Raw genomic sequence first — 57,671 nt, 5'->3', positions numbered from 1 at the left:
TGACACTATCAGTACCCACTTCTTTTCTTCTTCCCCTTCTACTTGAAGATGAAGTAAGTCCGGGCACTCCCAAACCCCGTCATGAGTTCCATATGTTTCACCAAAAGAAGATAGATGCTTCCATTCCAACAGATTCGGCGATCCATAGAACCGAATGTGATCTCCGCAAGCTAAACTCATGATCCATTGAGATGTTCCTTCATGCCAGAACACCTTCGGATCTCTGAAATCCTTCAGTCCCGGATTAACGATCACTGGGTTCCCGCTATACTTCACCCAGGTCCGGCCACAGTCATTCGAATAAGCAATACTCTGCTTTTCATTGTCCTCTCCATGGTGAGTAAAAATGGCGACTAGAACCTTTTCTTCTCCCGTCTGCAAGCCGCTAGTATTATTCCAATCAACTACAGCACTGCCAGAGAATATCGCTCCCAATTCATCTGGATATAAGGCAATTGGCTTTTCTTCCCAAGTTACTAGATCCTTTGAAATCGCATGCCCCCAGTGCATCGGTCCCCAGACGGTACTTTGAGGATGATACTGGTAGAACAAATGATATTCTCCTTTGTAAAAAACCAATCCGTTTGGGTCATTGATCCAATGTTTTTCCGGACTAAAATGAATCTCAGGACGAAACTTCTCTACTTTATTCATTTTTATCACCCTTTCACTCCACTTGAGGTAATTCCCTGAACGTAATAACGCTGGAAAAAGATAAAGATTAGTATAACCGGTATGGTGGTCAGAGTAAGAGCTGCCATAATCTGCCCATACTCAATCGTTCGATCGGCAAATAAATACTGAATTCCTACTTGAACCGTCTGAATTTTTTTGTCAGTTGCAACGATCAGCGGCCACATAAAATCACTCCACTGGCTGACAAATGTTAAAATAGCCGCTGTTGCAAATACCGGTTTCGAATTAGGTACGACTACACGCCAGAAGGTCTGCCACGGACTCGCTCCATCGAGCATTGCTGCTTCTTCCAGTTCCTTGGGGAAACCCATAAAGAACTGACGGAACAAGAAAATATTAAATGCCGAAGCAATAAAAGGAACAATGAGAGCAGGATACTCATTAATCCAGCCTAACGAGTTAACAACGATATATAGAGGAATTAACATACTTTCAAATGGCACTACATAGAGAGCGATAATCACTAACAGGATAAAGTTGCTAAAAGGGAATTTCAACTTTACAAGCGCATAGGCACAAAGGGAATTAACAAATAATCCAAAAAGGACGGTTAAGGACACAGTAAGTATGCTATTCCACATGTAATGAAAGAAGTTTACCCGCTCTGAAAATAAGATGGCCATATAATTATCAAATGTGACCTCCTTCGGAAAAAAGGCGGAGAATCCCATATCCTTAAATATCATTGTTTCTGGTTTTATCGAAGCAATAATCATCCAAAGAAGGGGGGCTATAAATAGAAAGCCAAGGACGAGAATAACAATGGATAAGAAGACTTTTTTCATTTTTTCTTTTGTTTGATAACTCATACATATCCCTCCTTTACTGCTTTAATACTTTCTTTAAAATAAAGGATGAAACTAACACAATAACAAAAAATACAACTGCGATTGCGGAAGAATAACCAACATCCCTGAACTGGAATCCATTTTCATATAACATGAATACCAAGGTCTTGGTCGAATCACTGGGTCCTCCATTTGTCATCACAAAAGGCTGAATAAACAAACGGAAGGCCTGAATCGTTGTAATGATTAGAACAAACCCTGTCACATGAGAAATACTAGGCAGCGTAACATGCTTAAACTTCTGCCATACATTGGCTCCGTCCATTTCTGCAGCCTCATACAGCTCTTCAGGAACATCCTTTAGTCCTGCTAAAAATATCATCATCTGAAATCCGGCCGCTTGCCAGACACTCATAAAGATGATTGAGTTCATCGCTTGGTCTGCACTCAACAGGAATGGCTGATTTTCAATTCCAAAGAAATTAAGTGCATTGTTAATAATTCCGCTATCAACGTTGTATAAGAACGTCCAGAGAATGGCTACAACCACCATAGAGGTAACAACAGGACTAAAGAAGAACACTCTTCCGATCCCAGCTACCTTGACCTTTTTATTTACAAGCAGAGCAAGGCCTAAAGCCACTGAACATTGAATAGGAACAACCAGGATAGTAAAATAAAGCGTATTTTTTAAGCTTGTGAGAAAAATAGAGTCTTGAAAGAGTCTGATATAGTTATCTAATCCCGTGAATACTTTCCCATCAGGGTTCAGCATGTTGTAATTCATAAAACTGTAGACAAATGCCAGAATAACCGGCAGGATTAAAAAGGTAAATAAGAGAATCAATGCAGGCAGTGAAAATACCACACCCAACAACCGTTTTTGCTTCTCGTACGTCATGGGTTTTTTCTGACTGACAGGTACGACCGTTGTTTTAACTTCCATCAAAATCCACCCTTTGTTCAGAAACAGACAACCATCAACCGATGACTGTCTGTTTCCCTGTTTTATTTTCGAGCGATATCTGCATCGACTTCTTTTGCGACTTTATCCAGCTCATCCTGAACATCTCCACCAAGGAAGATATTTTGAACCGCCTGCCCGTACTTAGTAGACAATACCGGGTAAGAAGTGGTCGCAGGTCGTGCATGTGCTGTATTTAACACTTGTTCTTTTAACACGTTCATTGGCTCTTGATCCCACTCTGTTAAATCAGCCATAGAATCGGTTCGAGATGGCGGTGTACTTTCAACAGCAGCAATTTTGTTTACATTATCCTTCGTATTAATGAAGTTTAGTAACTCTCCCGCTGCTTCTTTATTTTTTGTACTTGTGGAAATTCCCCATGTCCAGTCACCGGATGGTGAAACCTGGTCCCCGTTTGGACTTTTCGGATAGTAAGTAATTCCCCATTCAGTTTCAGGATACCCTTGCAGTTTCGCCCACTGCCATGAGCCCATTAGCATCATCGCTGCATTTCCATCTTCGAACTCAGTAGGTGTTGGCTGAAGATTCACTAGCCCTTCATTCGTGAATTTTTGTAAAAACTTAATTGCTTCAACTGTTTCAGGACCATTCACATATCCCTCTGAAGTCGATCCATCTTCTGCTATGAAACTGCCTCCATTACTCCAGACAGCGGGTCCTGTAAAGTAGATGATCCATTCACCGTAATCAAGTGTCCAGTTCACCCCATAGATTCCCTTTTCCTTATCCGTTAACTTCTTAGCAGCTTCGTAGAATTCATCCCACGTCCAAGCATCCTCAAGCTTAGTTGGCGGAGAGATTCCTGCATCAGCTAACATTTTCTTATTGTAAAAAAGGGCAACTGTAGACTCTGTTGGTCCAATAGCGTAGAGCTTATCATTAAATGTACCTTGTTTAATCGCAGAATCTACAAATTTATCTTTTTCTTTTACTACATCATCAATCGGCTGGATAATTCCTGCATCTGCGTAGTTAGCAACATTCGGACCATCCATTGCCACTAAGTCTGGCAAGGTATTACTTGTTGCTGCAGCAGAAATCTTATCTTCATAGGCATATTTATTTCCTCTTGGAATGTACTCAATTTTCGCTTCAATTTCTCCCTCATGTTCTTTATTGAACTCTTTAAGGATTTCATCATAAGCCACCGACTTGTCACCCTCTGGATGCCAGAGAGTCAATTGAACCTCTCCACTTTCTGATCCACCCGCTTCCTCGTTACTACAGGCAGCCAATGACCCAATGGATAGCATAGCAGCTGCACTCAAAACCAAAAGCTTCTTAAACATTTGATTTCCCCCTTTTATATAAAGCGTTTTCACATCTTAATCATACAAAAAGTTAAGCGCTTTCAAAATGTGGCATTTCTCTTTTTCATGTTGAAATTTCTCTTGTGAACGTACGATTTATCACATATAAAAAAGGACCACTATGGGTCCCTAAAATTTACAATTATTTTTTTCGATATTCACTTGGAGTCACTTTCACTCGTTTTCGGAACACCTGGCTAAAATACCGGGAATCCGTGTACCCCACCTTTTCAGCAATCTGATAGGTTTTCAAATCGGTATTTTCTAAGAGAAAACAAGCCTTTTCTATTCGATAACTGGTCAAGTACTCAAGGAATGTCACACCTGTAACTTGCTTAAAGTGGGAACTAAAGTAGCTGACACTCATTTGGACTTGAGCTGCAGTTTGTTCGGCAGAAATATCTTTATTATATTGCTCTTTGATATAACTAATTGCCTCCTCAATAGTATCAACTACTGTTTTTTTACTATATTGTTCTTCCCTAAACTCCTTTAGAATCTGGACTCTTTCTTCTGTCAACCTCTGAACAGCTAACCAGTTTTGCAGTTCCTTGATCTCTTCATTTAGCTCTATTTCGGAATGTATGAATCCCCCAATTAATACTTTGTGTTGATTCTCATCCCAATCTTCCCATGTTCTCTTAAGTAATGAGAGGTCATTCGATGGCCATTCCACCAGCACGACCATCATTGTGTTTGAGAGTGAATAGCAATATGTATGATCCTCAAACGGTGGAATATCTAATACTCCTCCTTCTCTCTCGACCACCACTGGGATAAGAGACGGGAAAGGGTCCAGGATTACTGATGGAGCGGATTCCGACGTAAAAGCCTCATATAAATGCTGCTTAAACACCCTATATTCCCGGTCAATTTGATTCTTTAAATGTATAACTCCCCTCCTGATGCACCCCTCAAGCTCCTCATAATCCACAGGCTTAAGAATATAGTCAAATGCATTATGTTTAATTGCCTCTTTCGCATATTCAAAGTAATCATACCCGCTGATCATGATGGTTAGCGGGCTTTTCGGAAGGGCAGCCAATTGCTTAAGCAGGTCTATTCCTGTCATTCCTGGCATTGATATATCCGTTAAAAGAATATCCGCTTCTTTTTCTTTACAAAGGGCATACGCTTCTGTTCCATTTTTTGCGGTACCTATTACTTCACAATCTAACTCTCTCCAAGGGATAATAATCTTTAAGTTTTTAAGGATTAATGATTCATCATCTGCAATAACAACCTTAAACACCAGAACCACCCTCTTTTATTGGAAAAGAAATACGAATGATTGTCCCTTGCTCGCTAGAACAAACCATTAATCCATATTTCTCACCATAATATAGTTTTAAGCGTTCATGCACATTTCTAATTCCATGCCCATTCTTCGCTTGGCCGGCCCGTTTTTGATGAAGTTCTTCAAGAATGCGGGGAGGAATTCCTCTTCCATTGTCTTCGATCCAAAAGCACCCGTCTTTCTCTGTTTTTGTCCCTCGTATCGCAATCAATCCATTTTCCTCCTGTGCAAATGCATGAGCGAGGATATTTTCCACTAGCGGCTGGAGGATCAGCTTTAGAACAGGTTCAACTTGTAATGCTGGATCGATTTCCACCTTGTAATGGAAAAGGTGCTCAAATCGAATTTTCTGTATTTCCAAATAACTGACCACATGAGAAATTTCTTGCTGAACAGTCACCTCATAACTTCCATTAATGGAGATTCTAAGGAGACGCCCGAGATTTAACGTCATTTTACTAATTTTCTTTTGACCACTTGAAGCAGCTAGCGCATTGATGGATTCCAATGTATTGTATAAAAAATGCGGGTTAATTTGTTGCTGCAGTACCTTGAACTCTGCCTGTCTGTTCTTTTCTTCTTCTTCTCGAATTTGATAAATCAAGTCTTTGATTCTTTGAACCATGGAATTAAATCGAGTGGATAAGTCGTTCAGCTCTCTTAATGGGTAATCCTTCATTTTTGTCTCCAATACACCCTTTTCTACACTTTTCATACTCCATTGAAGAGATCCAATAAATCCGGCAATTCTACGCAAATAAAACCAATTAAAACAAAAAGCCATCAAAAGGGCCAATCCACTTAAAAGGAATGTTATAACACGAATATACACAATTCCCTTTGAAATTTCGTTCCAGGGCTTAAGGGATACCATCCATATATCCTCTTCTCCAGCAAATGTCATGGATGAAGGTTTATAGGTAATCAATTGCTTCTCTTTATTCCATTGATCCAGCAGATAACCTGTCTCACCAGAATGTAACTGATGTAAGGAATCAATATCTAATCTCCGCCCAATCAACTCATGATCTGGAGCATAAAGAATGGTCCCCTTTTTATTAATAAGCAACTCTGCAGAAGCTATCTTTGATTCAGAAGTAAATACTTCATCGAATAAGTTGAGCCTCATATAAACCATCATATATCCTAATGGTTCTAGCGTATCAATATCATGGATATAACGCCCTTGTGCTAGAAAATCATCCTCCTGTTTTTCGAAAAGAGATTTTTGTATATTGGCTGGATTCCCCCAGGTGGTTCCACCCTTTTTCTCTTTCATTTCATTTAATACTACTTCAGGGATATTCCAATGGAACTCATCACTAGATTGATAGAGCAGTTTGCCTTCCTTGTTATATAAGTTCATCTGCTGAATCTGTGCATTTGCGTGCATGACCCCTACAATTGCCTGACGCTGGTGGTATAAATCAATCAGGCTTTCTTCATTCTGACTCAATAGGAAAGAGTGTAAATCTCCTGAAGAAATGAGATAGTCTGAAAAGTGATTCACCTCCTCCACCGCCTCCATTAGATTTCGATCTAATACATGTAAGGTCTGTACGGTCTGATTAGAAATCGTTTCCTGAAGAGTCACGGCAGAAATTCGATAAGAGATGTAACCCAGAATCGTGATCGGCACTAATACGAATACTAAGAAAAAGACAATAATCTTGCGCTGAAATGTCATGGTGTCTGCTCCTCATTCGAATAGGTTCGAAACATCTCTTCTAACCGGCTTAAATATCCTCTACCATCTAAGTCTTTAAAATACTGAAGAGTGTGCAGCCGATACTCTGTTTCTGCACGCGTACCTCCCAGCCAGTAGTGATTAGGCCAGTTTACGGTATCTCCATCCTGCACTTTTTTTGATATTAAACTTAGCACTTCTTTTGTCTCTTGGCTCCCTATAATCGTGCTGACTGAGCCTTCATACAAGGAGAGCCTTTGAGCATTTTCCTGTTCAGTTAGAAACGCTAGAAACAACTTTGCTTCAATTGGAAATTCTGTAGCCGAAGAAATGCTAATCCCAATGTCCACACCTCCCAACACACGATTTTCAGCAGGAAGATTAGAAACAGGAACTGGGAATATCCCATATTCCAAATCAGGATTCAACTTTTCAATCATAGGCAGCGACCAGGTCCCCATAATATACATGGCCCCCTTCCCCTGAGCAAAAGCTTTGTTTGCTTCATCATATCCCATGACGAAGGAACTCCTTGATGTGTATGAGAGAAGTGTTTTAATTTTTTCGTTTATTTCTACCCATTCCTGCTGATCTTTCAGATGCAAATCTCCTGTCCAAAAAGCAGGGGGGAACCTGTTCGCTACAAAATTCAAGGTCACTATACTCGTTTGTTCTGGTTCTTCATTTGGCATAAGCAGCGGATTTACCCCTGATGCCTGAAGAGTCTCTAAGGTCTTAACCCACTCATCCCAGGTCACAGGAATAGGCAGATTTAATTCTCTAAAAAGTTGCTTGTTGTAAAGCACCCCAACCGAATTTTGAGTGAAAGCAGCCCCGTACATACGTCCATCTACACTATATCTTTGCTGAATGGTCGGCTGGACTCTATCCAAAAACAATTCACGAGTGATGTCTAGTAAATATCCATTTTTCACACGAATGATATAATCCTGCTCCAATGGATAAGAGATAAATAAATCTGGTGCATCCCCACGCGCCATCCGATTCTTAAGAACAGCCATCCCATTGGGTACAATCACCTGCTCTATCTGAATATCCTGATATCTAGCCTCAAACTCCAAGATTAGTTGTTCAAAAATAGGCCGAGTCTCTTCCTTCACACTAAAGAACTCCAACTTTTTCATTCTCTTTTCTTGGGTGATGTTGGGCTCAATTGAACAAGCAGCCACTACTAAAATCATCAAGGACAACAAAATTATGTTCCTCATCTACTACCATCCATTCTTGGGGACTGGTTTCTTGTCCCATTAGTTAGTAAGCGCTTAAATTATACTTATGATATCAGAATTTTTAGTTAAAAAGAAGAGTGTGCGGGGAGAGGTTTTGTGATCTTGGGGTGGGGACAGGCACTTGGAATACTGGGTCGAGGAACCTGTCCCCCTAAATCCTAGACACAGATTGTGATAATATAAAGAAAAAAGCAGGTGAATGGGATGGCAAAGTGTGATTCCTGTCGTTCAAATGAAGTTAAAGCTCATATGTCAGTGGAAGACGGGCAGATGAACTTATGTAATGATTGTTATAACGAATACATGGCTGGTGAAGTGGGGGTCGAGCTAGAAGATTTGCTGGAATCTTTTTCGCTAAAGGATGCTGACGGAGCTATACGAACCTTTCATGTAGAAAGTCGTTTATATTATAATGGCATTTTCTTAGAGGCAAAGGAGAGTATAGAGTTCGGTTATACGTTTGCTGTTCATGGTGAACTAGAGGATGATCAGCAGCAATTGCTCAACAGATTAATTGCTAAAACAAAAAAAGGAATCAAAGATAAATATATTGAGTCCAAAGTTTTTCTAGATGGTCAGCTATATGAGTCATTTGCAAAAGATCATTTCGTTGGCCACATTGAGTATGATGAATCTTCAGAAGGGCTGCCTCTCATAATTATTGATGGAAGAGCCTACACCTGGGAAGAAGTCGGCAGACTAATCATGGCTTACGAAGGTTTTCAAATGAAAGTAAAGATGTATGATCAGACAGATGATATTGACTGATTAGATTTTACTAGGCTAATCATTGAAGGACGCTCGGGTGGTGATAGATACCATTCGGGTGGTGACAGGCACGAGAATTATTAAGCACCTTATTACACTCATTCCAAACAGTTTCGCTGGAAGTTTAAAATCATAATGGATGGCTGTTTTCATATTCAAAGAATTAAAAATAAAAAATTGTTATCGATTAAAGAAGTCACCGAACAGGAATTACTGGCATTAATCCAATAAGGTATTTGTAAAAATATAACTCACAACAAGGAAGTGATTAACCTAATAAACAAACTTTTATAAAAAACATTTTTGTCAAAGTGACATTAGTGTTTTGACACCCCTTGTTTTGACACCCCTAAATTACCGAAAGTTGACGTTATTGCCTGTCCAGATGATTATTGCAGTGAAAATGAGCCGCTTATGCGGAGTTTTGAGCCAGTCATTGCGGAGGAAAGAGCCACCCTTTGCGGAATGCAGGGCCATTTTTAATAGAATAAAGAAGAGCCTCCTGTATAATAACCATGCATGCCAGCAAGCATGACATTGTTATACAGGAGGCTTTTTTATGGTTAATTACCGTAAGATTTTGGAACTTCACTTTGAAAAAGTCAGTCAAAGAACGATTAGTTCAAGCACTGGGCATTCAAGGAATACAGTTTCAGATGTCATTCAACGTGCCAAAAAACTTGGCGTGGAAAACTTGAATGACACCATGAACAACCCATGGCTAGAAGCGTTTCTCTCCCCAGAGAAACAGGCTGTTGAGAAAGGGTACTTCCCAATTGATTGGGAAAGAGTGCATAAGGAACTACAAAAGAAGAATGTTACCCTGTCCCTATTGCATCACGAGTATTCGACAGAGGCACGTAATGGTGGAAAGATCCCCTATGCCTACCGTACTTTTTGTGAGAACTATGTGAAATATGCGAAAAAGTATAAACTAACGATACCTATTCGCAGAAAACCAGGTGAAGTGATGGAAGTGGATTGGGCTGGTACTACATTGAAGATTAATGACCGTTCAACAGGAGAAATGCTTCCTGCGTATGTTTTTATTGCAACCTTACCTTATAGTCAGTTCAGTTATGTTGAAGCATTTTTAGATATGAAATCAGCTAATTGGGTTATCGCTCATATTCATGCATTGGAGTATTTTGAAGGAGTTCCTGAAACAATGGTTCCCGATAATTTGAAAACAGGGGTTACGAAAGCACATCGTGAAGATCCTCTTCTAAATGAAGCCTATCGTGAAATGGCAGATTACTACAGTACTGTCATTGTTCCAAGCCGTGTTCGAAGGCCAAAAGATAAAGCAAGTGTCGAAGGCACTGTTGGATATATTTCAAGGCAGATTATCGCTCCACTAAGAAACGATCAGTGTTTTCATCTTCAAGATTTAAATCAGAAAATCTTTGAAAAGTTAGAAGAAACTAACACCACTGAATTTCAAAAGCGACCAGGTTCGCGTAAAAAGGTGTTTGAGGAAGAAGAGAAATCCTACCTTCAACCGCTTCCTCAAACCAGGTATAAACTTGCGGAATGGAAAACAGCAAAAGTTCAACTGAACTACCACATCCAAGTTGATCGAATGTATTATTCCGGTTCCATATGATTATGTCCGGGAGAATGTCGATGTTCGACTGACCACGGATTTAATTGAAGTTTACTTCAAAGAAGTCCGGTTTGCATCACATAAACGACAACATGGTGAAATTGGCCAGTTAGAGACCAATCCAGACCATTTGCCTGACAATCACCGATTATATTTAGATCATAATCCAGAAAATAACCGAAAGTGGGCAGAAACAATTGGACCATCTATGACTCAAATTGTCTCTCATATATTAGAAATGAACGTAGAGAAAAAAGCATTAAATAGCCTTAGCACACTGAGGAATATAGCTAAGAAATACCCAAATGAAGAAATAGAGAAAGCAACAGAAACCTTACTTAAAATTTCAACAAACCCAACGGTTTCTGTCTTTAAAAGTGTAGTAGAAAGAAATAAGAAGAAAAAACAAACTAAAAAAACGGATATTAACAGACCTCGCACTACATCTGCCGACTATGGATTTGTCCGAGGAGCTAAATACTTTGGGAGGGATACAAAATAATGAACCAAGAAACTTTACGTAAACTAGTAGAAATGAAAATGGGTGCGATGGCGGAATTATATCAGCAGCAAAAGCAGAATAATGATTATAGGGACATGGACTTTGATGATAGATTCAATCTCCTGGTAGATTATGAATATGATAGACGTAAACCGAATCGACTTGAACGACTAATAAAACAGGCTACACTCAGCGAACCTACAGCAGCTATTGAAGATATCGAATATCATCCGGATCGTAATTTAGATAAGAATCAAATACTAGAGTTAGCAACAGGAAATTACCTTCAAAATCACCATAACATCATTTTAATTGGCGCCTCTGGGAACGGAAAGACGTGGATATCCAATGCCTTTTGGGTACATGCCTGTCGCCAATTTTATAAAGTGAAATATATAAGGTTACCAGAATTACTAGATGAATTAGCTGTAGCAAAGTATGAAGCAGATGGCAGCTTCCGTAAGTTAATACAGAAGTACAAAAGGATTGATTTATTAATCCTAGATGAGTGGCTACTAACAGAGCTCTCAGAGGAAAATGTACTTCATGTGTTGGAGATTATTGAAGCAAGGCTCAAAAGAGCCTCAACTATATTCTGTTCTCAATTTTCACCAGAGCGATGGCATTCCAAACTGGGACAGGCACAAATAGCAGATGCGATTCTTGACAGAATCGTTCATGATTCATATAAGATTCTAGTTGATGGTGAAGTTTCGATGAGGGAACGCCATGGATTGCGGGTATTTAAATGATTCCTCCAGCAGTTGAAAACCGTATAGCTAAAATATTTTCTGAATATGTATTTACCTGATAAGGTACAGCAGGCTGTAGAGGAAAAACTATTACCCTCCTGCATTTGGAACGATGAAGAGGATAAAGATCAGGATGAATTAGTTCGTTGGGCTATTGAGATTATTGATCAGGAATTAAGAGATAAGAGATTCAAATAATAATATAAACAACCATTGGAGCGAGTGAAGTTCCAATGGTTGTTTATATTATTAGGTCATTAATAAGAATGGCTCTCCCCCCCCCGCACTTAATGGCTCAGTTGACCGCAAAAAGTGGCTCAAATCTCCGCACTGATGACTCAATCTGTCCGCAATACTCAGGCTTCTTCTGTTTTTGTGCGTACCTTTTTTACGGCAGGTGTTAGATTATCAATCCTCAAGCTCATTGGAACACCTCCAGATTGTTTGAATAACATCTGAAGTCCATGAAGGAAGCACTCTTGGTTTTCAGATGGAAGAGGTACTGCAAATCCAGCATTACTATTTGGATAGGACATGATTAATGCTCGTACGTCCACCAACTCTCCATCTTGTACGGCTTCCATTACTCCAAAATCTACTTGTGCTTCCCCCGGTGGGTGATCAAGCCGTTCGTACCCTTTATCACTTTCCACGTTATGTGTATTAATCCAATCTTGAATGAAATAACAGAGAGTCCGATAGGACCCCTTGAAGCCTAACTCTTGTAGTTCTTCAAACAATTTCTTCTTAGATCTTCTATCCTTTCTTCGTAGTTTCGAATCCTCAAACAACCAGTCTGAGACAATCTCTCCCCATTTTTCTTCATACATCATCCCCTTTTTTGGAGAGATCTTTGTTGTTGGGATTTGATCCTCATCGGCATATTTCTTAGCTGTTCTCCAGTTTATCTTTAATGTTTGCTGTATCTTGGTAATAGATAATCCTTTGTTGTTTCTCAAGTGTTTGATACAATTAATATCAGACATTGCTAGCATCCTTTCTCTTCCTCCACTCTAAAATTGATTCGACACCAATTACAGTAGAGGGACTTGGGGTGACTGGCAAGTCTTTTTTTTATTTGCCTATAAAAATAGTGCAGGACTCTGCATTTTTTACCTTGCAAAGCTCTGCACTTCTATTTTGCAATAAACAGGTACGGAATAAAACATGCTATCGAAGGAAACGTGATAGTCAGGTGCTACAGTTGTCTTTTTCCATTCAGACATTTTATAAGGTTCTATCGGAAGGGGAGAAAGGGCGAATTTCTCTTCTTCTTCAAATGCAGACAAACGAGACCCTTTTTTCCGAGTAAAGGGTCTTTTATTAAATTCATCTAATTTCTTCATAACCTCTTCGTTCAATTCATCAATAGTAAAGTGTTAATGACGTTCTATACTGTCCTGAAATTGACGTTATTAATTGTCCTAAAACTGACGGATTCACTGTCCAATATGAAGGGGAAGCAACCCTTTGCTTCCCCAATTATTTTACAAATCAACCATATGGTTTTATTTTTCTTAAGGTAAAACCTAACATCCTTTTGACCAGTAAGAATGTATCAGTCTCTGCCTAGTTCGAAGTGGCAGGAAGATATTTTCCATTTCCTAAATGGAAATTCAAATCATTCATCACAGTGCAACCCAACAATTCCAACATTCCAGTACTTCAATGTATTCTTTTTAGCGGTTTTTTTATGAAAGTTCCCCCTGGATAACTTGCTTAATCATATGATCATCAATGATTCTCCGACCATTTTGTGAGCCATACAGGAGACTATGTGTACAGAGTTTATTAATGAGCCTTGCGGCACCACCAGAGAACCGGTGGATTTCGTCAAGCGCCCCATCAGAAAAGATCGGTTGTTCAACACCTGCATAACGGAGATGCCTAGAAACATACTCTTCAACCTGAGCACGGTCGAGATGTCCTAACTGGAATTGGATATCAATTCTTTGGCGTATCGCTGCGTATGATTGGAGGCGTAGTCGATCCCACAATTCACTTTGACCGACTAGAATCAGCGCCATCGGACTCTGTGAATCCATCTTGAAGTTTAGTAGGAATCTAACTTCTTCTAACATTTCTCGGTCCAAAAGGTGAGCTTCATCCACTACCACGACAGGCTGTAGTCCTCGAATACCTTTCATTAATTCAATTTCTCGATGAAGCTGTCGTTTTGCATCCCCCCGATAAAACTTTGCTTCTGAGCCTAGTTGTTCCAACAGACCTTTGTAAAAATGACGAGGCGTTAATTTGGAGTCGGATAGATAAAGGATGTGGAACTTTCCTTTATCTAATCTATCTACAAACTTACGGATTGTCGTCGTCTTTCCGGTACCACTATCTCCACTCAAGACCGCAAAAAGCTGTCTCTCAGCTGCATATTTAAGCCTTCCAAGGATTTCTTGCATCATGGAAGAATCGTAAAGTTCATTCGTTGGCAAATCACGTGTGAACGGAGTATTTTCCATTTCATAGAATGCTTCAAACACGAGAGTCATCCTCCTTCCAGACTGCACGGAAGGTTACGGCAGGTTTCTGTTCAATTTGACGATCCTGGTTCCTTCGTTCAGCTGCCCTTAGTAGTCTCGAAGATTCAACACTTTGCACCTGCAGGTGCTCAGGTAATTCAGGACGTTTCCCAGCTCTTTCCCCAATGATAAGCTTCCTGGCCTTCCAAGGAGTATAATCCTCGAACTCAATGGTAAGATCCTCTATATTCGCAGGGTCATAAACTACATCCACCTTTCGCCCAATGAATGCCAAGCCCACTTCATATTTTTGATCCATTAAAATGATACACCCTGATTTATCAACCTTCCTTGTTTCACAGTGTAGAAATGCAGTGCTTAACGTTTCCTCATCAATAAAGCGAATTGCTTTTCTATCGGAACGGAAAGCCGTTTCCGGACTAATTTTCTCTTCAAGGGCAGAGTGAGGTTTATTCTGATAGCACTCTGTCAGCCACACCTGAAAAAGTTCATTCAGATGATCTAAAGTTTTTGGTTTCTCAATGATAGCTTCACTTATAAATGAATCTATAACTCTATTAAACCTTTCAATTTTGCCCTTGGATTCAGCTGCATACGGCTTAGTGTAAGAAAGGCGGGTGCCTATTTTAGAACATGTACGGGACATCCATTTGGTTCGATACTGCTTTCCATTATCAAAATAAACGGCTTCTGGAACACCGTACTTTTGGATTGCTTGCCGAAAGGCATCTTCAATGATTCTTGAGTCTAGAGTCGGATAGAAGGCTGCATGAACCACTAACCTGGTTGCATCATCAATAAAAGCGACAAGGTAAACCTGTTTATTGATCCCTTTTGGCCCAATAGGCAGATAAGGACCGTATTTAATATCTGATTGCCAAAGTTGGTTCCGGTGCTGTTTTTGAAATCTTCGGGCAGCTACACCGGATTGAGAATAGAGACGCATATGTCGGGTACTGTAACCTTTTTCCGTTAGTTTTTCTTGAAGAGTAGACCTTTTAATTTGTCCTGGATCAGTTAATCCTTCCCATTCTAGAATCTGGATGATTTGCGCCACACTACGGTTTGGCACTTCCTTTCGAAGAAGGATTGCCTGTTCCAATATATGAGAAGGAATAGCTTCTGACTTCCGAGAAACTTTTCTCCCTTGTGGTTTCAATCCTCCAAATCCATCTTCACGAAATTGAGCCAGATATCGCCTAATAGTTCTTTCAGAAAGACCGCTTACCTGCACTATCTGGTTTTTTAGCTCCTTTATTTTTCCAGCATCAAGCCCTTCTGCCAATAAAGGGGATATCAGTTGGAAACGCTGCACTGCCAACTCCTCTGATTTCTTATGATTTCTCATGCATACACTCTCCTTTTTGTTTCTATCATGAGTGTAAATCAGAGGTTATTGGACAATGAATGCAGAACGGGTATGTATCCAAAAATTAATATTTACTATAGGGCGGACAATTCTTGTCAGCCATCCATTGGCATCTCCTGCCAAGCGTCCTAGCCTTTGAAGTGCAGTCCCTGAACCTTTGGACGTAAGATCTTGGGGGATGGTTCCTTGACGGGTTCTAATCATGATAGAGGTTAAGCAACCAACCCAATAGTCCACATACTCATGAAACCAGCCACTCCACCTCGAAATAGTAGAATCATCGGCTGGAATAGTGTGGTTGGATGGGCTCGTAAGAACGCTTTCAATACATTCAGATTCATACCGTTTGTAAGGGACCAATAAATCCGGAAGTTCATGGTGAATGGTAAGGCAGTTTGTGCACCTTAACCTCCTAATGTTATAGGTCTTACTCTGTCCTGAATGATCCATAGCTTTTCGGTTCTTAGTACCTATAACCAACATGACTTTCCCACAACATGGAGACGGAATCCTACCTGCACCCCTAACTAAAAACTCCAGTAAGCATGTTTTCAATCAGCTGATAATCTGATACAATAATCATATACTTTTTGGTGGGACGTCTCCCGTATAACTGTTGGCGCAGTTATACGTTATGGGAGGCGTCTTTTCCTTTCTACAGAATTAAAAATGTCGAAATGTTTCGAATATATATATGGACATTATAATCGACTAATTCTGGACATGCAATACCGTCAACTTTCGGTAATTTAATGGTGTCAAAAACAGTAAAGCAATGCATGTTTCTTAATGCTGCGATTATCCAAGTAGAGATCACTCCAACCGAACCTTCTACATTGGCTTTATCTTTAGGGGTACGAACCCTCGCTGGCATGACAACAGTATTGTAGTAGTCCGCCATCTCTTTATAAGCAGAATTTAAGATCAATTCGCGAGTTGTGTGCTTCGTAACGCATGTTTTTAGGTTGTCTGGAACGACAATTTGAGTCGTACCACCGAAATAGCTATAGGCATTATTGTGAAGTGTGATCCATGAATGAGAATCCATAGACAAGCTTGCTTCTGCGTATGAAAATTGGCTGCACGGGAAGGTCGCAACGAACACATAGGCTTTTACCTTTTCTCCAGTATCTCTATTAATGATGAACGCTGTGGAGCCCGCCCAATCGACTTCCATTATTTCACCTGGTTTTCTGCGAATGCGCAAAGTAGCTTTGTATTTATCTGCATAATTACTGTAATGACGTAAGAAACTTCGATAAGAGTATGGGATCTTTTGATTCGCTCTACATTCAGCTTCATATTCATGGTGGAGAAGTGACAGTGTCACATTGGGCTTCGCCAGCTCTTCATGAATATAGTCGAAATTCAAGGGATGCCGACCTGAAGCCTCCAATGTTTTCTGAGTAAAAATAAATTCCTCAATCCACCTATCCGTCATTTCCTCCTCTAACGGACAGACTAGGCCCTTCTTTTCGGCAAGGGTGATGATCTCTGTTACTTTTTGACGAGAATGGCCAGTACTTGAGGCAATACCTCTAAGGCTAATACCCTCATCCTGTAATTCCAGTATCTTACGATAATGAATCATACAAAAAACCTCCTAAATAATAATGACACACCAATAGGTGTGCTCAATAATTATACAGAAGGCAATGTAGTGGTAAACAGCTTGTCATTTGCTGGTACATATCGTGGCATTAGGTGGTAAATAGAATGTCATTAATGGTACATTTCATTGGCCGTAATCACTTACACTTATTGTTATACTTTGGTTATTGGTACTTTCAAATGAAAGTAACGAAGAGACTGGCTGTAAGTGTTGCTTTTCGAGGAGAAACACTTCTGCTGGTCTTTTTTTCGTGGTCTGGTGAACCTAATGGTTTCCAGTACGATCTAGCCACTGTAATGCTCGATTATTCCAATCTTCTATGTCGCTAAACACCCGACTATCAGCGAAATTGCCTTTTATGTATTTCACTACATTTTCAATCATGCCTTTAGATTCTGGATCAGCTCTTCTACACAAGTGAACTTTGAATTTACGCTCATTTAAATAGCTTTGAAATTCAGCTGTTAAAAGCAGCTGGCCTGCATTTTCACTCACTGTGATTAAGTGGTCCTGATCATAGACAATTTCTTCTGTTCGTCCTCCATAGAACTGAAATGGATTTTCATGACATCTGACCGCATCTCTTGTAGTAAATGGACGTGCCTGCCATTCCATATATTTATGTCTGGAGTGAGCGAGTACAAAGGCAATAAAATACAGTTTGATTTCTTTGTTGTCTGTCGTTTTCTGTTTTGTTTCACCCCAGTCCACCTGAAGTTGTTTGCCCATTGGTTGTTCAGGAACTGCTTCGTATTGACGGACAATGACCTTTTTCTTAATCTGATAGACTTCACGAATATCTTTCACATAAGATCTCACAGTACTTCCACCGACCGATAGGTCGGGATATCTCTCCAAAAGCCAATCATGAATCTGAGCACTACTCAGGTGAGGATACTCCTCTAGCCAGGCAAGTATCCAGTCTTTATAGTGATTTAGTTTTTTCTTCTTCCCCAAAGGCTGTTCAGTGTAAGCTCTTGCCTCCTCAAAAGTCATTTCTAAATACTTATAGACAGTTGGTCTTGAGATTTTAAGCTCCTTAGCGATTTGTGCTACTTTAAATTTTCTTTTGCGTAGTTCATGAATCTTTACATATACACTAACTTCTCCTCCAAAATTCTAACCTCCAGTAAAATAACATCAATATCTATTTTACTAAAGTAGTATGTTAATTGAGCAAAAGTGTAAAATCTTATCAAGCGAAAACTGTCAACTTTATTCTAGCGTTTACAGACTGGCTCAAAGCTCCGCATAAGTGGCTCATTTCAACTGCAATAATCACTCTGCACTTTTATTTTGCAATAAACCTCCCAACTGTGTTGAAGCTTTTTAATTTTAATTGATATTTCAATACTAATATTTTACACAAGAACGTATGTTCTGTATGAGGTAAAAAAATAAACCCTCCTAGCTTTTTATAGCTCAGAGGGCATAAATAGTAATTTAGTATTTCTATTATAATCAATCAACCGAATTAACGCACAAAAGTACAAGTGCATAAATACACACCCGCTAAGCTTAACTTTAGCTTAGCGAGCGTTTATTCGTTACATTTTACCTTCTAACACATCTGCAATTCTTTTACTTGCAAATCCATCACCATAAGGATTACTTGCTTTACTCATTTTTTCATACTCATTCTTATCTTCAAGGAGTAGTTTGAAATTTTTATAGATATTTTCTTCATCTGTACCAACTAATTTCAGTGTTCTAGCCTCTATACCTTCAGGTCGCTTGTTATCCCGCATAACTAAAACTGGCTTCCCTAAACTTGGTGCTTCCTCTTGGATTCCACCATTATCAGTTAATATTAAATATGATCTTGAAAGGAAATTATGGAAGTCTAACACTTCCAAGGGCTCAATAATTCTTACTCTATCAGTATTCCCTAATATCTCATTAGCAGCATCTCTAACAACAGGATTCATGTGGATGGGTATACTGCCTTAATATCTGGATATTCATCAACAATCCTTTTGATTGCTTTCAACATATTTTTCATTGGCTCACCGAGATTTTCTCTTCTATGAGCAGTAATCATAATAAGTCTACTATCCGACGCCCATTCAATTTGACCATGAGAATAATCTTCTCTTACCGTAGTATTAAGTGCATCAATAGCAGTATTACCTGTTACATATATAGAGGATGGATCTTTTCCTTCTTTTAATAAATATCTTTCGACATTTCCGTTGGAGCAAAATTATACTTGGCTACAATTCCTACAGCTTGACGATTAAATTCTTCTGGATACGGGGAATAGATATTATAAGTCCTTAGTCCAGCCTCAACATGTCCAACAGGAATTTGCAAGTAAAAGCAAGCCAAAGACGTGACAAAAGTTGTAGAAGTATCACCGTGAACTAACACCACATCAGGTTTTACTTCTTGAAGAACAGCTTTCATTTTTTCCAATATATTTATAGTTACATCAAATATTGTCTGTTTTTCTTTCATTATAGATAAGTTATAATTTGGGACAATATTGAATGCGTTAAGTACTTGGGTTAACATCTCTCTGTGCTGACCTGTAACACAAACTACTGTATCTAATCTTTCTCTTGTATTTAATTCTTTAACTAGAGACACATCTTAATGGCTTCCGGTCTTGTGCCAAATACCACCATAACTTTTTTATTCATTATATCTACCAACTTTATCTTACAATTTATATGATCCTTCAAATGTGCAGATATTTTTTGTATCAAGAACAAGCTTATCTTTTATGAAATCCATATTACTTTTTATATGATCATGTCCAACCATAATAACAAGGATTTCTATCTCATTTAAGAAATCCTCAAAATTCATAAATTGATGATCAACAATTCTTTCTTTTACATAAGGGTCAAAAACTTTTACTCCAAATGCTAAATGCTCGTCCATTCTTTCTAATAATTGAAATGTAGGACTTTCTCTTGTATCATCAACATTTTCTTTATATGCTAATCCATATATGCCAACTTTCGTTATATCCATAATGTTATGCTCCCGCATTATATCTCTAATTCTTCCTAACACATGTCTTGGCATAGAATCATTTATTTTTCTTGCAGTTAAGATAAGGTTAGTTAGGTCTGGATAATCCCCTACCAAGAACCATGGATCTACGGAAATACAATGACCTCCAACACCTGGACCAGGTTTCATTATATTAACTCTTGGGTGCATATTGGCAATTCTAATAATCTCATAAACATCCATATTGTCCGTATGGCAAATCTTAGCTAATTCATTAGCAAATGCAATATTAATGTCTCTATAGGTATTCTCTACAACCTTAGACATTTCCGCTGATCTAATGTCAGTTACAACAATTTCAGCCTTGCAAAAACTTGAATATAATCCCTTAACCTTATTACCTACCTCTAAACTATCTGCCCCTATAGTTCTTGAATTGTGCTCAAGTTCATAGATCATATTTCCAGGTATGATTCTTTCAGGAGCATGTAACAAATGAATATCGTCCCCATTAACATATCCTCTTTTTTCAATCTCTGGACGAATATATTTATCAACTGTACCAGGGGAAACAGTTGATTCTATTATTATAGATGCACCTTTCTCGCAGACGTCAAGAACACTATTTAATGCTGAAATAACATACTTTGGATCAAGCTTTTTACTTTTCTTTTTATAAGGTGTTGGCACTGCAAGTATATAAGTATGTGTTTTCTGATATTCTGTTGAAAATTCTATTCCATTAGACAAGGCTTCTTTAAATAATTCTTGTAAACCAGTTTCCTCAAAAGTGAGATTTCCTTCTTTTAAAGAAGCTACTAATTTATTATTTATGTCTGTACCAACTACCTTAAGTCCACTTTTAGCAAACATAAGTGCCGTCGGGAGCCCAATATAACCTAAACCAACTATATTAATAATTGACACTGTTTCCATTCCTTTCTTACCTAAATCAAAAACAATTATTATATCCAATTTTCCATATGATATTAAAGATTTACTTGGACTTTAAATAATATTGCTTCTTAAAAAAGTTGTTATATTCACCACTAATAATTTGTTCCCACCAATCCTGATTATCTACGTACCATTTTATGGTGTGAGCAATTCCAGTATCGAACGTGTAAGTAGGTTTCCAACCCAATTTTTCTAGTTTTGTTGGGTCAATAGCATAACGCTTATCATGTCCTAGTCTATCTTTTACAAATTCAATTAACTCTTCTGATTTACCTAAAGTTTCTATAATTGTTTTAACCACTTCTAAATTTGTTCGCTCATTATGGCCACCTACGTTGTAAACCTCACCGTTGGTACCTTCATGTAAAACTAAATCAATTGCTGCACAATGATCCTCTACATGTAGCCAATCACGAATGTTTTTCCCGTCTCCATAAACAGGTACCTTTTGCTCATTTAGAACACGTGAAATTGTTAAAGGAATCAATTTTTCAGGAAAATGGTATGGCCCATAATTATTTGAACAGCGTGTAATATTTACTGGCAGGCCATAAGTTTCATTATATGCACGTACTAATAAATCTGATGATGCCTTACTAGCACTATATGGACTATTAGGCTGTAGCGGCGTTTCTTCTGTGAAAAATGTTGTAGGATCAAATTCTAATTCGCCGTATACTTCATCTGTTGATACATGAACAAATTTTGTAACACCAACTGCTCTTGACGCATCTAATAATACTTGTGTGCCAACAACATTCGTTTGTACAAAAACTCCTGGATCTGTAATAGAACGATCAACATGGCTTTCTGCAGCAAAATGAACAACGCAATCAAATTTTTCTTTTATAAAAAGTGCCATAACTGTTTCACGGTTAGAAATATCTGCTCTAATAAAGTGATAATTATCGCTTTTTTCAATATGTTTGTGCTTTGTTAAATCCCCTGCATAGGTTAATAAATCTAAATTATAAATATCATAATTAGGATACTTGGCTACCATATATTGAACAAAGTTACCACCGATAAATCCGGCACCACCTGTAACAAGAATTTTTTTTCCGGCCATCATTTCACCTCTTGTGCTAATTCATTTAAATAATGTTTTAAAGCATCCTGCCACTTCGGTAATGGTTCGAACCCATTTTCAACTAGCTTTTGCTTTGACATTCGTGAGTTTTTTGGTCTAACAGCACGTGTTGGATATTCTTCTGTTGAAATAGAGTTTATCGTAACAGCTTTGTTGGTTTGGGTGAATATTTCTGTAGCAAACTCTGCCCATGTACAAAAGCCTTCGTTTGACGCGTGATAGACTCCATACTTTTCAGTTTGTATCATATCGATTAATAACCGAGCTAAATCAAATGTATATGTTGGTGAACCACACTGATCTCCGACAACATTTAATTCATTACGAGTTTCAGATAATTGAATCATAGTTTTTATAAAATTATGTCCGTTGGTTCCGAATACCCAAGAAATACGAACAATAAAATAATCTTCATATAAATCTCTTACAATCTTTTCTCCCTCATATTTTGTTAGTCCATAATAGCCTACTGGAACGGGTTTATCTTCCTCTTTAAATGGCTCCTCACCTTTACCATCAAATACATAATCAGTACTGATATACATCAGCTTTGCTTTTACTTTCTTAGCTGCAGTAGCTATAAACTTTGTTCCTAGTACATTTACTTTCCAACATGATTCTTTCTCATCTTCAGCTTTATCAACGGCTGTATATGCTGCACAATGGATGATAACATCTGGATTCACATATTGAACATATTTATATACTTCTTCCTCATTAGTAATATCTAAATCTTCTCTGCCAATTCCAATCATACTAATTCCACGCTTTTTGCCTTCGCGTACAACATCATAACCGAGTTGACCTGTGTAACCAGTTACTAAAACATTCATAATACACTACTCTCCATAATTAAAGTTATTTTCAGCATCTTTTAAAAGAGGTGCTTTTTGATCTTTTTCTGAAAGAATAGGAGTTATATCATTTGGCCACTCAATATTAATTACTGGATCATTCCAAATAATACCTCGGTCATTTTCTGGTGAATAAAGCTCATCGACTTTATACTGAACCTCAACGTTATCTGATAAAGTTATAAACGCATGCGCAAACCCTTTTGGTACTAATAATTGTTTTTTATTTTTATCAGATAATTCAATTCCAAACCATTTCCCAAAAGTAGGGCTATTTCCTCGAATATCTACAGCTACATCAAAAATTGAACCTTTTGTACAACGCACCAATTTTGTCTGTGCCTTGGGATTTAGTTGATAATGCAACCCTCTTAATGTACCTTTAACTGCAGAGAATGATTGATTATCCTGAACAAAATTTAAATTAATTCCGAACTCTGAAAACTTTGCATAACTGTATGTTTCCATAAACCAACCACGGTGGTCTCCAAATACATTTGGTTCAATAACTAATACATCCTTTAAATTTGTCTCAATAATTTTCATACTTCACCTCGTACAATTAATACTTAACATCTCCGTTTGCAACTTTTAATAAATATTGACCATAGCCAGTTTTATCAAATAATTTACCAGATTCAATTAACTGATCCTTACCAATCCAGCCATTAATATAAGCAATTTCCTCAGGTGCTGATATTTTTACCCCTTGATGTTCTTCTACAGTTTTAACAAAGTTAGTTGCTGCAACAAGACTTTGATGAGTACCTGTATCCAACCATGTATATCCACGACCCAAAAGCTCAACTTCAAGTTTTCCGGCATTTAGATATGCCTCATTAACTGATGTGATTTCTAATTCACCTCGTTCAGAAGGTTTAATCCCTTTGGCTATTTCCACTACATGGTTATCATAAAAATATAGCCCAGTTATTGCATAATTCGATTTTGGAACTTTCGGCTTTTCTTCTACACTAATTACTTTGCCTTCTTCACTAAATTCTACCACCCCAAAACGTTCTGGGTCTTGGACATGATAACCGAAAACAGTTGCTCCAGATTTTTTTTTTGCCGCACGTTGAAGTATTTTCCTCATACCACTTCCATAGTAAATATTATCCCCTAAAATCATAGCAACCGAGTCTTCACCAATGAATTTTTCACCAATTAAAAAAGCCTGAGCCAAACCATCAGGACTAGATTGAATTTCATAATATAGATTTACCCCGAACTGGGAACCGTCTCCTAGTAACAACTCAAAGCGTGGAGTATCTTCTGGTGTAGAGATAATTAATATTTCACGAATACCTGCAAGCATCAATGTAGATAGTGGATAATAAATCATTGGCTTATCATATATCGGTAAGAGCTGTTTAGATATTGTCTTTGTTAATGGGTAAAGCCTAGTGCCACTTCCTCCGGCTAATATAATCCCTTTCATAAGAAAACTCCTTTATTTTAAATATTTTTTTATTCTTTCCTTGGAGATTCGAATTATATCTTTATTTTATCGATAAGTTTGATTGGCTCTTTCACTAATTCGTTAAAATTTACAATTTCACTAATATCTTTTTCCCACCATCTACTATTCAAAAGCCTTTCTATAGTACTTTCATCAAACCTATATTTAATTACTTTTGCAGGTGCTCCCACCGCAATAGCATATGGTGGTATATCCTTAGTAACCACACTTCCAGCACCTATTATAGCCCCAGTTCCTATTTTTACCCCTGCAAGGATAGACACATTGGAACTAATTAATACATCATTGTCTATTACAGTTAGACCATCAACTTCAATATTATTGTAATAGTCTCTTTTAGTATAACCTCTACTTTTAGAATAAAGAGCAGGACTCGTAGATAAAAAGTCTTTTGGATGGGAGCCTAAACCAATTCTAACATTATGTGATATAGAGCAATATTTTCCAATAGATTTCACAAACTCTATTCTTGTGAAATCACCAATAAATGTATAACTTCCTATTGAAATGTTATGAGGTATAATTACATCTTCACTTATAACTACACCATCCCCTAGTGTTGTATTGAATGGGACGATTGACTTTATTTTTATATTTTTATATTTCATAGGTGCTATCAATCGGCTATATAAGCAAGAAATCCCTCTGCCTATAAGTAACTTCATTCTTCTGACCACTTCCTTTAAATCTAAATATTAATAACTTGTCGCTTCTCTATCTCTTTATTTATTATTTTCATTGCTCGCTGGAAAGTTAAACAATAAATAATTGACATAATACCAGAGTATAGGCCAACAAACCAATATGAATTAAGAGAAAAGAATAGAACTATTAGATAAACCAATAGTATTAATATAACCTTCAAGATATCAAAAACCAATTCATCTTTTTGCTTCTCAAAAACAGAAAACACTTTAGTTATAGGAGTAAAGACTAATCGTGAGAAAACTAATATTGCTATTATTCTTGAGTAAACTCCTGACTCATACCATATGTCACCAAAAACCACTGAAAATAAATATGGTCCTAAAAATAAAAGAATTACTGAGGGAATTATTCCAATTAGAAAAAGTTTATGAAATACTTTTCTCGCTAATTTTTTTAATTTCATAGGGTCTTCTCTACCTGCGCTCGCAGCTTCAGCGTAAAAAACATCTGCAACAGAACGACCAATCAAATTCATCGGAAGATTAACAATGGTGTTTGCCAATCCATAATATCCAATGGTTGCACTACCGTATAAGGTTGTCATAAAAAGAATAGGAAGTTGTAAACCAAGATTATTTAATAATTGACTTGGAGCAGAATATAAAGGAAATCTTATATACCTCTTTGCACACCAATATATAATCTTCCTATCTATTAAAGAGAAAAAGGTTTTTTTATTTCTAGTTAATGGGGAAGATAACTTTGTTATACCTAAACTTTGGCCTAGTATATTACCAAAGATAAGACCCACAGGTCCAAAAGAAAGAGTTCCTAATACGATTTTCGTTAAATTTTGTACTAAACTCTGAGTCAACTTTGTTTTAGACAGTGTTTTGTAATTTTTTGTTCTTAACGCCCATTGTGTAAAGATAGTGTACAACCCTGTTAGAAATACCCCTAACGGTATTAAAATCTGGTACATAGGGATTGATATATCTGTAAAAAGCTTAAAAATATAGTCGCCAACAAAATGTAAAATAAAGAAAGTAGTCAGTACAAAAAACACTAATATAATTACACTTAATACCAATACATTAATGGCCTTTTTTTCATCATCAGCAATAGCAACTCCAGATTCATACTTAAAAGAACTAATTATCGCTAAAATGCCTAAAATCGCAGCAAATAATGTTAAAATACCAAAGTCCTCAGGAGAATAAACCCTAGTGATAATCGGAGCAAATAATGCGTTAATTATTTGGGCAGCTGCGGTTCCTCCAGCAATAACTATGATACCTTGTACAAAATTATTTTTTAATACCACTTTTAATTTATCCACTTGTTCACCCTAGATCAGTACTTTCAAAGTTTAATTTATTCTAATATTTCCAAGTATGTTTTATATTGTTCCTCTCGTGAAAATTTTGGTGTTTCATTAGAAGAGAATAACCTAGCTTTCCCCAATTCATTTTTTAACCATAATTGATATAAATAGTTTATATTTGAATATATACTATCGGGGTTATTTTCCACTGATATCCCTAATTTCTCACTATTAATTATTTCTGAATGTATTCCAAAGTTAGTTCCTATTGATAGGATAGGCTTGCCAGCCTTAATATAATCATATAATTTACCACTAATAATATATCTGGATGAGTTGTCTTCTGCAGTATGAAGAAGTAATAAAAGGTTAGATTCCATCATATATTCGTATGAAATGTTATTATCTACATTCTCTATCAACTCAATAGAATCTCCAAATTCCCTCTTTATATCCAGTGCATAACTGGTGTTAATATTTGATACCCCGACAAATTTAAGTTTTATTTTTTTTCCTTCTTTTAAAATTCTTCTATATGCACCTAGTAGATTAGATATATTTCTATACCCATATGGAACAAGATTGATTGATCCAACATATGTTATTATCATTTCAGGATAATTAGACTGTTTATTGTTTAGTTCGTTAACATCTTCCCATGATTCGAAACTATAACCATTTGCAACAACTTTACACATTTCTTTAGGGAGATTAAACTTTTCTTCCATGTCCCTTTTTAAGTTCTGGTTGGTACATATTAAATATGAAGCATATTTTAAATAATCTTTTTCTAATCTTCTAGTAAAGAAATTACCGTTGTTCCACAAATTCCATGGATCACGATAATCATAAATAATGTTTAAATTTTCATCTTCTTTTTTAAGCATTTTTCCAATTTCAAGCATTCCAAAGGGTGGTACTGAGATTATTACATTTGAAATCTGGTTTACCTCAATATATTCTTTTATAACTTTATAATTTGTTCGTGACCAACCTCTTGAAAAAATAGCAGCAAATACACTGGGTTCATTAAAAAGAATATTATCAATTTTTTTTAATAAATTTACTAACTGGTTTCTTCCTATTTGTTTTGCTTTACAATATAGCTTTATTTTAGTTTCTTTGTTATTCACTAAAGATTTACCAGTTTTCTTTTTCCCCATAGATAAAAGGATATTATTTAACCTTTTATTCCTAATTTCCAAGCTTTTATTATTAAATCTAACCACTTTTCCATAATTGTTAAAATCTCTCTTTTTACATGAAAAGACTGATACAGAGTAACCCTTTTGTGATAAATGACTAGCAAGGTAATACATTCTTTGACAACCACCCCAGCTATAGGAGTAAGGTATCATGTCATAAGTGATTATTAATACTTCTTTGTTAGTATTGTTCATTTAATTACTTCCTTTTGTGAAGACAACAAATTACATATTTATAATTGTCTCTTATTTTTCACCTATTGAAACACCTTAAAATTTAATATTCATATTCTGGTTCCTATAGCAAAATAAACTTCAATTAGTAAATTAACTTCATTTTTAAGAGTGCATTCGCTAATATTTTTTATTAATGAAAAAATTCCTTCAGATGTTTTATAAAAAATTCTTTATAATAAGAGAGCATTACTATCATATCAAAAATGACTAAAATCTTTTCACCTTACTTTAAGTATTCTTCTTATTAACTGTTTAAGACCGACTTCAGCTATAGTTAACTTAAAAAAAGAATCAACTAATACAAACTTCAACCCACGGTATTTGTAATATTTACTTAATATTGTTCTGTGGCTATCTAACATAATTTTATGCTTTTTTAGAGATGAAGAGAAAGTTTTATTTATAGTTGCTGAGTGTTTGTGAATATACCTTTGATCAGTTCTTATTAGGGTTTTGAATCCTAATTCCCTTAATTTAAGACCTAATATTGTTTCTTCTCCATACAAGAAAATCTCTTCATCATACATTGCGTTATTATAAATTATATTTGCATCTATTAATAATAAAGCTCCAGCAACACATCCTACTTCTATTGTTTTTAATGATTTTTTCTTTGTAAAATATTTTATACCATAGAACATTCTATTCATTAGTAAGTATCTAGATATGGTTCCACTGGCTGTTAACATATATTGGTAACCCTTTGGAACAGACCACCCAATAATATCTTGAGGTTTTCCATCAATTGTTAATGGAATTCCGGAAACCACCGCACAGTTAGAATTAGAAGAAATAGTATTTTTTAGTTCTTTAATAAATACTTCTTCAAATTCCACATCTGGGTTAGCAATTAGTATATATCTAGATTGCAATTTATTATATGCAAAACTAATACCAAAATTATTACCATAACCATATCCACCGTTGCGTTCAGACTTAATTATATGAATTTTTTCATTTCTATGTTTTAACAACTTATCTGGTGAATCATCTGTTGAACAATTATCGACTACAACTATATGATCAAACACTTGATAGTTTGATATTTTTTGTATTAATGCAAAAGTATTTTCATAATCATTAAAATTTAAAATTACACACGCAGTAGCCACTCATTTCCCCCCTCTATACAAGCAACTTTTAGATTTATTTTGCATTTTCTTTGTAACACTCTTTTATCTAAGTATTTCCTTATTAGTTTTTTTTGCTAAAAGGGACAATTCATAAGCTACTAATAGTCCAACTAACATATAAAAATAAGGTTCCACCAAGTAACTATTCGAAAATAAGAGTTTAATTATACTTAAAGAAATAAGTATGGAGAAAATATTTTGCACATAATACTTTCTACTGAGAAGAGACTTTATACAAAGAACTAGTAAAATCAAACAAATCAAACTTCCTACTATTATTCCGAATTGTACTAGTATTTCTAAAAATATATTGTGTGCGTATAACTCTCTATCATTGAAAATTAATAAAGATTTATTTTCAACCCTATCGCCAAATAATCCATGTCCAAATAACGGACTATTTGTAATAGACTTAAGCATGTTAGAATAGATAATGCCTCTATAGCTATCATCCGCAAAATCTCCGTTTAATAATTTTGTGATAATTTTACTATCTAATCCAAAATGGGTTAGCATAAGTACTATTTTATTTAAATTTATTATCATGGTTAAATAAGTTAAAATAAGAATATTGATGCCTAGAAAAATCAGAGATATAAGTTTTACAGACTGTCTTTTAATGTTTATTAATAGATAAAGTATAAGAAAAACAATTATGCATATTAACGCTCCCCTAGTACCTCCTATAAAAATTAGAATTAAATTAACTAAAGCTAAAATGATATCAACCTTTCTTCCACTTTCAAGTGCTGTAAAAGAGATGAAAATTGTACCTATTAACATTTGATATCCCACGGACATATAAGAATATCCACTTTCCGCTGCAATACCAGTTACAGCGAGAATTCCAATTAAAATCGACAAGACTCCAAGAATTCTAGATGCAGATTTAATTATTGAAAAAAGTATATTAAAATCTTTAATACAAATTGCAACACAAAAATAAGGGTATGCAAACCTTAACATATACTCCATATTACTTTTTATATAGTCTCCATTTGCATAAAAAATTAACTTTGTAAAAACCAACATAAAAAATAATATTATAAAAGATACTATTATTAGTATCTTTGCTGTAGAACTAGAGTATTTTAAAAGCAATAACATTAAAAAGAGAAAACCCAAATTATAGAGAATGGAAATAATTAAAGTTGATATTCCTAAGTAATCAAATAATATTGAAAATATATATATTACAATTGGAACTATAATTACGCTTAAAAAAGCATAGCTTAAAATAACATCTGAATTCTTCTTTATTGAATCCTTTTCCAAATAACCTTCCCTCACAATTCAAACAATAAATATTTTATACTGAATTTACGTTAAACTAGCAGAATTTCTTTTAAATTGATTTTATTTGATTAAGAAATTTAATATAATTTAAAATTACCTTAAAAGTTAATAAAAAATGAAATTTATGGTCAAGGTATTAGAAAATAACCTTTAACCCTTAACTTCACAGCTGTCAATATATAATTTATCTGTTCACAAACTCACCATTAACTGAATTGCATTGATCTTTTCAATTCTCTATCATGACATTAAAATTTATTCTGCTATTAATTATGTCACTTGTTATATAGCTTAATTCAGCGCTATATAGTTGTTAAATTAGAGTTTTAAATATTGTTGAGTTGATATTAATTAATAACATCTACTCCAATTATCATTTCATTTTAAAGTTTCGATTCTATAAACATCTTGAAACTATTAATGAATGCTTGATCTTCTTCTTTTACTTTATTAAAAAATTCATCATACTCAGGTAAAATATTGCCTTCTTCCAAATCTAAATACCAGTTATAAAGATTATCCGCTATTCTTTGATCATCGTAGTCTACTTTAAATCCAAATCCTTTGGTTACGGTTGCTTTTTCCATATACGTATTCGGACTTACTAAAATAGGAATCTTTAAACCTGCAGAAAAATATAGCTTATTTGACAACGCTGTTGTTAAAGCAATTTTTTCATTACCATACAAATTATTTATTATGTCAGTTTTTTCATAAAAACTTGCAGTTTCAGTTGGAAGGAATCTTCCATGGAAATCAACATTATTTATATTATTATTTTTACAATATTGTTCTACTTTTTCCACATTCATACCATAGTATTGAAGCTTAAAACGGCTATCATTTCCTAAAACACTTAATAGTTTTTTATTTTCTTCGAAATATCTTATGAGACCAATAAAACTTATTCTAATTGGTCCGTTTCTTTTTTGTTCTTTTTTCAAATCTAAAGCTTTTTTTATGTTAATATGGTCTATATTGTGTGCTATAACATAATCATGCTGTGGCAAAAACTCTCTATATCCGGGAGATGATATAGCAGTCTGGTATGAATAATTTATTGCGGTTTTCATACCTTTTGAATAGAGTTTAATATTCTCAAATGTATAGTCACGTATATCCAACCAATATTTTCCTGGATATTCATTTTTTAAGAAATAAGATAACTGTGCCATAATTCCAGCATACGATCCAAGGATAATAACCTTATCATATTTTTTCTCTCTTAATTTCTTTCTTACAAAGTTTGCAAAACCAATATATTTTAATAACTTAAAAGGTTTTCCTGACATCACTTTATCTTGTAAATTATAATTAATAATATTCCCCTCAGATTCTTCATTTATTAACGCTCGATTCCAACAAATAAAATCAAATTCTGTATAAGAATTAGTTATCATTTGTTCATATCTTTTATAATAAGGAGCTGTATAAATATTACAAGGTAGTACTACACATATTTTCAAGATCATCCCTCACATTTCATTCACCGAATAATTTAAATTATTTCAATTTATTCAATACTTCCATCCCCATTTATTAAAATACTTGAACATTGAACTTAACATCATTTGCAATCCCTTAATCGATTTATGACTTTCCCTCTTACCTTCGTGCTGCACATAATAATTAGGATTACAAACTACTTTTCCCATTTTCCTCATTTTACGTGACAGGTCAGCATCTTCGAAATACAGAAAATATCTACTATCAAATCCATCTAGTTTTTGCAAAGTCTCTGTTCTAGCCGCCATAAAACTGCCTGAACAAAATTCAATTTCAAAAGGGCGAACCAGGTTTGTATTTTTACACTCATATTCATCAGCCCATTTTTTAAATATTCCTCCCCTTGATGCAAAGTATCTACCAATTAAATACCTTATAGTCGGGTCTTTCTTAGGAGGGTGTTTCAAATTGTTATCATTGTCATGTACATTTGGAATACATAATACAATATCTTCATTACTCTCGAGATAGCTAATGAGATTTTCAATTAAATTAATGTCAAAATTTATATCCGGGTTAATAACTAAGTGATATTTAGATTTTGCTACTTGTATTGCGGCGTTATGCCCCCTACCGTAACCAACATTACTTTTCATGTTTATTAAATTTATATTCTTGTAAGTGTTTTGTAAAATTTTAATTGTTCTGTCAGTAGAGCAATTGTCTACCACATATATATCAATTAAATCTTTCACACTACTATCTAGTAGTGAATTTAGTACTCCTCTGATTTCTCTTTCATTATTATAAGTAACTATTGAAGCACTTATCCTAAAATTATTCATATTATCTCCTTTAGTATTCTAATTTCAAATATAAAATATAGTTCATTTGACATTTACACTGAGTCGTGCATACCTAAGCAAATCTCCCAATTTTCATATTGTTTTGATAAGTATTCATATTCTTGGTTAATAGGCAAGACAACAAAATTTTTCTTGTTTTGAGGAATATAAAAATGTTTAAAAAATAATGTGTTCGATAAATTGTATTTTTTTATTATTAATGTATAAGTTGCATGGTATTTCCTTGAGATATAATCCACTTCTTTGATGAAGTGTTCGAATATTTCTAAGTCCCCAAAATAATCTAAGATAATTAATTCTCTTCCATAATTGTTTTTATTTAATGCAAATATATAAATAAACTCTTTACCATTCCTGTTTATTATGTTTAACCCATACCTTATCTTTGGATGCTCTAAAAATCTCCATTTTAAAAATTCCTCTGACTTTATTGTTCTAAATATATTTCCTGCATCAAAACTGTAATCTATTTTCTTTATTTTATCTTCAGATATTAAATCTTCAGCTTGCAGCGAGCAACTTTCAAAGCCACTATAGTTCTTAATTAATTTATAAAATGTATAAAATTTGTTTATTTTTACATACCAATTGAGTTTATTAACAAAGGTCCAACCTAATTTTAAATTCCCACGAATACTCTGTTCATTTGGAAAATTGAATACTAGATCCATTTTCTCTTTATTTTCAACTAAGGCGTTTTTAGTGAGCATTGTGAATAACCCGAGTCCTCTATACTCTTTATCTACCACTGAATCTATTGGTTGATAGCAAGTAAGCACTTGTCCACCGTTACTTAATTGCCATGGCCAAAATGGTCTTACGCCAATTATCTTATCATTATGTTCTGCAACATAAATTATTGGCTTTCCAAATATGCTCCGTTCGTATTTCCATTCCCACCATTCACTATCTCTATTTAACTTCATGTGTTCTTGTATTTGGAAGTTCCTATTTAGCAGATCAAGTACTTGATCTTTATCTTTGTTTTCATATGTTCTTATATTTATTTCATTTATCATTGCTAACTCCCTACTTTAGACTACAATAAATTTAAAACTTATAAATTATAAATACATGCAAGTATATTTTTATTTAAAAAATTAAGACAAACTTTTTAAAATTACTTTCAATCATTTTCTTGATAAACTGTTTTCTCCAAATCCCAGTTTGGTTTTAATATTTTTTCCATTTTATCTGTAGAATATCTTGCAGGATTTATTAACTTATATATATTCGTACGAAGTTTAATAAGCTTTGATTTTTTTAAAATCTTACAGGATATATCTAATATTAATTTTACTAATGTGAAAATTTGATTCGGTAAGTAAAGAACATTTTTTGAATTACCAATCTTCTTTTCTAGAGATACAAAATCTTTTGAATTAATCAATTTACTGTCACAAACGTTGTAAGTACCTGTCATTTTTTCATTAGATTCAAGCCACTTTACTGCAAAATCAATTACATTATTAACAGATACAAAGTGATAGCTATATCCTTTTCCAACAGTGAATGCAATGTTAGGATATTTTATATATATCCTTTTATAAGCGTCTTTCATATATCCCTTTGCATAAACAGGGGCAAACCTAGCTATAACATAATTATTATATGAATTTCTTTTTGAAATTTCTTCCAACATAATCTCAGCAAGATACTTAGATTTAGCATAATCTGAGATTGGATTCGATAAAAGGTCTTCTGTTAAGATAGGAGAATTAATATTTCCATAAACATCTACACTACTTGCATAAAAAATCTTAGTATTAGATCTTGTTGCACATTGAAAGATTGTTTTACAGGCTAATGTATTTACTCTATAATATTTATTCCAGTCTAAATTTTTACGATTTTTTCGATGAGCTATTGCCGCTAAGTGTATAACTTCAGATATATCATGTTCGTGAAATATTTTTTCTATAGCAATAGAGTCAGTAATGTCTACACTTATATAATTAAATTGTTCATTTATTGCTCGATTACTTTTACCTGTAGATAAACCTAAAACTTTATATCCCTTTTCTAACAGCACATCTATAAGTCTGCTTCCTACAAAACCATTACAACCCGTTACTAATACATAACCCATTACAATCCCTCACTGTTAGATTTCACCAGTTCCTGTTCAAAGGTCCTAAACTCTAAGCCTTCTTTTCGTAATAATAATAATACTTTTTCTAGCTTATTAAGGTTACCTTTTCTACCGACTGACGCCCTGAATTTATCTTTAAATGGTACGTCACCAGAAAAAGGTATTTTAATATCTGTTAATTCATATGGGTGTATATATAATATAAAATTATCTTGTTTGCTTAAGTAACTCTTAATTAAATTTCTTATAACTGGGTACGGCAATAACCTTAAATACCCGCCTCCAGATATTGGTATATTGAATTTCCCAATTGGATGAGTAGGAATTTCAAACTCTAAGAAGTCATCTAATTTATATACTAGATCCTCAATCTTTTCATAACCACTTAAATCTAAGCTTCCATACAATGGGTGCTCTGCAAAGCATATATAACTAGAATCATAGCTATATCCACAGTCCTTTAAAATATCAAGTTTTTTTCTGTCCATTGAAAAACATGATGCCCTATAACCCTTAACAACATCTTCACCTATAACAGAATCTAGTATGTTTTTTGCCTCAATAATTTGCTCCTTAAATTCTTCGTCTGTTTTATTATATAGAAGTTCATGATCTAACCCATGGCACCCTATCGCATGGCCTCTATCTTTTATTTCCCGTATTATATCTGCATGATTATATGCTATTTCAGCAAGAATAAAGAATGTTGCCTTAATATTTAATCTATCTAGCATATCTAGAAAATTAAAAATTTGTGGGATTGTTTCGACTTCATTCTTATCAACTTCATATTTTTTTAAATAATCCAAATGATACCACTCTTCTATATCTATACTTAAATAGGCTTTTTTCATGTTTCAATTCTCCTTAGTACTAGCAATTTCTTTCTTCCCTCTAGCTTTAGCTCCAGTTCTACCTTCAACAACCCCGTCACTCTTTAAAACACTAACGATGCTCCCAAAGAAACACTTAACATCCATCCAAAGATTAATCCTCTTAACATACTCCCCATCCAACTTGGCTTTCATTTCAATTGAAAGTTCATCTCTTCCATTAATCTGTGCCCAACCTGTCAACCCAGGTGGTACATCATTAGCACCATACTTATCCCGTTCAGCAATCAGATCATACTGATTCCATAGCGCTGGTCTCGGACCAATAATACTCATATGTCCAACAAAGATATTCCAGATTTGCGGGAGTTCATCAAGTGAAGTTTTTCTCAGAAACTTGCCCATCTTTGTGATATACTGTTCTGGATTATCCAATAAGTGAGTTGGAGTGTCCTTCGGCGTATCTATTCTCATAGTACGGAATTTCAATATATTGAAGTGTATCTTATTGATTCCAACACGCTTTTGCTTAAACAGTACCGGACCTTTTGAATCAATCTTAATAGCGATAATAAGAATTAAGAATATTGGTGATAAAACAATAAGTCCAATAAAAGAAAGAATGATATCTATCAATCTTTTAATCTTAATATACATACCTGTAACACTCCTTAATATTTGTTCTTTAGTAGATTAGGACTTAATTAGAATCTTGAAATATCCATTCCAACTAACTACTAACCCACTAAATCAATCCACTTCCGATACTCAACTCGTAATATCCATTCAATCTATCTAAAAAATACGAAATAGATATTTACTGTTTTAGTACTTCAAACCGAGTTTCTGCGTATTATATATACCATTCAATCAATCTATAAATCTCACTAAAAATGCCTCAACCCCTTATCCCACAAGGCTTCCGGTATCTTATCTGATTACGATAGTCAGTTCCTAATTACCATTCAACACCCCATCATCCTCCAAGATCGCAAGACCTAACAAACCAATGTTTTCAATAATCTCTTCAATCACAAAAACGGAACTTCTCCATCATTTTTTTCCTCATCATCATCCTCATCCAAATGAATGTTGCATATAACTTTACCATCAACATAGCGAAACTCTCCATTATCTGGGCATATTTCACCTTCTGTGTATTGGAGAAATTCTGCAAACAAAACATCAGAATGAACAACTCCATTTAAAGCAAGATGCGTCTCATACCTCTGTTTAACTTCTTCCTGATTAACAAGACAAACATCCCTATTAGCATTGCTCATTATTTTCACAATAGACGGAGTTGCACTCGCTGCTATTATGAACAAAATAGCTCTTACAACTATTACTCCAATTAATATCAAACCCTTTTTATTTTTTCTTACTATTGTATACACTCAGATCATCTCATTTTGGAAAAAACAGATCATAGCTATACAATTTCAAAATATATATAGGGCATCCAACCCCACCTCACACCACACCCCCGACAAAAATGTCTAAGGCTCTCCACCCACAGCGCAGCCGAGTGCCTCCATTGATAGTGGTTAGGAGACATCACCATTGGTTCTTTCCAACAATATGTTACATATTCGCACATGTTTTGGACAAAAAAAGATCTAGATAAACTGTTTTGTTGAGGAACAGCCTATCTAGAATGTCAGTGAATTTACAAGTTTAATACTTTTAATTCATTTAGTTTCGTTTCCATGTATTTCACTAAATCGTCCTTAATTTCTTCATTTTGCAAAGCGAATTCGAGTGTTGTTTTGATGAAACCGAACTTTTCGCCGACGTCATAGCGTGTTCCTTCAAAGTCGTAGGCAAATACGCGCTGAATTTCGTTTAGCTGCTGGATCGCGTCTGTAAGCTGGATTTCTCCGCCTGCTCCTTTTTCTTGCTTGTCCAGGAATATAAAGATCTCAGGCGTTAAGATATAACGTCCCATGATCGCCAAATTGGAAGGTGCCGTTCCTTGTTTTGGTTTTTCAACGAACTGGTTCACTTGGTAACGGCGGCCATTTTGACTTGCTGGGTCAATAATACCGTAGCGATGTGTTTCGTTTTCTGGCACTGTTCTGAACTCCGATGACAGATGAAAATGTTTGGTCATATTCGTTCATTAATTGCTTTAAGCATGGTGTTTCAGCTTGGACAATATCATCTCCAAGTAGAACAGCAAATGGCTCGTCACCACTAAACTTATGTGCACACCAGACAGCATGTCCTAATCCTTTTGGTTCTTTTTGACGAATATAGTGAATGTCTACTTTTGATGATTTTTGAACTTCGTTTAATAATTCAAGCTTTCCTTTTTCAATCAAGTTTTGCTCCAGTTCAAATGAGTTGTCGAAGTGGTCTTCAATCGCTCTTTTGCCTTTGCCTGTTACGATAATGATGTCTTCAATGCCTGCTTCGATTGCTTCTTCCACAATGTATTGAATCGTTGGTTTATCCACAATTGGCAGCATTTCCTTTGGCATCGCTTTTGTTGCTGGCAGGAATCTGGTTCCGAGTCCTGCAGCTGGGATGATCGCTTTTCTTAACTTCATGTTAAGTGGCCTCCTTAGTTAGCTACTAGTACGGCTTCCTTGGCTTTTACTCTGTTATTGGCAATATCAAGTACCGCTTTGCTTAGCTCAACATCATTCATATCAAGATTATTAATGAGTTCTTTTACTTCATCTACATATAAGTTAGCGGTTTTGCCAATAAAGATTTTTGGGTAAATAGCTTCTGGATGTACTTCGTTTTCACCAAGCAGTTCTTCAAACATTTTTTCTCCCGGACGGATTCCAGAGTATTTAATTCCGATTTCTTCTATTGTATAGCCGGAGAGTTGGATCAAGTTTTTCGCTAGGTCGACGATTTTGACGGGTTCACCCATATCCAATACAAAGATTTCACCGCCGTCTGCAAGAGCTCCTGCCTGCATAACCAGTCTTGATGCTTCTGGGATGGTCATGAAATATCTTGTCATTTCCGGGTGTGTAACGGTTACTGGGCCACCCGCTTGTATTTGCTTTTTGAACAGCGGAATCACACTGCCGCGGCTGCCGAGGACGTTTCCAAATCGGACAGCAACGAATTTGGTTGTGCTGTGCTTGTCCAGCTCTTGAATCACCATTTCGGCGATTCGTTTGGTTGAACCCATGACGTTTGTCGGGTTAACGGCTTTATCGGTTGAGACTAGGACAAATGTTTTCACAGAGAAGGTGTCTGCTGCTTCAGCGACATTTTTAGTGCCAAGAACATTGTTTTTGACCGCTTCTCTTGGGTTATATTCCATAAGTGGAACATGTTTGTGTGCCGCTGCATGGTAGACCACATCTGGACTATGAGTTTCCATTACTTCAAAGATGCGGTCACGGTCCTGCACATCGGCAATGACTGGGACGATTTCGATGTCATTTTTCTTTAAGTTCCGCAGTTCCATATCTATTGTGTAGATGGAATTTTCTCCGTGTCCAAGTAAGATCATTTTTTTCGGTTTAAACTTGCAGACTTGGCGGCAGATTTCAGAACCAATGGAGCCGCCTGCTCCTGTGATCATGATCGTTTTACCGGTCAATTTTTTCGAAATACTTTCGGTATTAAGAACGACTGGATCGCGTCCAAGTAAGTCCTCGACCTGTACATCGCGGAATTGATTAACAGATACTTTGCCTAGCATGACGTCTTCGATCATTGGCATGATTACTGTTTTTGCTTTTAAGCCGACGCATTTTTCGAAGATGCGCTGCATTTCTATTTTGTTCAGTGATGGTATAGCGATAATGATTTTTTGTACTTCTAATTTTTCCACTGTTTCTTTAATCGCTTCACTATTGCCCACAACCGATACTCCATGGATTTGGAGACGGTATTTTGAACGGTCATCATCGATAAACGCAACTGGCTTCATTCCTGCATCAGGGTTGTTCAGCAGCTGACGCGCAAGCATGGTTCCGGCAGCACCAGCACCGATAATGAGCGCTCGCTCAGGTTCAATCTCCGGTTTGATGATACGATCGCGATACATGCGCCATGAAAAGCGTGACCCTCCGATCAGGAGTACATGCATCATCCATGTCAGCATTAACGCACGGAAGTAAATATCCTGGAATGCGAATTGCTGCACAATGGCAGTCATGGCAATTGATAGGCTAACTGCCTTAACTATGACCATTAGCTCTCCTACACTTGCATACTCCCATGCCTTACTATACAGTCGATAAACAGAAGCAAAGATATGATGGCTAAGCAGTAAGGTAATGGATGAAACAAGTAATGTCTCAAGAGTGAATATTTTCAGTGTCGGGTGCAGGGTCAGGTAGCTTACATAAATAGCGGATAAAACGATTAATGAATCGAGCATGATTAATAGAGCCATTCTTTTTTGATACGTCAACTCTTAAGCCCCCAGTTCCTAAAAAAGCAAGAGAAAATTTTGGAAATTTATATGCTTTTTGACCTATTTAAAATTAGAAAAAAGAAGTATCTAACGAGAACGTTGTCGCGTATTTCATTAGATACTTGTTACTGTGTTGGTGTTGGAAAGTAAGCTCCTAGAAGATTCCAAATAACTTCTTTCTTTTAACCTTTTCTGGTATTTCTTTGTACACGTTTTGCCCATTTAATAGCAGCTGGGCATTTTCCGTTAACAAGTAGACCAGATCTGAACCATATTGCGACTGTATTTCCGCAAAGGCGTCTGCCATTTGAAAGTTGCGGTTGATCGTGTTATGAGCATCAGATGCTATAAAATGCGTTAAGTTCGCATCAAGTAATTGGTTTGTGAATTTTTGTATGTTCTTACCAAAGTGTCCGTTTAGACTTGAGGCTGTTACTTGTGTAAGCGCCCCATTCTTTACAAATTGGTATAACAAGTCCGGCTGCTCCAGAAGCTTTTTGTTTCGTTCTGGATGGACAATGATAGGAGTAAGTTCCTGCAACTGAATGTCATATAATAGTCTCTCGGTGTATCTAGGAACATGGTTTGAAGGCAGTTCAATAAATAGATATTGTGTATGATTTAGAGATAAGATTTTGCCATTCTGCAAGTCTTCTAGAAGTTCCCCGTAAATTCTGACCTCCTGGCCTGGCAGTACAGTCAGCGGGATTTGTTCCTTATTAAGACGATCTTGCAGCTGCTCTACACTTGCTCTAATGTCATCCTTGTAATTCTGATAGGATGCATTTAAGTGGGGAGTGGCAATGATGGTGGTAATACCTTCCTGAACTGCTGCTCTCGCCATTGCTAGACTATCTTCCATCGTTTGGGCACCGTCATCTACACCTGATAAGATATGACTATGGATATCTATCAATCTCTTCACCTTCTCTCCCACTAAATTACCAGATTTAAAAAGCTATTGTCATAGTACCACCTTACTTTTGTGCGGTAAAGGGTTTAATTTGTCGATATTTGTCAATTCGCACCGTAATAATAATAATTGTCGGTATCTTTCATCTTCTTGTTGTTTAATACTACCCCTAAGATCTTTGCTTGGGCAGCTGTCAGAAGCTCTTTTGATTTCAGCAGCTGTTCTTTTTCTGTCTTGCCGCTTCCGACCACTATGATTGTTCCTTCACATTTGTTAGCAAGGATTTGTGCGTCTGTTACTGCTAGTACTGGTGGTGTATCAAAAAGGATAATGTCGAATTCGTTTAATGCTTCGGCAATTACGCGTGTCATTGCCTTTGATCCAAGCAATTCGGATGGATTTGGCGGGATTGGTCCGCATGGCAGGATATAAAGGTTCTTTTCATCGTTTGCTTTTACAGCTTCCATTAATGACATCTGATTGGTTAGGACATTAGTTAGCCCAGTTGTGTTTAATGTGTTAAAAGTGTAGTGCACAGTCGGCTTTCTCAAGTCCGCGTCAACAAGAAGAACTCTTTTGCCTTGCTGTGCAAAAACGACTGCCAGATTGGCTACTGTTGTTGATTTCCCTTCACCAGGACCTGAAGATGTGACAAGAATCGTACGAATTTCTTCATCAATTGCTGAAAATTGAATATTTGTACGAATTGTACGGTATTGCTCTGCGATTGGTGATTTCGGATCATTTTTTGTGATAAGCTTACGCTTACTATTCATTAATTGCTTTTTATCTTTTTTCTTAAGAGCCAATTGTTTCACCTCTTAATCTTGTATTGCGCTCTGCGCGGCTTGCTGTTTCAGCTGTATTGTCAATCGTTGCGATGACACCGATGACTGGAAGTTCAGCGATCTTTTCGATATCCTGCTCTGTTTTGACAGTGTTGTCCATGTATTCTAGTAGGAATGCCAGTCCGACACCAGCCATTGCTCCAACTACTAAGGCAATTGCAATGTTTAATAGTGGCTGTGGTTTAATAGGAGACTGATTCTCAGTGACAACAGCCGGAGATAAGATCGTTACGTCGTTGACGTCTATGCTCATGATCGTTGCAATTTCATTTCGGAACACTTCTGCAGTTGTATTGGCAATCTCTGCTGCTGTTGCTGCATCTTCATCTTGAACAGAAAGATTAACAACTTGAGAGTTTTGCTCGTTTTGAACGGTTAATTTTTCATTCAACTGACCTGCTGTCATATTAAGATTTAATTCATCGATTACTTTTTCTAAGATTACGGGACTTTTTAATATGATGTTATACGTGTTAATCAGCTGCAAATTGGTTTGCACTTCATTTGTATTATATTGACCTTCTTCTGCTGTCTGGTTAACGAGAATTTGTGTTGATGATTGGTAAACCGGGGTTAAAACAAAGTAACTGATGGCACCACTTGCCATTACTGCTACTAAAGTAATAATTATAATAAGAGCCATTCTCTTTTTTAACGTTTGAAATAGTTCTTTTAAACTAATCGTTTCTTCCATCATATCCTCCTAGTTCTGGTAAAGTGCTAAAACATAAAGTATTATACCATAATATATTGCTAATATTATGATTTATTGTCATAATTTGATTAAAAATGTAAGCAATGTATCATTTTGTCCTTTTTCATTTAACAATAATTTGTAAGCAAATGATAGTCTAAATAGCATATTGGAAGTAATTTACTAAGAAAGTTGGGTGAGTTTGGCAGAGTTGGCAGGTCTTTTGGCCTGGGTGTTTGGGGACAGGTTCCTCAACCCATTTAGAATATAGGAGGAAGTTTGTATGAAGAATTTTTTATTAACTATGCTTGCCGTTGGCTGTGCGGTGGTTCTTTTCTTAGGGAATATGCATTGGAAGGAAGAGACTGCTGTGTCTGTGGAGGATGTTGAGAGCAGCAATGGTGGAGCGCAGGCGGCAGAAAGCGGCGCACCTGTTGAGCAGGAAACAAAATCAAATGCAGATGCAGAAGCAATCCTGGAGCTTGCGAAGAATTGGCCGGAGGATGCTCGATTACGTCTGGAGGAGCGGATTGCTGAGGGTGTTTCTTATAAGATTGCTTTTGTTGGCTCAAATGCGCTGGATAGCTGGGCACCTTTATCCAAGGCGGCGATTGAAGAAGCTTATGGTGAAGAAGTCGTGAGTGTTACTCTGCAGGGATTTGATGGTACTACAGCAGATTATACGAATGAGAACAAAGCAGCGGAATTGGCTGATCTGAATGCGGATCTTGTTTTGCTGGAGCCGTTCACCCTTGCGGATAATGGTGTGATTCGAATAGAAGATTCACTGCTCCATATTTCTAATTGGATCGATGCTGTTCAGGCTGAGAATTCGGATACTGTGTTTATGCTGCAGCCCTCACAGCCTATTCACCTGGCTGGTTATTATCTTACACAGTTGGATGCTTTGGAGCAGTTTGCGAATGAGCGGGAGATTGTGTATATGGATCACTGGACAGCATGGCCGGGGACGCAGGAAGATGCACTGCTGGGCTACTTGACGGATGAGAACCTGCCGAATGAGGAAGGGGCGCGGGTTTGGAGTGAGTTTGTGAATGGGGTTTTTGTTGGGGAGTGATAGGTGGGTTTGGGTTATGGGGACAGGTTCCTTAACCCAGTTCGATTTGGATTGAGGGGATGTGTCCCTCTCCCAATGTGTACTTAAATGAAGAAGTACCTTGAATGGTTGGGCAATCTGACCATTGAGGTGCTTTTTTTATTGTCGGAAGCGATCTAATAAGACAAAGTTTTTTTGCAGTTCTTTTTCGCTGATGGCGATTCTGGTGGATAGGTCGATTGGCCGAAGAACGTATTCTTTAATGCCGATGAATTCGGATTCGGCTATTAAGTAGAAATGAGTGCCTTTTTTTAGGCCTTGGAAGTTGTTTTTTAGTTTGTATTTTTTCATGGGTGATGGGGACAGGTTCCTCGGTCCAGCCTCCTTTGTCTTAGTTTTAGTTGGTATTTTAAATATAACATTTTTGCTTTCATTCAAGGTCCCTTCTTTTAACAGGCTGTGCATCTTTATGTTAATATTATCCAATATAGAGGAGTTGATTGCATGCTTGGTGACATTTTACAAACGTTATTGACGCTTTGGGGCAGTAAAGATGCTTTTCCTACTGAGGAGAAACAGGATCAGCATTTGAGGGTGCTTAGGAACGAGGAATGGTTTCAGCCTTTGTTTTCGGAACATATGGAGTTGTTTTTATCGAATAAAGATTTGCGTTTTTTTATTGGAGTAAGTGATGTAGAGAGTATTTTAGCGGATTCGAAGAAGAAAAAGAGGTTTGAAGAGGATCTTCGGTATTTGGTGAGGAATATAGTGAAGCGAAATGGATAGGAGAGGAGCAGAACTTGTGCCCCTCTCTTTTTTGTTTGTCTTAGTCAATCATAAGGTCTTCCCAATTTACAGAAAGCGTGTCTCCTTGAGTTGTAAATATGACTTTTTCGTTTTCTTCATCAACTTCAATTGCACTCACATAACGGTAGCCATCAAAATGGAAACGCTTCTTTTCTACTCCGTTCGAATCATATGCAATGACCATAAGTTTGTAGTTATTGCTGTTGTCATCATAAGGCCAGTACGTATGACCGTTCCAGGTAAAACCTTTGGTGTCATAATATACGACCCCATTATCATAGCCAGTTGACCGACTGTATCCATCCATTGGTGCCTGTGGTACTGAATGTGTATTGCTTGAGATTTCTGTTGGAATGCTATTCTCGCTTTATACCTAGTGGTGTTTATGACGAGCCTTCACCGGACAAGCGATTTTCATCGCATACGGCGATCGATCAACGGTAGTACTTTTTTCTTATATCCCCTTGTTTTATTATATAGATATTTTTGATGGGGGCAAGTGGGTTTATGGGGACAGGTTCCTTGACCCATTGTGGGTCGAGGAACCTGTCCCTATGCTCGCTGTATCACACTTTTCGAGATCCCGGTGACTCTTGATATTTGCTGGATTGTGACGCCTTCTAGGGTTTTGAGTTTAGCCAGGATGCTGTTACGATTTTCTTTTTCCATTCGCTGCAGGATGGCGGCGTTTGGGCAGCCCCATTCTTTTAGGATGCTGATTACCTCGCTGTCGGGGATGAGTTTTTTGGCATAGTCGTCGAGGCAGTTGTCCTCGTTGCTCTGCTGCATGTATTCCTTGAATAGTGAGATGGCTTCAGTACGTTTTTTGGAAAACAAGTTAAACACGCGGGCAGTATTAATAAGCTGTTCTTTTTTGGTGTATTCGTGGATGCTTGTCCATTTGCATTCGAAAACGGACTGGGCCAAGCCTGCTTTTAAGGGATTTTGATGAATGTAGCGAATCACTCTCATGAAGTAGTCTCTATTTTCTACGGGCTCGCTTTTGAATCGTTCTTGGAATAGGTGTCCGCAGCGTTCGTACTTTTTGTTGTACCAATGGACATAGCTGGCGCTAATCCTTTTTACGATTTGAGATACTGGATCGTCTTTTTCTTTTACTAATAGGTGGACGTGATTGTCCATTAGGCAGTAGCAGTACAGCTCGAATTTGTTTGCTTTGATGAATCGGAGGAGAATGCCCAGAAGGGTTGTTTTGTCTTCGTTGTCCTCAAAGATTAGCTGGCGGTTTACTCCACGGATAATGATATGGTAGATTCCGGTTTTGCTTTTTTTGCGGGGGAGTCTTGGCATGGGGGGTCCTCCTATTTAATTGAGGTGGAGTTGAAGTTTTCCCTCAACTGCTGTGCTAGCAGGATGGATTCGTCTGTGATGCGCCGCTCTCCTTGCAGATCGGAAATGGTCCTTGCGAGACGGATGATTTTGATTTGTACCCGATTGCTCCAACTGTGTGTGTAGGCTAATTTTGTGATTATTTTTTGCTGCTGTTCTGTGAGCGGGCTTGACTCTTTTAATTTTTCATAAGAAACATTGGCATTATTGATGGGTTGTTGATAGCGTTCGTATTGCAGTTCTATAGCACGTTTAACCCTCTTCTGCATGTCGGAGGAAGAAGTACTTACAGAGTTTGGCTGATCGAGGTTAACACTTGTTAGGGATAGTAATATATCCATTCGATCAAAGATGGGACCTGATACTCGATTGCGGTATGACTGTATTTGTTTTATGCCACATGTACAGTAATGGGTATTGGATCCAAGAAAGCCACAAGGGCATGGGTTCATTGCCCCTATAAGAATAAACGAAGCTGGGTAAGTTACAGTTGAATAGACACGGCTGATGGTCACTTTTCCACTTTCAAGCGGCTGTCTCAGCATATCTAACGTTTTCTTTGTAAATTCCGCCATTTCGTCAAGGAAAAGAACGCCGTGGTGTGCTAATGAAATTTCTCCTGGTTTTGGATATGTACCTCCTCCAATTATGGAAATGGATGAGGCTGAATGGTGCCGATGTCTATATGGAGCATTTTGCGAGTGAGGAAGCTTTTCATTAGCAAGCTGGTATAAACTAAGTACTTCAAGTTGTTGCTGGTTAGTTAATGGTGGAAGTATGGATGGAAAAGCTTCCGCCAAAAGGCTTTTTCCGCAGCCTGGAGGTCCGCTCATGAGAACATTATGACCGCCGGCAGCGGCAATAACTAATGCCTCCTTTGCCTGCTCATGTCCGATTATTTCAGCGGAATTTTTGTGATAAGGAATGTTTGTTAATGGTAGAGGTGTTTGTGGATGGATCATTGCTTGAATCGGATGACCGTGGAGGTACTGAATAACATCTTGCAGGTTTTGAACAATGGTACATTCAATTTCTTCCAGCATATTTATAGGGATTAGGGGATCATTCGGGAGAAAGATTCTTTTAAAACCTAGTTCTTTTGCTGCGATGACTGCTGGAAGCATTCCGTCGACTTTCTCAATTGAACCGTCCAGCGAGATTGCTCCTATAAATACTGCATCAGGGGGGATTTCCGCTTTAAGTAGATTTGCTTCCTTTAAAATTCCTATTGCCATTGCTAAATCTAAGAATGGACCATTCTTTTTTTTGTACTGGTGGAGATAGATTAATGATAATTCTACGCTGTATTTCCGTCATGCCGAGAGATCGAATTGCGGAAAGAACGCGCTCTTTTGATTCTTTAACGGATGCATCAGGAAGACCCACTATGATCATATTGCCTATACCTGGAGACATTTGGACCTCAACTTGCACGTGATACCCTTCTAATCCGCGTAAACCTACACTTGAAATTTTAGTGGTCAAAGGGATTGCCCTCCTTTTAATTGTATTCTTTTAGTGTTCGACAGGAGGATTTGGTGTTCCTGCTTTTTGGGGCGATTGGGCGGGCGGTTTAGGCGTCGATTGGGTGTCTTGGGCGTTTAGGCGGTTTTTGGGCGGTTTTTGGGCGGTTTTTGGGCGGTTTTTGGGCGGTTTTTGGGCGGTTTTTGGGCGGTTTTTGGGCGGTTTTTGGGCGGTTTTTGGCCGTCACTGTGACGCCCCGAAAAAACTCTGATTTTGTCGAATGCGGGTTGAGGAACCTGTCCCCATAACCCACCATTTCCCACTTCCCAACCCAACCTTTATAAACTATAATCATTTCGGGGATATAAGAAGAAAGAACTAGTTTTGACGGATCGCCGTATGCAGTGAAAGCTGCCTGTACGGTGAAGGCTCGTTATAAAACTTGATTGTTATAAGAATAAGACGAGAATAGCGAATTGAAAATAGCACCAAATTTTAAAACTTTGACTGATTTGTCAATGGATCTTCCTGCTTATGCTTTTGACGGGGGAGAAGATTGGATTAAATCAATTACACACGTGACAGCAAATGGCATTCCACTTGCAGGAATTCACGCTAAAGACTTAAACGATATAAAATTTAATGAAGTTGGAGCTGAAAAACCAGATTATCTCATCTTTCCACTTCCTAAAGATACAGAGGAAACTAGTATTGATGCCGACAATATCATTGCCTTCTATTTATTCCAAGCCGGTAAAGATGTGATTAAGGGAGATATTACACCTGTGGAATTTATTGTTAAAGCAGATGGTTATAGCGATGTAACATTTAATTTCACTATAAAAAAGTAGAAATGAAGTTCAACCTCACCTTTTTGGTGGGGTTTTTCTTTTGCTTAATAGATGAGGGGCGTTGGGAGGCTGTCACAGTGACGCCCCGATTTTTGTCGATTCTGGATCAAGGAACCTGTCCCCATGACCCACCTCTGTCCCACCCATACCAAAAGTATCAGAATCTTCCTTATTAACTCTAAATTTACATTGTTCTGTTGTTTCTGTCGAAATAAGTTGGTAAACTAGTATTGTTTTAAAACCTATACCATATTAGGAGGATCTAGAATGAAACCATTCGTTCTAAAGTCTTTAGTCAGTGCGACGGTAGCTGCTGGCTTCTTTTTGCCTGCATTTGCGTCAACACCAGAAGTACAAGCTGCGGAGGAGGCCACGATTGATCTCAGAATTCTTGAAACGTCTGATATCCATATGAACCTCTTAAACTACGATTATTTCGTAGATCAGCCAAGTGAGTCGCTTGGTTTGTCAAAGACAGCAGCATTAATTAAGCAAGCACGTGAGGAAGAACCAAACTCTATTCTTTTAGACAATGGAGATCTTCTTCAAGGAAATCCGTTTGGTGACTACTTTGCAACAGGCAAGGACTTACAGCCTGGCGAGGTTCACCCTGCAATCAAGGTTCTAAACGAATTAGATTATGATGCTATGACTCTAGGAAATCACGAGTTCAACTATGGATTGGATTTCTTGAATGAAGCAATCAATGATGCGGATTTCGCTGTATTGAGTGCTAATATTTATAAACATGATCAGCAAGATGAAAACTATTTTACTCCGTACACAATTATGGATAAAACAGTGAAAGATTCTAATGGTCAAGATCAAACGATCCAAGTTGGTGTGGTTGGATTTGTAGCTCCTAAGATCATGAGCTGGGATAAAGCACACTTAGAAGGAAAAGTAATTGCAAATGATATCGTGAAAGAAGCAGAAAAGTTTGTTCCTGAAATGAAAGAAAAAGGCGCTGACGTTGTTGTCGTTCTTTCACACGCAGGTCTTGGCGAATTCGAAAATGGCGCACCTGCTCCGTATCAGGAGTTTGCAGAAAACGCTTCTTACCACTTAACACAAGTTGAAGGTATTGATGCTGTTTTAACAGGACATGAGCACGGTACGTTCCCTGCTGCTGATCCGGCATCTGCAGATTATCCAGATGGCCACGGTATTGACAATGCAACAGGAACAATCAACGGTGTTCCTGTTACAATGCCAGGTTCTTTTGGTGACCACCTAGGGGTTATCGATTTAGAATTGAAGCAAGAAAACAATGATTGGGTTGTTCAAGAGGAAGCTTCTACTGCAACATTGAAGTCAATCGAGGGTGTTCAAAACGATGATTCTGTAAACGAATTATTAAAGACTGAACACGAAACAACTTTAAACTATATTCGCGAAGCGGTTGGAACAACAACAGCTCCAATCAACAGCTACTTCTCATTAGTACAAGATGATCCATCTGTACAAATCGTTTCAAACGCTCAAAAATGGTATGTAGAAAACTGGGCAAAGCAAAATCCTGAATACAAGGATATTCCTGTTCTTTCAGCTGCTGCACCATTTAAAGCAGGCGGACGCAACGGCGTTGAGTATTTCACTGACCTTCCAGAAGGTGAAATCGCGATTAAAAACGTAGCAGATTTATACTTATATCCAAACACATTGTATGCTGTAAAAATCAACGGTTCTGAATTAAAAGAATGGTTAGAGTGGTCTGCTGGCCAATTCAACCAGATCGATCCGAACAAATCAGACGTTCAATCTTTAGTAAACGCTGATTTCCGTTCTTACAATTTTGATGTTATTGACGGCGTTACTTATGAAATTGATGTAACAGAGCCAGCAAAATACGATAACGGTCAAAAAGTTCTTAACGAAAATGCAAACCGTATTAAAAACCTAGAATTCAATGGCGAAGCTGTAACAACTGACATGGAGTTCATCGTTGCGACAAACAACTACCGTGCTTCTACAAACAGCATTATGAACGCTGACAGCAAAAATACGATTCTAGCATCTCCAGATGAAAATCGCCAGATCATCATCAACTATATTACTGAAACAAAAACAATTAACCCAGCTGCAGACGGCAACTGGACATTCGCTCCTGTAGCGAAGGATACAAAAGTTTCATTCGAATCTTCTCCAAAAGCTAGAGACTATATCGCAAGCGGATCTCCAATTTCTTATGTTGAAACACAAGATTCAGGCTTTGCTTTATTCGAAACAGTTCTTAGCAGCGAAGGGTATGGCGAAGGCGGCAAAACATTTACAGATGTTCCTGCTGGCTTCTGGGCATACGATTATATTGCAGAACTAGCAGGAAAAGGTGTGATCAACGGTACAACTGAAACAACTTTCTCACCTTCTGCAAACGTAACACGCGGTCAATTCACTGCATTCATCGCACGTGCATTTGATCTGGAAAGCACGAAAAAAGCGCCATTCACAGATTCTAAAGGTTCACTAGAAAACGAGATTGCAGCAGCATATGAAGCTGGTATCATCTACGGTACATCTTCAACTAAATTCGAGCCAAACAAAGAAATCACACGTGACCAAATGGCAGCAATCGCTGTACGCGCATACGAGTACAAAACAGACAAAAAAGCGCCAACAACTACTTTGAAATTCAAAGATAACAACAAAATCAGTGCTTCTCTTTATACTGAAGTACAAAAAGCAGCTGCACTAGGCATCATGAACGGTACGAGCGCAGGCACATTCGAACCACTAAAAACAGCTAAACGCGACCAAGCCGCTAAAGTTGTTTCTGAATTACTTGGAAATCTATAAGAGTTGAAGAGGGACAGGTTACTGTCTCTCTTTTTCGTGGGATAATGAGTGGGTTGTGCTTTTGGGTGGGTTGGGGGACAGGTTCCTTGGCCCACTTTGGGTTTTGAGGGACAGGTTCCCTGACCCAGTCTCTCATCCATGGTGTGATCCCGATGGATATTAAAGGGTCAGGTTCACCAACCCCTTACTTTAATCCCCTATTGGACTCTTAGAAAGTGGTGAATATATGGCGAAGTTTCTTTATCTTTTAACGATTATTATTGGATTAGGATTTATATTATATTTTTATGGACTGGAAACATTCTTAATCGTATTTGCTTTGTTCCTTATTGTTTTTATACCGCTTGTTTATTGGATTTCAAAGACTCAAAGGAAATAAAGGAGTTGGTTGTGCACCAACTCCTTTTTAGTTCGACAAATTCCGATGATTTTCGGGGTGTTTCGGGGCGTCACTGTGACGCCCCGTCGGACTCTTCAAAGACTTTGAAGTCAATCTTCCCTTCCATCTTGTAGTTCTTTCTATCTCCTTCATCACCTTCCGGGTCACCGGTATAGAAACCAGCAGATCCGTTTAGGACATAATACCCCTCAAGAAATCCATCTTTAATGAAGCTCTTCATAAATTCCGTATAGTCATCTTGCTTATCCGGTGAGTAACTTCCAGTTCTCGTATAATCTTGCCGAATAGGTTCCCCTTTTTTAAGCGTTGTCCCCCCTAATGGTTCTGGCATGGGGTAATCAATTTCATAATTTCTTATTTTTTCAGTCATAGGGAAATAAAATGGCGTCATTGCATGGTAAATCATTACTTCTTCCTGATCCCCTACATACTCGAGTTCAGCATAGATGTTTACCGGTTCATCTGTTGTGTACTCTGATTTTTCCGTAACAAGTCGGTAGATAAAGTCGCCCTCTTTTACTTCACTTTCCGTATTTACAACCTCGTATTCATTTAACTTTGAATGACTTTTTTCAACATCGTAACCGTCTGATTTGGAGTTCTTTTTGTCTGTATTGCCACAACCTGCAATCAAAAGAACTGTCAACATGAACGATACAAAAGTAATTTTTTTCAAAATGATCACCTCATAAATAAAGACGTACAAATTGGGATTAAGTTACAACAACAATGGTCTTATTAATTGAGATAGGGGGAGGCGATTAACCTCCATTTATCCCTCTCACACCACCGTACGTACGGTTCCGTATACGGCGGTTCCGTATACGGCGGTTCCGATTAAGTCGAACGCAGTAAGTCATATCTAGCAGAAATACTTTTTAACCCAAGGGAAAGCCAGTAGGCTTTCCCTAATGTTTTATGAAGAATTGGACTTTTGGATATCCTCCAATAAGCCTTTCTTGTATTTCCCCATTCATATGCTTTCCCTTTCGAAACACCTAGTTTAATAAGTTTCTTGACCTTCGTTTGGGGAAGTTTCCATTCCTTCCATCGAATCATTCTTAACCTTCGATTAAGCCATCCTTCGAGTTTTGCGATTACTGAACGGGTATCTGCTAAATGATAATAATTAACCCATCCCACTAGATATTGGTTAAGGTTATGAATCCTATCTTCCATGGCAATTGACCTTCGTCTGCTTGTAAGCTTTCTTATTTTATCTTTAAACCGTTTAACTGATTGGGGAGATATTCTCACCTTCGGTTTTAGATTACTTGTAAAACTGAACCCAAGAAATTTCCTTTTCCAAGGGCGGTCTACAGCACTTTTATCCTTGTTAACCTTCAGTTTAAGATTCCTCTCGATAAAATGGGTCATTGCCTTCATAACTCTTTCTCCAGCTCTTTTAGATTTCACATAGATATTACAATCATCGGCGTAGCGGACAAAGCGATGTCCTCTGCGCTCCAGTTCTTTATCCAGTTCATCCAACACAATATTCGAAAGTAAAGGGCTTAAAGGTCCACCTTGCGGTGTCCCCTCAAGGTTAGGACTGACAAGTCCGCCTTCCATAACACCAGAGGTTAAGAACCGTCTTATTAGTTTGAGGAGAGTACTATCCTTTATCCTCATGGCTAATTTACTCATTAATCTATCGTGGTTAACCTTGTCAAAGAACTTTTCAAGGTCAATGTCGACTACCCATCGATAACCCTCTTCTATATAGCTTTGGGCTAATTTAACAGCCTGGTGCGCTCGCCTGTTAGGGCGAAAGCCGAAGCTACATTCAGAGAAACTAGGGTCATACATTCTGGTAAGCACTTGGGTGATTGCTTGTTGAATGAAACGGTCTGTCACGGTTGGGATTCCCAGTTTCCTCTTCCCTTTGCCGTCTGGTTTCGGGATTTCGACTCGACGGACGGGGGATGGGATATAGGTTCCCTCGAAGAGGGATTTTCGCAGTTCGCTCCAGTTGAGCATAATATGTCCACGAAGAGCAGTGACGGGCATTTCGTCCACTCCATGTTTTCCCTTATTCTTTTCTACTCTTTTAATCGCATTAAGTAGGTTTTCCCGTGACATGATTCGTTCCATTAACATTGATATAACCTCCCGCGTAAATAGGTGTTCTGTTTGTGTCCTTTTCATTCTCCACCCTGTTTAATGACCCCCGCGGATTCACCGTTTCTTTCATTAAACAGGTACTATGTTTTCTGTTTCATCGAATGGAAAGATACGCCTAGTTCCTATTTTCCATAACCGGTTCAGCCCTTCCTTATCCTCTTAAGCGAATAAGTACTATGGCTTCTGCTGACGCCTGTCGTTCAACTTATCCTCACGGATAGGCTTACCGCATGAGTACGGCATATCGACAGGTTCTCCCCGGGTAAGAGTACAGACTTTCCTTCCATGTCTCCGCCTCATTTACTCTGTGACACCTTTGGCAGTATGGACTTTGTCTTGTATTGCAGACTCACCCAATGTCATCTAGCCTCATATGAGATTCGTGTTCCTCAGAGCGGAAGTTTGCCGCCGACTTCCTTCAGATAGGAGGGTCACCCCGCATATCCTTGTCTTAAGCTACGACTACTACTGCCTTCGCCGTTCGGGACTCGCACCCTAGAGCCTGCACCCATGCCGGGCACACAATAAAAATAAACCCCACCAAAAGGTGAGGTTTACAATTATTATTCTTTTACTTTAACATTTACTTCCATATCTTCCATATCGCTATTAAAGGAAGAAGTGAACGTAATAGAGCCGTCCCCATTATTGCTAGCTACATAACCAAATATTGCTTCTGTTGAGATCTTTTCAAAGGCTTTATTCGCAACTGTTATGTTAGAATCTCCTGCTTCTACCTCAACATCAACATTCGTATAGCCAAAGTCAATGTTAAGTGTTGCAGCAGCGTCTGAACCTGTAAAAGTCAGCTTTGCAACTTCAGGATTTCCTTTTTCACCATGGGATGAGTTTGATGGTTTAATTGTAGCTCCTGAAGTAAGAGCTGCTCTTGAAGCAGAATATAAAGGTGTAGACCTAACGCCGTTGGAAATCAATGAAATTATGTTTGCTAATATAAGCAAAGAGATTGGAAATGGGGAAGTTGTTCCTCCTGTTAATGAAGAAATTCCTGTATCCGATGAGGAAGCACCAGCAGAAGTGCAAACACAACCAATAACTGACTTCTCAATAAACGGTTATAAAGGCGAAGGATATTTAACTTTCAGATTTAGCGCTGCTGCAGGTGCAAGCAACATGAAAGTCCTTCAATCAATTGATGGCGGACAAACCTGGACTGACTCTGTTGTTGTGTCTGTATATGATGGTCCAAACGGAAGTTATATCGGCACATCAACTTTATCTGAAACGAACACAGGAGTACGAGTTTCCGAATTAACTGCCGGCAGGTATTACGAGTTTAAAATTGTTGTAACTGGCGGAGATCATGCAGGGGACTCAAATATCATCTCAACAATATATTAAGTAATATAGCAAAAAGGGGCCAAGTGCCCCTTTTTATTATAAATTAAACTGCCATCAACGCTTTCAGCTTAGATGTCATTTCACTTGAAATACTATATATTGTGTGTGTATCCTCCGCTTTCATAAGAGAACTTCCCTCACCCTCTTCTCCTAACCACAAATATAAGATCTTCTTGTTCCCGTCTTCCAAGGTAACCAATAGCTGATATTCTGGGTCTGCCATGTCAACGATTCCCTCTTCTTTATTTGCCTCTTTAAAAATTTTTAAGATCTCATTTAGCTTAATTTCATCGTCAATGACAAAGTCACTGCCATTTATTATAGTGGTAACAGCTATGCTTGAAATATCCGCATCTATATTAAGTTGTTTAACCTCTTGTTGCCCGCAGCCTAGTATAAGAAGCATTAACACCGTAAGCGAATATAACTTTTTCAGGGGGGATTCCTCCTTGGCTTTTGTTATTAATCATATAGACGATTATAGGCTTTGATTTGTTACATGGTGAGAGCATAGGGATAGGCTCACTGACCAACTATCTAGATTTTTATTAAGGAAGATTCTAGATTGAAAGCTCGCTTTTTTCTTTAACAGCTCACACCCCATTAGAATAAGAAATGGGTCAAGGAACCTGTCCCCGACACCCCGAAAAAAATTTTCTCAACTTTAACTAAACTTAAGGTTCATGTTCTATAATTAGATTGGGGAAGTAAGAAAAAAGTACTAGATTGACGGATCGCCGTATGCAATGAAAGTTGCCTGTACGGTGAAGGCTCGTTATAAGGCCGATAGGTTATAAGACGAGAATAGCGTTTTACCAGATACAACACCGCCAACGATTGTTGAGGCTAAACTAATTAGAGATTCCTCCACTGGGTATCTCAATAAAATCCAAGTAAAGTTTTCTGAAAATATTAAGGATAGTACAGTAGAAGCTGGGCTAGGGAATTTCCAAGTTGAAAATGACCCTTTTTGGTTATCTGTAGATGGATTTTCCACTGAGAGATCTGACGGAACGATTGATACAGATGCAGATGATGAATATGTTACTTTATCTTTCAATTCTAAGGAAGCTATTACAAAATTTAAATATGTTGAGAACAATGAAAATCCTGATGTGACTGATTTAGCGGGGAATAAACTGATGTCACAAGAAATGGAATTAGATCCTGTTAACTAATTATAAGGACTGAAAAGTGTGGTTGAACACAACAGGTTATTTGTTAAACAAACTGTTTTAAAAACAAATGATAATGAAGAAACTCTCTTACTTGAGGTAACGGATTCTAGTAAAGCAGTAAAATGTTCTTGTACTCTCCTCATAGATAAAAACGAGGCAGAAGTTTGCGATCTACATGTATTAGAAGAAGGAAATGAGCCGGTTTATCAAGTATTGTTCGAGGAAATTGAAAGGATCAGTAAAGAGAAACACTTATCTCTAATTCATTCAAATATTTCTCAATCAAACTTGAAAAACATAGGAGAACAAACTTATCTGGAAAAGCTACTCCTTAGCATGAGTTGGTCGATGAGTGATCACCAAAATATCTTCATTCTTGATTGTAAGGAAATGGCTCAGGATAGTTGGTTAAACAAGGAGCATTTAACTACCGATTTCACTATTGATAGTATTAGTACTATTACAAAGCAAGAAAAGGAAGAAATCGAAAAAGGAAAAAATGTTTGGTATCCGGATAGAGTGTACCCTTTTCAATACAGGTCAATTGGAAAAAACAGCCTTGTAATGAGATACAAAGGCCGCGTGATCGGCTGGTGCATCACATATATTTCCTGCAGCAATTTGCTTATGTATGATTGCTTATTCGTCAGAAAAGAATTTTGGAACTTAGGGAGAAGTATTTCCCTTTTTGGAAGCTCCTTAAAAATTCAATCTGAAGAATCCAACATCAGATACCTAACGTTTACAGTACATGGAGAAAACACACCGCTCCTTAAAATAATACAAAAACGAGCTGGCAGCTATATTGTCGATTTTAAGGAAATTAAGCTATATGTAAATAAGTGATTGATGGGTCATTTGTGGGTCATGGGGACAGGTTCCCTTACCCATTTCATTAGGAGAGAGCTCTCAGTTGGGAGCTCTCTTTTTTCTGTTTAGGAACAGAATATAATCGTTCCCCAGTATACAAAACCATTGGGTCAAAGACCCTGTCCATTTATTCCACATTTTGAATATTTATTAGCATCAAATGCTAAACAAATGGCTTTTTTATATTTCATGAATCCATATGCAATTCACCCCCTTCAAATAGATCATAATATCTAGGGGTTATAACCATAAATCCATTATGACACTAATTAAATATAAAATTTTCAAATATTTATATTTATACATTTATACTTATGTTATATAATGTGTTTGGGGAAATAAAAAGATACGATTGTTGACGGATCGCCGTATGCAGTGAAAGCTGCCTGTATGGTGAAGGCTCGATGCGAAAGCCATGTGATCATGGTATAAGGCGAGAATAGCGAGATTGTTTATGGTGAAACTGCTTATGAACATTTAAAACAGTTAAATGCGTTCGGTTCAAGAGTAGCGGGTACCGAAGATGAAAGAGCTGCGGAAAGTTATATTAAGAGTGAATTTGAAAAGATTGGTTTAGAGACAAGTGTTCAGCCTTTCAGCTTTACAAGAGGCGGCACAACCATTAACTCAGCAAATGTAATTGGGTTTAAACAAGGGAAATCCTCTAAGGAAATCATTGTAGGAGCTCATTATGACGCAGTGTCAGCTGGAAAAGGAATCGACGATAATGCTTCCGGAGTAGGTGTTTTATTGGAAGCAGCAAAAGCACTTAAAGATATTGAAACTCCTTATTCCATTAGATTTGTATCTTTTGGTGCTGAAGAAGTTGGACTTCAGGGCTCTAAATACTATGCAAATCAAATGGATGAATCTGAAATCAGCAATACAGTTGGAATGATCAATTTGGATAGTCTTGCAGCAGGTGACCATATGTATGTGTATGGCGGAGCTGGCGACGCTGGATTTATTCGTGACTTGGCTTTAGAGATCGTTGAGGAAAAAGATCTTAATATCGGTACTAA

The 57,671-nt window shown here is 37.1% G+C and carries 56 protein-coding genes and 3 pseudogenes (2 of these 59 cut by a window edge); 12 read left to right on the top strand and 47 right to left on the bottom strand.

Annotation, left to right across the window (positions count from 1 at the left end):
• From A6754_RS03050 to A6754_RS03020, 7 genes are all read right to left on the bottom strand, one after another.
• On the bottom strand, positions 1-654 hold the start of the coding sequence (locus A6754_RS03050) for a glycoside hydrolase family 32 protein (RefSeq protein ID WP_082851797.1). Its footprint begins 729 nt before the window's first position; the window shows 654 of its 1,383 coding nt (coding positions 1-654); its start codon is at positions 652-654; its stop codon lies off the left edge, out of view.
• Between the two features lie 5 nt (positions 655-659).
• Complete coding sequence (locus tag A6754_RS03045) at positions 660-1,505, bottom strand: carbohydrate ABC transporter permease (protein WP_066442454.1); 846 nt, start codon at positions 1,503-1,505, stop codon at positions 660-662.
• A 13-nt stretch (positions 1,506-1,518) separates the two neighbouring features.
• A complete protein-coding gene (locus tag A6754_RS03040; protein ID WP_257297394.1) occupies positions 1,519-2,430 on the bottom strand; it encodes a carbohydrate ABC transporter permease in 912 nt (303 codons plus the stop codon).
• Positions 2,431-2,492: 62 nt separating this feature from the next.
• Positions 2,493-3,761, bottom strand: coding sequence for a sugar ABC transporter substrate-binding protein (locus A6754_RS03035; protein ID WP_066442453.1), 1,269 nt, complete (start codon positions 3,759-3,761; stop codon positions 2,493-2,495).
• A gap of 163 nt (positions 3,762-3,924) precedes the next feature.
• On the bottom strand, positions 3,925-5,034 hold the full coding sequence (locus A6754_RS03030) for a response regulator transcription factor (RefSeq protein WP_066442452.1): 1,110 nt from the start codon (positions 5,032-5,034) through the stop codon (positions 3,925-3,927).
• Positions 5,027-6,766: a sensor histidine kinase gene (locus tag A6754_RS03025; protein ID WP_066442451.1), complete on the bottom strand. Its 1,740-nt coding sequence runs from the start codon at positions 6,764-6,766 to the stop codon at positions 5,027-5,029. Before A6754_RS03025 ends, A6754_RS03030 begins: the two co-directional genes overlap by 8 nt.
• A complete protein-coding gene (locus A6754_RS03020) occupies positions 6,763-7,995 on the bottom strand; it encodes an ABC transporter substrate-binding protein (protein WP_066442450.1) in 1,233 nt (410 codons plus the stop codon). The genes A6754_RS03025 and A6754_RS03020 overlap by 4 nt, the downstream gene beginning before the upstream one ends.
• A gap of 225 nt (positions 7,996-8,220) precedes the next feature.
• On the opposite strand from A6754_RS03020, the gene A6754_RS03015 reads away from it, so the two are divergent.
• From A6754_RS03015 to istB, 4 genes are all read left to right on the top strand, one after another.
• Positions 8,221-8,784, top strand: coding sequence for a DUF7713 domain-containing protein (locus A6754_RS03015; protein ID WP_066442449.1), 564 nt, complete (start codon positions 8,221-8,223; stop codon positions 8,782-8,784).
• A 559-nt stretch (positions 8,785-9,343) separates the two neighbouring features.
• A complete protein-coding gene (gene istA, locus A6754_RS03010) occupies positions 9,344-10,390 on the top strand; it encodes an IS21 family transposase (RefSeq protein ID WP_257297393.1) in 1,047 nt (348 codons plus the stop codon).
• Complete coding sequence (locus A6754_RS23130) at positions 10,359-10,892, top strand: hypothetical protein (protein WP_257297392.1); 534 nt, start codon at positions 10,359-10,361, stop codon at positions 10,890-10,892. The genes istA (A6754_RS03010) and A6754_RS23130 overlap by 32 nt, the downstream gene beginning before the upstream one ends.
• Positions 10,889-11,644, top strand: a complete 756-nt coding sequence (gene istB / locus A6754_RS03005; RefSeq protein WP_371806972.1) for an IS21-like element helper ATPase IstB — start codon at positions 10,889-10,891, stop codon at positions 11,642-11,644. Before A6754_RS23130 ends, istB begins: the two co-directional genes overlap by 4 nt.
• Before the next feature lie 356 nt (positions 11,645-12,000).
• Here istB and A6754_RS02995 read toward each other — a convergent pair whose 3' ends face one another.
• The 30 genes and pseudogenes from A6754_RS02995 to A6754_RS02855 all read right to left on the bottom strand — a co-directional run bounded on the left by A6754_RS02995 (position 12,001) and on the right by A6754_RS02855 (position 42,390).
• Positions 12,001-12,630, bottom strand: coding sequence for a hypothetical protein (locus A6754_RS02995; protein ID WP_257297391.1), 630 nt, complete (start codon positions 12,628-12,630; stop codon positions 12,001-12,003).
• 126 nt (positions 12,631-12,756) lie between these two features.
• Positions 12,757-12,990, bottom strand: coding sequence for a Mu transposase domain-containing protein (locus A6754_RS02990; RefSeq protein ID WP_066442447.1), 234 nt, complete (start codon positions 12,988-12,990; stop codon positions 12,757-12,759).
• Between the two features lie 345 nt (positions 12,991-13,335).
• Positions 13,336-14,136 (bottom strand): ExeA family protein, encoded by an 801-nt coding sequence (locus A6754_RS02985; RefSeq protein ID WP_066442446.1) that lies wholly within the window; start codon positions 14,134-14,136, stop codon positions 13,336-13,338.
• On the bottom strand, positions 14,129-15,484 hold the full coding sequence (locus A6754_RS02980; protein ID WP_066442445.1) for a DDE-type integrase/transposase/recombinase: 1,356 nt from the start codon (positions 15,482-15,484) through the stop codon (positions 14,129-14,131). The genes A6754_RS02985 and A6754_RS02980 overlap by 8 nt, the downstream gene beginning before the upstream one ends.
• 45 nt (positions 15,485-15,529) lie before the next feature.
• Positions 15,530-16,060: a DUF6431 domain-containing protein gene (locus tag A6754_RS23125; RefSeq protein ID WP_257297389.1), complete on the bottom strand. Its 531-nt coding sequence runs from the start codon at positions 16,058-16,060 to the stop codon at positions 15,530-15,532.
• A 100-nt stretch (positions 16,061-16,160) separates the two neighbouring features.
• A complete protein-coding gene (gene istA, locus A6754_RS02975) occupies positions 16,161-17,096 on the bottom strand; it encodes an IS21 family transposase (RefSeq protein ID WP_082851588.1) in 936 nt (311 codons plus the stop codon).
• Positions 17,097-17,255: 159 nt separating this feature from the next.
• Positions 17,256-18,203 (bottom strand): annotated as a pseudogene (gene istA / locus A6754_RS02970) (IS21 family transposase); the annotation flags it as partial.
• Positions 18,204-18,664: 461 nt separating this feature from the next.
• A pseudogene (wecB, locus tag A6754_RS02965) lies at positions 18,665-19,706 on the bottom strand (non-hydrolyzing UDP-N-acetylglucosamine 2-epimerase).
• A gap of 72 nt (positions 19,707-19,778) precedes the next feature.
• A complete protein-coding gene (locus A6754_RS02960; RefSeq protein ID WP_066442444.1) occupies positions 19,779-21,014 on the bottom strand; it encodes a nucleotide sugar dehydrogenase in 1,236 nt (411 codons plus the stop codon).
• A 61-nt stretch (positions 21,015-21,075) separates the two neighbouring features.
• Positions 21,076-22,104 carry a dTDP-glucose 4,6-dehydratase gene (gene rfbB / locus A6754_RS02955; RefSeq protein WP_066442443.1) on the bottom strand — a complete coding sequence of 343 codons (1,029 nt, stop codon included), beginning with the start codon at positions 22,102-22,104 and terminating at the stop codon, positions 21,076-21,078.
• A complete protein-coding gene (rfbD, locus tag A6754_RS02950; protein ID WP_066442442.1) occupies positions 22,104-22,958 on the bottom strand; it encodes a dTDP-4-dehydrorhamnose reductase in 855 nt (284 codons plus the stop codon). The genes rfbB and rfbD overlap by 1 nt, the downstream gene beginning before the upstream one ends.
• A 6-nt stretch (positions 22,959-22,964) precedes the next feature.
• Positions 22,965-23,525 carry a dTDP-4-dehydrorhamnose 3,5-epimerase gene (rfbC, locus tag A6754_RS02945; protein ID WP_066442441.1) on the bottom strand — a complete coding sequence of 187 codons (561 nt, stop codon included), beginning with the start codon at positions 23,523-23,525 and terminating at the stop codon, positions 22,965-22,967.
• Positions 23,526-23,541: 16 nt separating this feature from the next.
• On the bottom strand, positions 23,542-24,420 hold the full coding sequence (gene rfbA, locus A6754_RS02940; RefSeq protein WP_066442440.1) for a glucose-1-phosphate thymidylyltransferase RfbA: 879 nt from the start codon (positions 24,418-24,420) through the stop codon (positions 23,542-23,544).
• A gap of 53 nt (positions 24,421-24,473) precedes the next feature.
• Positions 24,474-25,127: a CatB-related O-acetyltransferase gene (locus tag A6754_RS23085; RefSeq protein WP_066442439.1), complete on the bottom strand. Its 654-nt coding sequence runs from the start codon at positions 25,125-25,127 to the stop codon at positions 24,474-24,476.
• Between the two features lie 23 nt (positions 25,128-25,150).
• On the bottom strand, positions 25,151-26,449 hold the full coding sequence (locus A6754_RS02930) for a lipopolysaccharide biosynthesis protein (RefSeq protein ID WP_066442438.1): 1,299 nt from the start codon (positions 26,447-26,449) through the stop codon (positions 25,151-25,153).
• A gap of 35 nt (positions 26,450-26,484) precedes the next feature.
• Entirely contained in the window at positions 26,485-27,834 is a 1,350-nt protein-coding gene (locus A6754_RS02925; protein WP_066442437.1) for a glycosyltransferase family protein, read from the bottom strand.
• Between the two features lie 260 nt (positions 27,835-28,094).
• Positions 28,095-28,988 carry a glycosyltransferase family 2 protein gene (locus A6754_RS02920; protein ID WP_066442436.1) on the bottom strand — a complete coding sequence of 298 codons (894 nt, stop codon included), beginning with the start codon at positions 28,986-28,988 and terminating at the stop codon, positions 28,095-28,097.
• A 63-nt stretch (positions 28,989-29,051) separates the two neighbouring features.
• The gene (locus A6754_RS02915; RefSeq protein ID WP_066442435.1) at positions 29,052-30,284 is read right to left on the bottom strand and encodes an O-antigen ligase family protein; all 1,233 of its coding nucleotides are present in this window, start codon (positions 30,282-30,284) and stop codon (positions 29,052-29,054) included.
• Positions 30,285-30,688: 404 nt separating this feature from the next.
• On the bottom strand, positions 30,689-31,771 hold the full coding sequence (locus A6754_RS02910; RefSeq protein WP_156495673.1) for a glycosyltransferase family protein: 1,083 nt from the start codon (positions 31,769-31,771) through the stop codon (positions 30,689-30,691).
• 51 nt (positions 31,772-31,822) lie between these two features.
• Positions 31,823-32,596, bottom strand: a complete 774-nt coding sequence (locus A6754_RS02905; protein WP_066442433.1) for a glycosyltransferase family 2 protein — start codon at positions 32,594-32,596, stop codon at positions 31,823-31,825.
• 53 nt (positions 32,597-32,649) lie between these two features.
• Positions 32,650-33,636 carry a GNAT family N-acetyltransferase gene (locus A6754_RS02900; RefSeq protein ID WP_066442432.1) on the bottom strand — a complete coding sequence of 329 codons (987 nt, stop codon included), beginning with the start codon at positions 33,634-33,636 and terminating at the stop codon, positions 32,650-32,652.
• 107 nt (positions 33,637-33,743) lie between these two features.
• On the bottom strand, positions 33,744-34,706 hold the full coding sequence (locus A6754_RS02895) for an NAD-dependent epimerase/dehydratase family protein (RefSeq protein ID WP_066442431.1): 963 nt from the start codon (positions 34,704-34,706) through the stop codon (positions 33,744-33,746).
• Positions 34,706-35,563 (bottom strand): polysaccharide deacetylase family protein, encoded by an 858-nt coding sequence (locus A6754_RS02890; RefSeq protein ID WP_066442430.1) that lies wholly within the window; start codon positions 35,561-35,563, stop codon positions 34,706-34,708. The genes A6754_RS02895 and A6754_RS02890 overlap by 1 nt, the downstream gene beginning before the upstream one ends.
• A gap of 3 nt (positions 35,564-35,566) precedes the next feature.
• The gene (locus tag A6754_RS02885) at positions 35,567-36,199 is read right to left on the bottom strand and encodes a sugar transferase (RefSeq protein WP_066442429.1); all 633 of its coding nucleotides are present in this window, start codon (positions 36,197-36,199) and stop codon (positions 35,567-35,569) included.
• Between the two features lie 374 nt (positions 36,200-36,573).
• The gene (locus A6754_RS02880; RefSeq protein WP_066442428.1) at positions 36,574-36,939 is read right to left on the bottom strand and encodes a type II secretion system protein; all 366 of its coding nucleotides are present in this window, start codon (positions 36,937-36,939) and stop codon (positions 36,574-36,576) included.
• A 272-nt stretch (positions 36,940-37,211) separates the two neighbouring features.
• Positions 37,212-38,094, bottom strand: a pseudogene (gene galU, locus A6754_RS02875) (UTP--glucose-1-phosphate uridylyltransferase GalU).
• A gap of 14 nt (positions 38,095-38,108) precedes the next feature.
• Positions 38,109-39,932, bottom strand: a complete 1,824-nt coding sequence (locus tag A6754_RS02870; RefSeq protein WP_066442427.1) for a polysaccharide biosynthesis protein — start codon at positions 39,930-39,932, stop codon at positions 38,109-38,111.
• Positions 39,933-40,089: 157 nt separating this feature from the next.
• A complete protein-coding gene (locus A6754_RS02865) occupies positions 40,090-40,851 on the bottom strand; it encodes a tyrosine-protein phosphatase (protein ID WP_066442426.1) in 762 nt (253 codons plus the stop codon).
• 101 nt (positions 40,852-40,952) lie between these two features.
• The gene (locus A6754_RS02860) at positions 40,953-41,657 is read right to left on the bottom strand and encodes a CpsD/CapB family tyrosine-protein kinase (protein ID WP_371806954.1); all 705 of its coding nucleotides are present in this window, start codon (positions 41,655-41,657) and stop codon (positions 40,953-40,955) included.
• Positions 41,647-42,390 (bottom strand): YveK family protein, encoded by a 744-nt coding sequence (locus A6754_RS02855; RefSeq protein ID WP_066442425.1) that lies wholly within the window; start codon positions 42,388-42,390, stop codon positions 41,647-41,649. The genes A6754_RS02860 and A6754_RS02855 overlap by 11 nt, the downstream gene beginning before the upstream one ends.
• A 283-nt stretch (positions 42,391-42,673) precedes the next feature.
• Here A6754_RS02855 and A6754_RS02850 point away from each other — a divergent pair, with 283 nt between their 5' ends.
• Positions 42,674-43,468, top strand: coding sequence for an SGNH/GDSL hydrolase family protein (locus tag A6754_RS02850; RefSeq protein WP_066442424.1), 795 nt, complete (start codon positions 42,674-42,676; stop codon positions 43,466-43,468).
• A gap of 138 nt (positions 43,469-43,606) precedes the next feature.
• Here the strand turns inward: A6754_RS02850 and A6754_RS02845 are convergent, their stop codons facing one another.
• Entirely contained in the window at positions 43,607-43,885 is a 279-nt protein-coding gene (locus tag A6754_RS02845) for a hypothetical protein (RefSeq protein WP_257297388.1), read from the bottom strand.
• Between the two features lie 66 nt (positions 43,886-43,951).
• Between A6754_RS02845 and A6754_RS02840 the strand changes: the two genes are divergently transcribed.
• Positions 43,952-44,233 carry a hypothetical protein gene (locus A6754_RS02840; RefSeq protein ID WP_066442423.1) on the top strand — a complete coding sequence of 94 codons (282 nt, stop codon included), beginning with the start codon at positions 43,952-43,954 and terminating at the stop codon, positions 44,231-44,233.
• A 40-nt stretch (positions 44,234-44,273) separates the two neighbouring features.
• On the opposite strand, the gene A6754_RS02835 is transcribed toward A6754_RS02840, so the two are convergent.
• The 4 genes from A6754_RS02835 to A6754_RS23345 all read right to left on the bottom strand — a co-directional run bounded on the left by A6754_RS02835 (position 44,274) and on the right by A6754_RS23345 (position 47,089).
• Positions 44,274-44,561 carry a hypothetical protein gene (locus A6754_RS02835; protein ID WP_066442422.1) on the bottom strand — a complete coding sequence of 96 codons (288 nt, stop codon included), beginning with the start codon at positions 44,559-44,561 and terminating at the stop codon, positions 44,274-44,276.
• Positions 44,562-44,806: 245 nt separating this feature from the next.
• Entirely contained in the window at positions 44,807-45,565 is a 759-nt protein-coding gene (locus A6754_RS02830) for a transposase (protein ID WP_066442421.1), read from the bottom strand.
• A gap of 11 nt (positions 45,566-45,576) precedes the next feature.
• Complete coding sequence (locus A6754_RS02825; RefSeq protein WP_306806914.1) at positions 45,577-46,839, bottom strand: YifB family Mg chelatase-like AAA ATPase; 1,263 nt, start codon at positions 46,837-46,839, stop codon at positions 45,577-45,579.
• Positions 46,802-47,089, bottom strand: a complete 288-nt coding sequence (locus A6754_RS23345; RefSeq protein ID WP_306806913.1) for a magnesium chelatase domain-containing protein — start codon at positions 47,087-47,089, stop codon at positions 46,802-46,804. Before A6754_RS23345 ends, A6754_RS02825 begins: the two co-directional genes overlap by 38 nt.
• A gap of 455 nt (positions 47,090-47,544) precedes the next feature.
• Here A6754_RS23345 and A6754_RS02815 point away from each other — a divergent pair, with 455 nt between their 5' ends.
• The 3 genes from A6754_RS02815 to A6754_RS22655 all read left to right on the top strand — a co-directional run bounded on the left by A6754_RS02815 (position 47,545) and on the right by A6754_RS22655 (position 51,094).
• The gene (locus A6754_RS02815; protein WP_066442419.1) at positions 47,545-47,919 is read left to right on the top strand and encodes a hypothetical protein; all 375 of its coding nucleotides are present in this window, start codon (positions 47,545-47,547) and stop codon (positions 47,917-47,919) included.
• 267 nt (positions 47,920-48,186) lie between these two features.
• The gene (locus tag A6754_RS02810) at positions 48,187-50,715 is read left to right on the top strand and encodes a bifunctional 2',3'-cyclic-nucleotide 2'-phosphodiesterase/3'-nucleotidase (protein WP_066442418.1); all 2,529 of its coding nucleotides are present in this window, start codon (positions 48,187-48,189) and stop codon (positions 50,713-50,715) included.
• Between the two features lie 226 nt (positions 50,716-50,941).
• The gene (locus A6754_RS22655; protein ID WP_156495672.1) at positions 50,942-51,094 is read left to right on the top strand and encodes a hypothetical protein; all 153 of its coding nucleotides are present in this window, start codon (positions 50,942-50,944) and stop codon (positions 51,092-51,094) included.
• A 70-nt stretch (positions 51,095-51,164) separates the two neighbouring features.
• Here the strand turns inward: A6754_RS22655 and A6754_RS02805 are convergent, their stop codons facing one another.
• The 3 genes from A6754_RS02805 to A6754_RS02795 all read right to left on the bottom strand — a co-directional run bounded on the left by A6754_RS02805 (position 51,165) and on the right by A6754_RS02795 (position 54,174).
• On the bottom strand, positions 51,165-51,791 hold the full coding sequence (locus A6754_RS02805) for a hypothetical protein (RefSeq protein ID WP_082851587.1): 627 nt from the start codon (positions 51,789-51,791) through the stop codon (positions 51,165-51,167).
• Between the two features lie 161 nt (positions 51,792-51,952).
• Positions 51,953-53,215: a group II intron reverse transcriptase/maturase gene (gene ltrA, locus A6754_RS02800; protein ID WP_066442417.1), complete on the bottom strand. Its 1,263-nt coding sequence runs from the start codon at positions 53,213-53,215 to the stop codon at positions 51,953-51,955.
• Positions 53,216-53,802: 587 nt separating this feature from the next.
• Positions 53,803-54,174: a hypothetical protein gene (locus tag A6754_RS02795; protein WP_066442416.1), complete on the bottom strand. Its 372-nt coding sequence runs from the start codon at positions 54,172-54,174 to the stop codon at positions 53,803-53,805.
• On the opposite strand from A6754_RS02795, the gene A6754_RS02790 reads away from it, so the two are divergent.
• Positions 54,164-54,601: a hypothetical protein gene (locus A6754_RS02790; protein ID WP_156495670.1), complete on the top strand. Its 438-nt coding sequence runs from the start codon at positions 54,164-54,166 to the stop codon at positions 54,599-54,601. The genes A6754_RS02795 and A6754_RS02790 overlap by 11 nt on opposite strands.
• A gap of 43 nt (positions 54,602-54,644) precedes the next feature.
• On the opposite strand, the gene A6754_RS02785 is transcribed toward A6754_RS02790, so the two are convergent.
• Entirely contained in the window at positions 54,645-55,007 is a 363-nt protein-coding gene (locus tag A6754_RS02785; protein ID WP_066451296.1) for a YhfM domain-containing protein, read from the bottom strand.
• A gap of 369 nt (positions 55,008-55,376) precedes the next feature.
• Positions 55,377-55,703 (bottom strand): hypothetical protein, encoded by a 327-nt coding sequence (locus A6754_RS22650; protein ID WP_156495668.1) that lies wholly within the window; start codon positions 55,701-55,703, stop codon positions 55,377-55,379.
• Positions 55,704-55,797: 94 nt separating this feature from the next.
• On the opposite strand from A6754_RS22650, the gene A6754_RS02780 reads away from it, so the two are divergent.
• Together A6754_RS02780 and A6754_RS02775 are read left to right on the top strand one after the other, a co-directional pair.
• On the top strand, positions 55,798-56,625 hold the full coding sequence (locus A6754_RS02780; RefSeq protein WP_066442414.1) for a hypothetical protein: 828 nt from the start codon (positions 55,798-55,800) through the stop codon (positions 56,623-56,625).
• Between the two features lie 471 nt (positions 56,626-57,096).
• Positions 57,097-57,671, top strand: the 5' portion of a protein-coding gene (locus A6754_RS02775; protein ID WP_082851585.1) for a M20/M25/M40 family metallo-hydrolase. 283 nt of this gene lie beyond the right edge of the window; only the first 575 of its 858 coding nucleotides appear in the window; the start codon lies at positions 57,097-57,099; the stop codon falls past the right edge of the window.

This window comes from Cytobacillus gottheilii (assembly GCF_001636345.1).
GTDB classification, from domain to species: Bacteria; Bacillota; Bacilli; order Bacillales; family Cytobacillaceae; genus Cytobacillus; species Cytobacillus gottheilii.
The sequence above is the reverse complement of the archived record's forward strand: the minus strand, read 5'-3'. Positions and strand labels throughout refer to the sequence as shown.

Bases quoted from the DNA above. Each gene is read 5' to 3' on its own strand.
- istA (WP_257297393.1), top strand. From the start codon at position 9,344: ATGGTTAATTACCGTAAGATTTTGGAACTTCACTTTGAAAAAGTCAGT.
- A6754_RS02840 (WP_066442423.1), top strand. From the start codon at position 43,952: ATGCTTGGTGACATTTTACAAACGTTATTGACGCTTTGGGGCAGTAAA.
- A6754_RS02960 (WP_066442444.1), bottom strand. From the start codon at position 21,014: ATGGAAACAGTGTCAATTATTAATATAGTTGGTTTAGGTTATATTGGG.
- A6754_RS02980 (WP_066442445.1), bottom strand. From the start codon at position 15,484: ATGAGAAATCATAAGAAATCAGAGGAGTTGGCAGTGCAGCGTTTCCAA.
- rfbB (WP_066442443.1), bottom strand. From the start codon at position 22,104: ATGGCCGGAAAAAAAATTCTTGTTACAGGTGGTGCCGGATTTATCGGT.
- ltrA (WP_066442417.1), bottom strand. From the start codon at position 53,215: ATGTTAATGGAACGAATCATGTCACGGGAAAACCTACTTAATGCGATT.
- rfbD (WP_066442442.1), bottom strand. From the start codon at position 22,958: ATGAATGTTTTAGTAACTGGTTACACAGGTCAACTCGGTTATGATGTT.
- A6754_RS03015 (WP_066442449.1), top strand. From the start codon at position 8,221: ATGGCAAAGTGTGATTCCTGTCGTTCAAATGAAGTTAAAGCTCATATG.
- A6754_RS23085 (WP_066442439.1), bottom strand. From the start codon at position 25,127: ATGAAGTTACTTATAGGCAGAGGGATTTCTTGCTTATATAGCCGATTG.
- A6754_RS02850 (WP_066442424.1), top strand. From the start codon at position 42,674: ATGAAGAATTTTTTATTAACTATGCTTGCCGTTGGCTGTGCGGTGGTT.
- A6754_RS02925 (WP_066442437.1), bottom strand. From the start codon at position 27,834: ATGAACAATACTAACAAAGAAGTATTAATAATCACTTATGACATGATA.
- A6754_RS02825 (WP_306806914.1), bottom strand. From the start codon at position 46,839: ATGGCAATAGGAATTTTAAAGGAAGCAAATCTACTTAAAGCGGAAATC.
- A6754_RS03045 (WP_066442454.1), bottom strand. From the start codon at position 1,505: ATGAGTTATCAAACAAAAGAAAAAATGAAAAAAGTCTTCTTATCCATT.
- A6754_RS02905 (WP_066442433.1), bottom strand. From the start codon at position 32,596: ATGAATAATTTTAGGATAAGTGCTTCAATAGTTACTTATAATAATGAA.
- A6754_RS02855 (WP_066442425.1), bottom strand. From the start codon at position 42,390: ATGGAAGAAACGATTAGTTTAAAAGAACTATTTCAAACGTTAAAAAAG.
- A6754_RS02830 (WP_066442421.1), bottom strand. From the start codon at position 45,565: ATGCCAAGACTCCCCCGCAAAAAAAGCAAAACCGGAATCTACCATATC.
- A6754_RS03040 (WP_257297394.1), bottom strand. From the start codon at position 2,430: ATGGAAGTTAAAACAACGGTCGTACCTGTCAGTCAGAAAAAACCCATG.
- A6754_RS03025 (WP_066442451.1), bottom strand. From the start codon at position 6,766: ATGACATTTCAGCGCAAGATTATTGTCTTTTTCTTAGTATTCGTATTA.
- A6754_RS02810 (WP_066442418.1), top strand. From the start codon at position 48,187: ATGAAACCATTCGTTCTAAAGTCTTTAGTCAGTGCGACGGTAGCTGCT.
- A6754_RS02895 (WP_066442431.1), bottom strand. From the start codon at position 34,706: ATGGGTTATGTATTAGTAACGGGTTGTAATGGTTTTGTAGGAAGCAGA.
- A6754_RS03035 (WP_066442453.1), bottom strand. From the start codon at position 3,761: ATGTTTAAGAAGCTTTTGGTTTTGAGTGCAGCTGCTATGCTATCCATT.
- A6754_RS02885 (WP_066442429.1), bottom strand. From the start codon at position 36,199: ATGTATATTAAGATTAAAAGATTGATAGATATCATTCTTTCTTTTATT.
- A6754_RS02835 (WP_066442422.1), bottom strand. From the start codon at position 44,561: ATGGATGGATACAGTCGGTCAACTGGCTATGATAATGGGGTCGTATAT.
- A6754_RS22655 (WP_156495672.1), top strand. From the start codon at position 50,942: ATGGCGAAGTTTCTTTATCTTTTAACGATTATTATTGGATTAGGATTT.
- A6754_RS02785 (WP_066451296.1), bottom strand. From the start codon at position 55,007: ATGCTTCTTATACTAGGCTGCGGGCAACAAGAGGTTAAACAACTTAAT.
- A6754_RS03020 (WP_066442450.1), bottom strand. From the start codon at position 7,995: ATGAGGAACATAATTTTGTTGTCCTTGATGATTTTAGTAGTGGCTGCT.
- A6754_RS02900 (WP_066442432.1), bottom strand. From the start codon at position 33,636: ATGATAAATGAAATAAATATAAGAACATATGAAAACAAAGATAAAGAT.
- istA (WP_082851588.1), bottom strand. From the start codon at position 17,096: ATGATTCATTATCGTAAGATACTGGAATTACAGGATGAGGGTATTAGC.
- rfbC (WP_066442441.1), bottom strand. From the start codon at position 23,525: ATGAAAATTATTGAGACAAATTTAAAGGATGTATTAGTTATTGAACCA.
- A6754_RS02890 (WP_066442430.1), bottom strand. From the start codon at position 35,563: ATGAAAAAAGCCTATTTAAGTATAGATATAGAAGAGTGGTATCATTTG.
- A6754_RS02990 (WP_066442447.1), bottom strand. From the start codon at position 12,990: ATGAAGAAATTAGATGAATTTAATAAAAGACCCTTTACTCGGAAAAAA.
- A6754_RS02995 (WP_257297391.1), bottom strand. From the start codon at position 12,630: ATGTCTGATATTAATTGTATCAAACACTTGAGAAACAACAAAGGATTA.
- rfbA (WP_066442440.1), bottom strand. From the start codon at position 24,420: ATGAAAGGGATTATATTAGCCGGAGGAAGTGGCACTAGGCTTTACCCA.